General features: G+C 63.5%; 48 protein-coding genes, 1 pseudogene and 2 riboswitches (1 of these 51 running past the window's edge). Of the genes and pseudogenes, 31 read left to right on the top strand and 18 right to left on the bottom strand.

Annotation, left to right across the window (positions count from 1 at the left end; translation table 11 throughout):
* From PSV38_RS19165 to PSV38_RS19155, 3 genes are all read left to right on the top strand, one after another.
* Nucleotides 1–117, top strand: the final stretch of a protein-coding gene (locus PSV38_RS19165) for a fused MFS/spermidine synthase (RefSeq protein ID WP_300550352.1). Its footprint begins 702 nt before the window's first position; the window shows 117 of its 819 coding nt (coding positions 703–819); its start codon lies beyond the left edge, outside the window; its stop codon occupies nucleotides 115–117.
* Between the two features lie 117 nt (nucleotides 118–234).
* Nucleotides 235–1,116, top strand: a complete 882-nt coding sequence (locus PSV38_RS19160; RefSeq protein ID WP_300550350.1) for a dienelactone hydrolase family protein — start codon at nucleotides 235–237, stop codon at nucleotides 1,114–1,116.
* A 17-nt stretch (nucleotides 1,117–1,133) separates the two neighbouring features.
* Nucleotides 1,134–1,997 (top strand): hypothetical protein, encoded by an 864-nt coding sequence (locus PSV38_RS19155; protein WP_300550349.1) that lies wholly within the window; start codon nucleotides 1,134–1,136, stop codon nucleotides 1,995–1,997.
* A gap of 24 nt (nucleotides 1,998–2,021) precedes the next feature.
* Here PSV38_RS19155 and gcvP read toward each other — a convergent pair whose 3' ends face one another.
* The 3 genes from gcvP to gcvT form a co-directional block, all read right to left on the bottom strand.
* Nucleotides 2,022–4,925 (bottom strand): aminomethyl-transferring glycine dehydrogenase, encoded by a 2,904-nt coding sequence (gene gcvP, locus PSV38_RS19150; protein WP_300550347.1) that lies wholly within the window; start codon nucleotides 4,923–4,925, stop codon nucleotides 2,022–2,024.
* A 61-nt stretch (nucleotides 4,926–4,986) separates the two neighbouring features.
* Entirely contained in the window at nucleotides 4,987–5,361 is a 375-nt protein-coding gene (gene gcvH, locus PSV38_RS19145) for a glycine cleavage system protein GcvH (RefSeq protein WP_300550345.1), read from the bottom strand.
* A 37-nt stretch (nucleotides 5,362–5,398) separates the two neighbouring features.
* The gene (gcvT, locus tag PSV38_RS19140) at nucleotides 5,399–6,514 is read right to left on the bottom strand and encodes a glycine cleavage system aminomethyltransferase GcvT (protein ID WP_300550343.1); all 1,116 of its coding nucleotides are present in this window, start codon (nucleotides 6,512–6,514) and stop codon (nucleotides 5,399–5,401) included.
* A gap of 85 nt (nucleotides 6,515–6,599) precedes the next feature.
* Nucleotides 6,600–6,739, bottom strand: a riboswitch (glycine riboswitch).
* A 10-nt stretch (nucleotides 6,740–6,749) separates the two neighbouring features.
* Nucleotides 6,750–6,864: riboswitch (glycine riboswitch) on the bottom strand.
* A 140-nt stretch (nucleotides 6,865–7,004) separates the two neighbouring features.
* Between gcvT and ppc the strand changes: the two genes are divergently transcribed.
* Nucleotides 7,005–9,833, top strand: a complete 2,829-nt coding sequence (ppc, locus tag PSV38_RS19135; RefSeq protein ID WP_300550341.1) for a phosphoenolpyruvate carboxylase — start codon at nucleotides 7,005–7,007, stop codon at nucleotides 9,831–9,833.
* A gap of 55 nt (nucleotides 9,834–9,888) precedes the next feature.
* Here the strand turns inward: ppc and PSV38_RS19130 are convergent, their stop codons facing one another.
* The 3 genes from PSV38_RS19130 to PSV38_RS19120 form a co-directional block, all read right to left on the bottom strand.
* The gene (locus PSV38_RS19130; RefSeq protein ID WP_300550339.1) at nucleotides 9,889–11,169 is read right to left on the bottom strand and encodes a TRAP transporter large permease subunit; all 1,281 of its coding nucleotides are present in this window, start codon (nucleotides 11,167–11,169) and stop codon (nucleotides 9,889–9,891) included.
* Complete coding sequence (locus tag PSV38_RS19125; protein ID WP_300550338.1) at nucleotides 11,166–11,765, bottom strand: TRAP transporter small permease; 600 nt, start codon at nucleotides 11,763–11,765, stop codon at nucleotides 11,166–11,168. The genes PSV38_RS19130 and PSV38_RS19125 overlap by 4 nt, the downstream gene beginning before the upstream one ends.
* Nucleotides 11,766–11,840: 75 nt before the next feature.
* Nucleotides 11,841–12,869, bottom strand: a complete 1,029-nt coding sequence (locus PSV38_RS19120) for a TRAP transporter substrate-binding protein (protein ID WP_300550336.1) — start codon at nucleotides 12,867–12,869, stop codon at nucleotides 11,841–11,843.
* A gap of 128 nt (nucleotides 12,870–12,997) precedes the next feature.
* Here PSV38_RS19120 and PSV38_RS19115 point away from each other — a divergent pair, with 128 nt between their 5' ends.
* From PSV38_RS19115 to ribA, 3 genes are read left to right on the top strand one after another with little or no spacing between them, the layout of a single operon-like run.
* Nucleotides 12,998–14,980 (top strand): PAS domain S-box protein, encoded by a 1,983-nt coding sequence (locus PSV38_RS19115; protein WP_300550334.1) that lies wholly within the window; start codon nucleotides 12,998–13,000, stop codon nucleotides 14,978–14,980.
* Nucleotides 14,977–15,624 (top strand): response regulator, encoded by a 648-nt coding sequence (locus PSV38_RS19110; RefSeq protein ID WP_300550332.1) that lies wholly within the window; start codon nucleotides 14,977–14,979, stop codon nucleotides 15,622–15,624. Before PSV38_RS19115 ends, PSV38_RS19110 begins: the two co-directional genes overlap by 4 nt.
* Before the next feature lie 41 nt (nucleotides 15,625–15,665).
* The gene (gene ribA, locus PSV38_RS19105; RefSeq protein ID WP_300550330.1) at nucleotides 15,666–16,349 is read left to right on the top strand and encodes a GTP cyclohydrolase II; all 684 of its coding nucleotides are present in this window, start codon (nucleotides 15,666–15,668) and stop codon (nucleotides 16,347–16,349) included.
* Here the strand turns inward: ribA and PSV38_RS19100 are convergent.
* Genes PSV38_RS19100 through PSV38_RS19085 form a run of 4 tightly spaced genes read right to left on the bottom strand, consistent with a single transcriptional unit; the run spans nucleotide 16,335 to nucleotide 18,542 of the window.
* A complete protein-coding gene (locus PSV38_RS19100) occupies nucleotides 16,335–16,853 on the bottom strand; it encodes an NUDIX hydrolase (protein WP_300550328.1) in 519 nt (172 codons plus the stop codon). The two genes, ribA and PSV38_RS19100, sit on opposite strands and share 15 nt — an antisense overlap.
* 20 nt (nucleotides 16,854–16,873) lie before the next feature.
* Nucleotides 16,874–17,515 (bottom strand): FMN-binding negative transcriptional regulator, encoded by a 642-nt coding sequence (locus PSV38_RS19095; protein ID WP_300550326.1) that lies wholly within the window; start codon nucleotides 17,513–17,515, stop codon nucleotides 16,874–16,876.
* A gap of 9 nt (nucleotides 17,516–17,524) precedes the next feature.
* Nucleotides 17,525–18,154: a glutathione S-transferase family protein gene (locus PSV38_RS19090; protein ID WP_300550324.1), complete on the bottom strand. Its 630-nt coding sequence runs from the start codon at nucleotides 18,152–18,154 to the stop codon at nucleotides 17,525–17,527.
* A 25-nt stretch (nucleotides 18,155–18,179) separates the two neighbouring features.
* Nucleotides 18,180–18,542, bottom strand: a complete 363-nt coding sequence (locus PSV38_RS19085) for a DUF1304 domain-containing protein (RefSeq protein ID WP_300550448.1) — start codon at nucleotides 18,540–18,542, stop codon at nucleotides 18,180–18,182.
* Between the two features lie 150 nt (nucleotides 18,543–18,692).
* On the opposite strand from PSV38_RS19085, the gene PSV38_RS19080 reads away from it, so the two are divergent.
* The 8 genes and pseudogenes from PSV38_RS19080 to PSV38_RS19045 all read left to right on the top strand — a co-directional run bounded on the left by PSV38_RS19080 (nucleotide 18,693) and on the right by PSV38_RS19045 (nucleotide 29,525).
* Nucleotides 18,693–20,870, top strand: a complete 2,178-nt coding sequence (locus PSV38_RS19080; RefSeq protein WP_300550322.1) for a TRAP transporter large permease subunit — start codon at nucleotides 18,693–18,695, stop codon at nucleotides 20,868–20,870.
* A gap of 370 nt (nucleotides 20,871–21,240) precedes the next feature.
* Entirely contained in the window at nucleotides 21,241–22,017 is a 777-nt protein-coding gene (locus tag PSV38_RS19075) for a putative solute-binding protein (protein ID WP_300550320.1), read from the top strand.
* Nucleotides 22,018–22,132: 115 nt separating this feature from the next.
* Nucleotides 22,133–23,545: a 30S ribosomal protein S12 methylthiotransferase RimO gene (gene rimO / locus PSV38_RS19070; protein WP_300550319.1), complete on the top strand. Its 1,413-nt coding sequence runs from the start codon at nucleotides 22,133–22,135 to the stop codon at nucleotides 23,543–23,545.
* 163 nt (nucleotides 23,546–23,708) lie between these two features.
* Nucleotides 23,709–24,638, top strand: a complete 930-nt coding sequence (locus tag PSV38_RS19065; RefSeq protein ID WP_300550446.1) for a BMP family protein — start codon at nucleotides 23,709–23,711, stop codon at nucleotides 24,636–24,638.
* A gap of 25 nt (nucleotides 24,639–24,663) precedes the next feature.
* Nucleotides 24,664–26,227 (top strand): annotated as a pseudogene (locus PSV38_RS19060) (ABC transporter ATP-binding protein).
* A 5-nt stretch (nucleotides 26,228–26,232) separates the two neighbouring features.
* The gene (locus PSV38_RS19055) at nucleotides 26,233–27,330 is read left to right on the top strand and encodes an ABC transporter permease (RefSeq protein ID WP_300550445.1); all 1,098 of its coding nucleotides are present in this window, start codon (nucleotides 26,233–26,235) and stop codon (nucleotides 27,328–27,330) included.
* Nucleotides 27,327–28,289: an ABC transporter permease gene (locus PSV38_RS19050; RefSeq protein WP_300550317.1), complete on the top strand. Its 963-nt coding sequence runs from the start codon at nucleotides 27,327–27,329 to the stop codon at nucleotides 28,287–28,289. Before PSV38_RS19055 ends, PSV38_RS19050 begins: the two co-directional genes overlap by 4 nt.
* 24 nt (nucleotides 28,290–28,313) lie before the next feature.
* Nucleotides 28,314–29,525, top strand: a complete 1,212-nt coding sequence (locus PSV38_RS19045; protein WP_300550315.1) for a PLP-dependent transferase — start codon at nucleotides 28,314–28,316, stop codon at nucleotides 29,523–29,525.
* Here PSV38_RS19045 and smpB read toward each other — a convergent pair.
* The gene (gene smpB, locus PSV38_RS19040; protein WP_300550313.1) at nucleotides 29,522–29,986 is read right to left on the bottom strand and encodes an SsrA-binding protein SmpB; all 465 of its coding nucleotides are present in this window, start codon (nucleotides 29,984–29,986) and stop codon (nucleotides 29,522–29,524) included. The two genes, PSV38_RS19045 and smpB, sit on opposite strands and share 4 nt — an antisense overlap.
* Nucleotides 29,987–30,025: 39 nt before the next feature.
* Between smpB and PSV38_RS19035 the strand changes: the two genes are divergently transcribed.
* Complete coding sequence (locus PSV38_RS19035) at nucleotides 30,026–30,508, top strand: type II toxin-antitoxin system RatA family toxin (RefSeq protein WP_300550312.1); 483 nt, start codon at nucleotides 30,026–30,028, stop codon at nucleotides 30,506–30,508.
* Nucleotides 30,509–30,524: 16 nt separating this feature from the next.
* Nucleotides 30,525–30,854, top strand: a complete 330-nt coding sequence (locus PSV38_RS19030; RefSeq protein ID WP_300550310.1) for an RnfH family protein — start codon at nucleotides 30,525–30,527, stop codon at nucleotides 30,852–30,854.
* A 15-nt stretch (nucleotides 30,855–30,869) separates the two neighbouring features.
* Here PSV38_RS19030 and PSV38_RS19025 read toward each other — a convergent pair whose 3' ends face one another.
* Nucleotides 30,870–31,391 carry a DUF4124 domain-containing protein gene (locus PSV38_RS19025; RefSeq protein WP_300550308.1) on the bottom strand — a complete coding sequence of 174 codons (522 nt, stop codon included), beginning with the start codon at nucleotides 31,389–31,391 and terminating at the stop codon, nucleotides 30,870–30,872.
* 128 nt (nucleotides 31,392–31,519) lie between these two features.
* Here PSV38_RS19025 and guaB point away from each other — a divergent pair, with 128 nt between their 5' ends.
* From guaB to PSV38_RS18990, 7 genes are all read left to right on the top strand, one after another.
* On the top strand, nucleotides 31,520–32,992 hold the full coding sequence (gene guaB, locus PSV38_RS19020; RefSeq protein ID WP_300550307.1) for an IMP dehydrogenase: 1,473 nt from the start codon (nucleotides 31,520–31,522) through the stop codon (nucleotides 32,990–32,992).
* On the top strand, nucleotides 32,992–34,233 hold the full coding sequence (locus tag PSV38_RS19015) for an MFS transporter (protein WP_300550305.1): 1,242 nt from the start codon (nucleotides 32,992–32,994) through the stop codon (nucleotides 34,231–34,233). The genes guaB and PSV38_RS19015 overlap by 1 nt, the downstream gene beginning before the upstream one ends.
* Nucleotides 34,234–34,262: 29 nt before the next feature.
* A complete protein-coding gene (guaA, locus tag PSV38_RS19010) occupies nucleotides 34,263–35,858 on the top strand; it encodes a glutamine-hydrolyzing GMP synthase (protein WP_300550303.1) in 1,596 nt (531 codons plus the stop codon).
* A gap of 361 nt (nucleotides 35,859–36,219) precedes the next feature.
* Entirely contained in the window at nucleotides 36,220–37,176 is a 957-nt protein-coding gene (locus PSV38_RS19005; RefSeq protein ID WP_300550301.1) for an HlyD family efflux transporter periplasmic adaptor subunit, read from the top strand.
* Nucleotides 37,176–39,914, top strand: a complete 2,739-nt coding sequence (rbbA, locus tag PSV38_RS19000; RefSeq protein ID WP_300550299.1) for a ribosome-associated ATPase/putative transporter RbbA — start codon at nucleotides 37,176–37,178, stop codon at nucleotides 39,912–39,914. The genes PSV38_RS19005 and rbbA overlap by 1 nt, the downstream gene beginning before the upstream one ends.
* 2 nt (nucleotides 39,915–39,916) lie before the next feature.
* Nucleotides 39,917–41,041 carry an ABC transporter permease gene (locus tag PSV38_RS18995; protein WP_300550298.1) on the top strand — a complete coding sequence of 375 codons (1,125 nt, stop codon included), beginning with the start codon at nucleotides 39,917–39,919 and terminating at the stop codon, nucleotides 41,039–41,041.
* A gap of 29 nt (nucleotides 41,042–41,070) precedes the next feature.
* Entirely contained in the window at nucleotides 41,071–42,573 is a 1,503-nt protein-coding gene (locus tag PSV38_RS18990; protein WP_300550296.1) for a TolC family protein, read from the top strand.
* Here the strand turns inward: PSV38_RS18990 and PSV38_RS18985 are convergent.
* The 6 genes from PSV38_RS18985 to PSV38_RS18960 are packed head-to-tail and all read right to left on the bottom strand — an operon-like array spanning nucleotide 42,539 to nucleotide 49,255.
* Entirely contained in the window at nucleotides 42,539–42,943 is a 405-nt protein-coding gene (locus PSV38_RS18985; protein ID WP_300550294.1) for a ribonucleotide reductase subunit alpha, read from the bottom strand. The two genes, PSV38_RS18990 and PSV38_RS18985, sit on opposite strands and share 35 nt — an antisense overlap.
* Nucleotides 42,944–42,993: 50 nt before the next feature.
* The gene (locus PSV38_RS18980) at nucleotides 42,994–44,649 is read right to left on the bottom strand and encodes an acetolactate synthase large subunit (RefSeq protein WP_300550292.1); all 1,656 of its coding nucleotides are present in this window, start codon (nucleotides 44,647–44,649) and stop codon (nucleotides 42,994–42,996) included.
* Nucleotides 44,650–44,693: 44 nt separating this feature from the next.
* Entirely contained in the window at nucleotides 44,694–46,310 is a 1,617-nt protein-coding gene (locus tag PSV38_RS18975) for an FAD-binding protein (protein WP_300550290.1), read from the bottom strand.
* A 26-nt stretch (nucleotides 46,311–46,336) separates the two neighbouring features.
* Entirely contained in the window at nucleotides 46,337–47,029 is a 693-nt protein-coding gene (locus tag PSV38_RS18970) for an anaerobic ribonucleoside-triphosphate reductase activating protein (RefSeq protein WP_300550288.1), read from the bottom strand.
* A gap of 1 nt (nucleotide 47,030) precedes the next feature.
* Nucleotides 47,031–47,231: an anaerobic ribonucleoside-triphosphate reductase gene (gene nrdD / locus PSV38_RS18965; RefSeq protein WP_300550286.1), complete on the bottom strand. Its 201-nt coding sequence runs from the start codon at nucleotides 47,229–47,231 to the stop codon at nucleotides 47,031–47,033.
* Complete coding sequence (locus tag PSV38_RS18960) at nucleotides 47,228–49,255, bottom strand: ribonucleoside triphosphate reductase (protein WP_300550284.1); 2,028 nt, start codon at nucleotides 49,253–49,255, stop codon at nucleotides 47,228–47,230. The genes nrdD and PSV38_RS18960 overlap by 4 nt, the downstream gene beginning before the upstream one ends.
* A 156-nt stretch (nucleotides 49,256–49,411) precedes the next feature.
* On the opposite strand from PSV38_RS18960, the gene PSV38_RS18955 reads away from it, so the two are divergent.
* From PSV38_RS18955 to PSV38_RS18925, 7 genes are all read left to right on the top strand, one after another.
* Entirely contained in the window at nucleotides 49,412–50,611 is a 1,200-nt protein-coding gene (locus PSV38_RS18955; protein ID WP_300550283.1) for a nitronate monooxygenase family protein, read from the top strand.
* A gap of 77 nt (nucleotides 50,612–50,688) precedes the next feature.
* Complete coding sequence (gene moaA / locus PSV38_RS18950; protein ID WP_300550281.1) at nucleotides 50,689–51,669, top strand: GTP 3',8-cyclase MoaA; 981 nt, start codon at nucleotides 50,689–50,691, stop codon at nucleotides 51,667–51,669.
* 161 nt (nucleotides 51,670–51,830) lie between these two features.
* A complete protein-coding gene (locus PSV38_RS18945; protein ID WP_300550280.1) occupies nucleotides 51,831–53,828 on the top strand; it encodes a type IV pili methyl-accepting chemotaxis transducer N-terminal domain-containing protein in 1,998 nt (665 codons plus the stop codon).
* On the top strand, nucleotides 53,825–54,553 hold the full coding sequence (locus PSV38_RS18940) for a response regulator (RefSeq protein WP_300550278.1): 729 nt from the start codon (nucleotides 53,825–53,827) through the stop codon (nucleotides 54,551–54,553). The genes PSV38_RS18945 and PSV38_RS18940 overlap by 4 nt, the downstream gene beginning before the upstream one ends.
* A 101-nt stretch (nucleotides 54,554–54,654) precedes the next feature.
* Entirely contained in the window at nucleotides 54,655–55,917 is a 1,263-nt protein-coding gene (locus PSV38_RS18935; RefSeq protein ID WP_300550276.1) for a nitrate/nitrite transporter, read from the top strand.
* A 22-nt stretch (nucleotides 55,918–55,939) separates the two neighbouring features.
* Nucleotides 55,940–57,391 carry a NarK family nitrate/nitrite MFS transporter gene (locus tag PSV38_RS18930; protein ID WP_300550274.1) on the top strand — a complete coding sequence of 484 codons (1,452 nt, stop codon included), beginning with the start codon at nucleotides 55,940–55,942 and terminating at the stop codon, nucleotides 57,389–57,391.
* Between the two features lie 20 nt (nucleotides 57,392–57,411).
* On the top strand, nucleotides 57,412–57,671 hold a 260-nt coding region (locus tag PSV38_RS18925), incomplete at its 3' end, for a hypothetical protein (RefSeq protein ID WP_300550272.1).

Genomic DNA, 57,671 nt, shown 5'->3' with positions numbered 1-57,671 from the left:
GCCGAACACAAGGAAACGCTGCGCTTCACCACCGCGTCGATCGAGTACGAACTCGAACCTTGGCATGCTGCTAAAAAAATTCCCAAAGTGCACAAGCCTAAAAAAAGCGCTCGCTGACAGTCTTGGATGCCGGGGGCACCCTGTTCAGGGGGTGAAGAGGGTATGTGCGGGGCGCGGAGCGTTGCATGGTCTTCGTAAAGTGGGGATCGGAATCCACAACCACGAGGACAAGCCATGTTGACCCCCGCTTCCATCAAATCGCGCGCCCTGTTCAAGACCCGACTGCTGGGCGCCGCCGTGTTGTCGCTGGTCGTCGGCCTGGCCCAGGCCCAGGTGCATGGACCCGATCCCACGGTGCAATCGCTGGAGGCGGCGGCTGGCCCTTACAAGGTGAGCAGCGCGGTGGTGAGCGCGCCCAGTGGCTATGGCGCGGGCACGGTTTTTTATCCCACGGTCCGCACGGAAGGGCAATTTGGCCTGGTGGTGCTGGCCCCGGGTTTCCTGGCGGTGCAGGGCTACTACAAATGGTTGGCCGAGCGTGTGGCCTCCCATGGTTTCGTGGTGGTGACGGTCAATTTCAACAGCACCTTCGACCAGCCTGATTCGCGTGGCACGCAGATGGCCAAGGCGCTGCAGCAGGTGGTGGCGCTGAGCAAGACCGCCACCTCGCCTTACTCCGGTGTGACCGACACCAATCGCCAGGCGGCCATGGGCCATTCCATGGGCGGGGGCGGCACCTTGGTGGTGGCCCGCGACAACCCGTCGCTGAAGGCGGCGGTGGCGCTGGCACCCTGGCACACGACCAAGACGTGGTCGACGGTCCAGGTGCCGACGCTGATCATCTCTGACGAGAAAGATTTCATTGCCACCAACAGCGCGCATTCCAACCCCTTCTATGCCAGCTTCAATGCCGCCTTGCCCAGCGCGAAGATCGAACTGGCCGGGGCCGACCACCTGTGCGGCATCCAGATCAGCGCCGAGAAGTGCAAGACCTCACTGGCGAAGTATTCGGTGGCTTGGCTCAAGCGTTTCGTGGACGGGGACACCCGCTACACGCCGTTCGTGAAGAGCAAGGCGGCGGACATGTCGGCCTTCGACACCCGCGGTCAGTACTGAGCTGGAGGCACGCTGCCATGCGCACGTTGACGCGAATCATCTTCACCCTGGCGGCATGCCTGTTCATGGCTGTTCCTGTGCATGCGGACCCGGCGCCGCATGGCCCTGACCCGACGGCCTCCTTGCTTGAGGCCAAGCAAGGGCCTTTTGCGGTGGCCAACACCAAGGTGGCCTCGCCTTCTGGCTATGGCGCCGCCACGGTGACCTATCCCACGGCGAAGTCCGATGGGCCCTATGGCCTGGTGGTGCTGGCGCCAGGCTTTTTGCTGGCGCAGGGCTACTACAGCTGGCTGGCCGAGCGGGTGGCCTCGCATGGTTTTGTGGTGGTCAACTTGAGCACCAACAGCATTTTTGATTCGCCCGACGTGCGCGCGCCTCAACTGGCCAGTGCGCTCAAGCAGGTGCTGGCCTTGAGCCAGACGGCTACCTCGCCCTATTCGGGCCTGGTTAATCCAGACCGTCTGGCCTTGATGGGCCACTCGGCTGGCGGTGGCGCGGCCTTGACGGCGGCTTTGAGCAACCCTGGCTTGAAGGCGGTGGTGGGTCTGACCCTGGCAGTGGGGACCCAAAAGGAGTTTTCGCAACTCCAGGTGCCCGCCTTGGTGCTGGCCGCCGAGAAGGATGTGATCGCGCCCAACGCGACCTATTCGATGCCGGTCTTTCAAAGTCTGAGCGCGGCTTTGCCGAGTGCCTACATCGAGATCGCCGGAGCAGATCACCTGACGCCGACCATCCTGGAAGGCAGCCGCATGCGGGCCGTGCTGGGTCGCTACACCATCGCGTGGCTCAAGCGCTTCGTGGATGAGGACCGGCGTTACACGCCGTTCACCCAGGGGAGCCGCCCGGAGTTGTCAAAGTACTTGTCGCACGGCGCTTGGTGACGGTCCTCCTCCGTCACCAGTTTCTCAAGCGTAGTCGCTGACCGGCACGCACGAGCAGAACAGGTTGCGGTCGCCGTAGACGTTGTCCACGCGGCCCACTGGCACCCAGTACTTTTGCTTGAGCAGGCTGGCCACGGGGTAGGCCGCCACTTCGCGGCTGTAGGCGTGGGTCCACTCGCCCTTGAGCAGCGAGGCCGCCGTGTGCGGCGCGTTGCTCAGTGGGTTGTCGTCACGCGGCCACAGGCCTTGCTCGACCTGGCGGATCTCTTGGCGGATGGCGATCATGGCATCGCAAAAGCGGTCCAGCTCGAACTGCGATTCGCTTTCGGTGGGCTCGACCATCAAGGTGCCCGCCACGGGGAAGCTCAGCGTGGGCGCGTGGAAGCCGTAGTCGATCAGGCGCTTGGCCACGTCTTCGGCGCTGACGCCGCTGGTGTCTTTCAAAGGGCGCAGGTCGAGGATGCACTCGTGGGCCACGCCACCACCCTTGATGGCCGGGTTGCCGCCGCTGAAGTGGATGTCGTAGTGATCGGCCAGGCGGGCGGCCACGTAGTTGGCGTTGAGGATGGCGATCTCGGTGGCGTCTTTCAGGCCATCGGGGCCCATCATGCGCACGTACATCCAACTGATGGGCAGCACGGCGGCGTTGCCCAAGGGCGCGGCCGAGACGGCGCCCACTTGTTGCTCGGTGCCGATGCCGGCGGAGCGGTGCGCGGGCAGGTAGGGCACCAGGTCTTCGACCACGCAGACGGGGCCGACGCCCGGGCCGCCACCGCCGTGGGGGATGCAGAAGGTCTTGTGCAGGTTGAGGTGGCTCACGTCGCCACCGAACTCGCCAGGCGCGGCCAGGCCGACCAGGGCGTTCATGTTGGCGCCGTCCACGTAGACACGGCCGCCGTGCTGGTGCACCAGCGCGCACAACTCTTTCACGCGGGTTTCGAACACGCCGTAGGTGGACGGGTAGGTGATCATCACGGCGGCCAGCTTGGCGCTGTGTTGTTCGCACTTGGCGCGCAGGTCGTCCAGGTCGACGTTGCCATCGGCATCGCACTTGGTGACGACCACTTTCATGCCCACCATCTGCGCGCTGGCGGGGTTGGTGCCGTGGGCGCTTTCAGGGATCAGGCAGATGTCGCGGTGGCCTTCGCCACGGGCATCGTGGTAGGCCTTGATGACCAAGAGGCCGGCGTACTCGCCTTGCGATCCAGCGTTGGGCTGCAGGCTGATGCCCGCGTAGCCCGTGGCCTGGCACAACCAGGCGCGCAGTTGCTCGTCCAACAGGGCATAGCCTTGCAACTGGTCTTGCGGCGCGAAGGGGTGGATGTTGGCGAACTCGGGCCAGGTGATGGGGATCATCTCGCTGGTAGCGTTCAGCTTCATGGTGCACGAACCCAGCGGGATCATGGTGCGGTCCAGCGCCAGGTCCTTGTCGGCCAAGCCGCGCAGGTAGCGCAGCATCTCGGTCTCGGAGTGGTGCGTGTTGAAGACCGGGTGCGTCATGAACTCGCTGGTGCGGCGCAAGGCATGGGGGATGGTCAGGGCCACGCCGGATTCAAACGCGGCGAGCGACGGCAGGGACTTGTTGCCGCCGAACACGGTCCACAGCTCGATGATGTCGTCGCGGGTGGCGGTTTCGTCCAGCGAGATGGTCAGGCTGTCCTGGCTGGCCATGCGCACATTGATGCCGACTTTTTGCGCAGCGGCCACGAGGGCATCGCGGTCGCCTTCGGCCAGCACCTGGATGGTGTCGAAATAGGTGGTGTGCACGACCGTGCGGCCCAGAGCCTTGAGGCCTTCAGCCAGGATGGCGGCATAGCTGGCCACGCGCAAGGCGATGCGCTTGAGGCCTTCGGGGCCGTGATAGACCGCGTACATGCTGGCCACCACGGCGGGCAGCACCTGCGCTGTGCAGATGTTGGAGGTGGCTTTTTCGCGGCGGATGTGCTGTTCGCGGGTTTGCAGGGCCAGGCGGTAGGCGGTGTTGCCGTGTGTGTCCACGCTGACGCCGACCAGGCGGCCGGGCATCGAGCGTTTGTAGTCATCGCGCGTGGCCATGTAGGCGGCGTGCGGGCCGCCATTGCCCATGGGCATGCCGAAGCGCTGCGTGTTGCCCACGGCGATGTCGGCACCCAATTCACCGGGCGACACCAGCAGCGTCAGGGCCAGCAGGTCGGCGGCGACGATGGCCAGCGCGCCCTTGGCGTGCAGCGCGTCGATCAGCGGCTTCAGGTCGCGGACCTGACCGTTGACGCCGGGATACTGCATCAACGCAGCGAAGCAGTCATTGGTTTCCAGGTGCTCGGCCAGCTTGGCGGCGTGCACCACATCGACCGTGATGTCCAGGGGCTTGGCGCGCGTTTGGATCACTTCCAGCGTTTGCGGCAGCACGTCGTGGCAGACCACGAAGCGGGTGCTCTTGGACTTGCCAGCGCGGGCGGCCAAGGTCATGGCTTCAGCGGCCGAGGTCGCCTCGTCCAGCATCGACGAGTTGGCGATGGCCATGCCCGTCAGGTCGCACACCATGGTCTGAAAGTTGACCAGCGCTTCCATGCGGCCTTGAGAGATCTCGGCCTGGTAGGGCGTGTAGGCCGTGTACCAGGCGGGGTTCTCGAGGATGTTGCGCAGGATGACGCCCGGCGTCAGGGTGCCGTAGTAGCCCTGGCCGATGAAGTTGCGCATCAGGCGGTTCTTGCTGGCGATGCGTTTCAGGTCGGCCAAGGCCTGCGCTTCGCTCAAGGCGGCCGGCAGTTCCATGGGCGCGGGGCGCTTGATCGACGCGGGCACAATGCCGTCGATCAAGGCCTGGCGCGAGGCCACGCCCACCACGCTGAGCATGTGCGCTTGCTCGGCATCCCGAGGGCCCAGGTGTCGGGCTTGGAATTCACGGGCGTTTTCCAGTTCAGCGAGGGTGGGGGTGTGGGTCAGCATGGTCGGGCTTGGCAGGGGCGGGGGTACAGCGGGAACGGCGCGGGCTTTGGAAAAGAAGCGATCAGGCGTTCTTGACCAGGTCGTCGTAGGTGGTCTTGTCCATCAGGGCATCCAGCTCTGACGGGTTGGACAGCTTGACTTTGAAGAACCAGCCGGCGCCCAGCGGATCGGTGTTGGCCAGCGAAGGGTCGTCGCGCAAGGCTTCATTGACTTCGGTGATCTCGCCCGTGACGGGCATGTAGACGTCGGCGGCGGCTTTGACGGACTCGACCACGCCGGCCACATCCTGGGGCTTGAAGCTGGTGCCAACGGCGGGCAGGTCCACGTAGACCACGTCGCCCAGCGCGTCTTGCGCATGAATGGTGATGCCGACGATGGCGGTGCCGTCAGCTTCGATTTGCAGCCATTCGTGGTCGGGGGTGTACTTGATGGTCATGGTCGGATCCTTGATCAAAAAAAGAGGGATGACTATTTCAGCCGCGGTAGTAACCGTTGGGCACGAAGGGCAGGGTGGTCACGGTCATGGGCACGCGCTTGTCGCGCACCAGGGCGAACACTGGCGTGCCAATGGCCGCGTGGGTGGTCGAGACGTAAGCCAGGGCGATGGGCTGGTTGATGCTGGGGCCGGGCGAGCCGCTGGTGACGATGCCCAAAGGCGTGCCGTCTTCAGCCATGACTTGCGCGCCTTCGCGCACGGGCACGCGTTCGCTGCCGATCAGGCCGACGCGCTTGCGTTGCACGCCTTGGGCCAGTTGCTCGTCGATGACGCGGGCTCCGGGGTAACCGCCAGCGCGCGCGCCACCAGCGCGGCGCACCTTCTGGATCGCCCAGGTCAGGGCGCCTTCGACGGGCGAGGTATCAGTGCTGATGTCGTGGCCGTACAGGCACAGGCCGGCTTCCAGGCGCAGGCTGTCGCGGGCGCCCAGGCCGATGGGTTTGACCTCGGGTTGGGCCAGCAGTGCACGGGCCAGAGCTTCGGCTTGGGCGTCGGGCACCGAGATTTCGAAGCCGTCTTCGCCGGTGTAACCGGAGCGTGTCACAAAACACTCGGCGCCATTGAGCACAAAGTGGCCGCCGGTCATGAAGGTGAGTTTTTGCACGTCGGCGTTCAGGCGGGCCAGGGCGGTCACGGCTTGAGGGCCTTGCAGCGCGAGCAGGGCCTGGTCGGGCAGGGGCTGCACGGTGCAGCGCTGGCCGATGTGGGCTTGCAAGTGGGCGATGTCCTGCACCTTGCAGGCGGCGTTCACGATCACGAAGATGTCGTCCTGGCGGCGGGTGACCATCAGGTCGTCCAGGATACCGCCAGTGTCGTTGGTGAACAGGGCGTAGCGCTGCTTGAACACGGGCAGGTCGATGATGTCCACGGGCACCAGGGTTTCAAGCGCCTTGTCGGCATCCGGGCCCTTGAGCAGCAACTGGCCCATGTGCGAGACGTCGAACAGGCCCGCGTCGGCGCGCGTGTGCTTGTGCTCGGTCATCAGGCCGGTGGGGTATTGCACCGGCATGTCGTAGCCCCCGAAGGGCACCATCTTGGCGCCGAGTTCGACGTGCAGGGCGTGGAGGGGCGTTTTGAGCAGGTCTGCAGACATGAGCGTGCCTGACCGCCAGGCCAGGAAGAGGGCATTGACATGGTTCCAGGGGGTGTTTTGCCGTCAAGCAAAACGCCGTCCCGGTGCTGCCCTCGCTGTCCGCTTTACCTGAGAGATTGACCCGTCGCCACGGCATGACCATGGCGGTGCGGGCTTGCCCCTTCGGTGGACCGGCTCATCAGGTTTTGCAACCGTGATCACCAGCCTCTCTCCAGTGAGGATCACCTTGTGAACAAGGTGTTTGCCAGTCCTTTTGCCTGAGCGTTCGAATGGCAAGCCACCCTGCGCCTTCGGCGACCCGTCGTGCTTGCCTTGCAACGCGCACACGGGTTCTCTCCTAGCAGCGCAAATTGTATGCGAGGAAGTGGGCGGCGTGGCCCCTTTGAAACAGGGTGCCTGATGGACTTGGGGGACTTGGCACGATGTTTGTGTGTTGGTGCTAAAACCGGGTTTCTGCCCTTCAACCACACCCAATCAATCTCAACACGGCATGGTCACCAAGGCACCCGCGCGCAAAAGCGCCACTCCCACCCCCACCAAAAACAGCCCCGCCAACCGCAACGCGCCTTTGCTGCGCGACATTCGCCTTTTGGGCCGAATCCTGGGCGATGTGATCCGAGAGCAGGATGGGCGCGACGCCTACGAGCTGATCGAACGCATCCGCCAATTGGCCGTGGCCTATCGGGCTCGCCGGGACGACGCGGCCGGCAAGGACCTGGACCGATTGCTCAAGAACCTGTCAGCCGACCAAAGCGTGTCGGTGATCCGGGCCTTCAGCTATTTTTCGCACTTGGCCAACATGGCGGAAGACCGCCACCAGGTGCGCCAGCGGGAGACCTCGGTCAAGGCCGCCACAGAGGGCTCCTTGTCCGCCTGCTTCCAGCGCCTGACGGACCAGGGCGTGCGCACCGACGACATCGCCGCCTTGCTCAAGAGGGCCTATTTGTCGCCCGTGCTCACGGCCCACCCGACCGAGGTGCAGCGCAAATCCATCCTGGACGCCGAACGCGCGGTAGCTGAACTGATCGCCCGGCTGGACAAAGCCGACGATGAGGAGCGCCAGGAGATTGAGCCTGCCCTGCGCGCCCGGGTCACCCAGCTCTGGCAGACGCGCATGCTGCGCTTCACCAAGCTCACGGTGGCCGACGAGATCGAGAATGCGCTGAGCTACTACCAGAGCACTTTTTTGCGCGAGATCCCTCGCCTTTACGCGCAACTGGAGCGTGCCTTGCCGGGGCGCGAAGTAGCGTCCTTCCTGCGCATGGGCCAATGGATTGGCGGCGACCGCGACGGCAATCCGAACGTGACCGCCCAGACCTTGCAATTGGCCATGTCGCGCCAGGCCGAGGTGGCCTTGCGCCACTACCTGGTCGAGGTGCACCAGTTGGGAGCCGAGTTGTCGATGTCGGGGCGCCTGGTCGGCATTTCGCCCGAAATGGCCATGCTGGCCGACCGTTCGCCCGACCTCAACCCGCACCGGTCTGACGAACCTTACCGGCGGGCCTTGACCGGCGTCTACGCTCGCTTGGCCGCCACGCTGGAAGACTTGACCGGCACCAAAGCCCTGCGACACGCGGTGGCGCCGCAGGATGCCTACCTCAGTGCCGACGAGTTTCTGGCCGATTTGCGCGCGGTGGATGGCTCCCTGCGCCAGCACCACGCTGCCGTTCTGGCGGACCTGCGAGTCAAGCCCTTGATCCGGGCTGTGCAGGTGTTTGGCTTCCACCTCGCGACCCTGGATTTGCGCCAAAGCTCGGACCAGCACGAGTTGGTCATCGCTGAGTTGCTGGCCACTGCCAAGGTGGAGCCCCACTACGCCAAGCTGAGTGAGGAGGCCAAGCAGGCCCTGATGCGCCAGTTGCTGTGCGAGGCACGGCCGCTGCGCGTGCAGGGTGCGACCTACAGCGACCTGGCCAAGGGCGAGTTGGCCATCTTCGAGGCGGCCGCCACGGCTCGCAGGCGTTACGGCCCGCAGGCACTGATTCACTACATCATCTCGCACACAGAAACCGTGAGCGACCTGCTGGAAGTGCTGCTGCTGCAAAAGGAGTGCGGCTTGATGCACGGCACCCTGGACGACGCCGATTCGCGGGCCGAGCTGATCGTGGTGCCGCTGTTTGAGACCATCGCCGACCTGCGCCATGCCACCGACATCATGCGTGGCTTCTACGCGGTGCCCGGCATCGCTGACCTGGTCAAGCGATCAGGTGGCGAGCAAGACATCATGCTGGGCTACAGCGACAGCAACAAGGATGGCGGTTTCTTCACCAGCAATTGGGAGCTGTACCGCGCCGAGATCTCCCTGGTCGCTTTGTTCAACGATTTGCGCGCGAGCCATGGCATCGGCCTGCGCCTGTTCCATGGCCGTGGCGGCACGGTGGGTCGCGGTGGTGGCCCCACGCACCAGGCCATCCTGGCGCAGCCACCGGGCACGGTCAATGGTCAGATCCGCCTGACGGAGCAGGGTGAAGTGATCGCGTCCAAATACGCTCACCCCGAGATCGGGCGGCGCAATCTGGAGACGCTGGTGTCGGCCATGCTGGAGGCCAGTTTGATCCAGCCCAGCAAGCCCGTGCCCAGCACCTTTTTGCAGACGGCCGATGTGATCTCGCAGGCCAGCATGGCCGCCTACCGCAAGCTGGTCTACGAGACACCCGGTTTCACCGAGTACTTTTTCGCGGCGACCCCGATCCGCGAGATCGCCGAGCTGAACATTGGCTCGCGCCCGGCCTCGCGAAAATCCACCCGCCGCATCGAAGACCTCCGTGCCATCCCTTGGGGATTCTCATGGGGGCAATGCCGCGTGGCCTTGCCAGGTTGGTTCGGCATGGGTTCGGCCATCGAGGCTTTTTTGAGCGCGCCCGGCACCGAGCGCAAGGCGCAGTTGGCCTTGTTGCAGCGCATGCACAAGCAATGGCCTTTCTTTGGCACCCTGCTGTCCAACATGGACATGGTGCTGGCCAAGAGCGATCTGGGGATTGCCCAGCGCTACGTTGCCCTGGTGGAAGACAAGCGCCTGGGCAAGAAGATCATGACCGCCATCAAGGCCGAATGGGACCTGACCAACCAGGCCCTCAACCTGATCACGGGCACGAAGGCCCGCCTGGCGGCCCAGCCTGAACTGGCCGACTTTTTGGCTTACCGCTTTCCGTATGTCGACCCGCTCAACCACTTGCAGGTGGAGCTGATGCGCCGCCACCGCAAGGCGCAAGACACGCGCGCCTCGGAGGTGGAGGGCGAGACCGTGGCCGAGCGGGTGCAGCGTGGCATTCACCTGTCGATCAACGGGGTGGCTGCCGGGCTGCGCAACACCGGTTGAGGTTTGACGAAAAAAAGCCCGGCCCTCACGGACCGGGCTTCATCCCATCACTTCATCATTTCATCAGCAGGTTGGGCAACCACAGCGACAACGGTGGCCAGTAGGTGACCAGCACCAGGAAGCCCAGCATGGTGAGCAGCCATGGCCACACCGCGACGGTCAGTTCGGTGATGCCCATCTTGGTCACCCCGGAGGCCACGTAGAGGTTCAGGCCCACCGGTGGGTGGCACATGCCCACCTCCATGTTCACGATGATCAGGATGCCAAAGTGCACCGGGTCGATGCCCAACTTCATGGCCACCGGGAACAGGATGGGCGCCATGATCAACACGATTGAAGACGGCTCCATGAAGTTGCCAGCCAGCAGAAGCAGGATGTTGACCACCGCCAGGAAGGCGATCGGGCCCAGGCCCATGGTGATCAGCGAGTCGGCCAAGTGCTGCGGGATGTTTTCATTGGCCAGCACGAACGAGAACAGGACCGCGTTGGTGATGATGTACAGCAGCATCGCGCTCATGTTGGCCGAGGCCAGCAGCACGCGCGGCACGTCTTTGAGGCCCATGTCCTTGTAGACGAACACGGCGATGATGAAGGCATACACGGCGGCCATCGCTGCGGCTTCGGTCGGCGTGAACAGGCCGGTGTAGATGCCGCCCATCACCACCACGATCAGCAGCAGCCCCCAGAAGCATTCACGCAAGGCCTTGAGGCGTTGCGCCGTGGTGGCCTTGGTCTGGCGTGGGTAGTTGAACTTGCGCGCACGCCACCAGGCTGTCAATCCGAGAAGGAAAGCCAGCAGGATGCCCGGGATGACCCCCGCCATGAACAGGGCGCCCACCGAGGTGTTGGTGGACACCGAGTACATCACCATGACGATCGAGGGTGGGATCAGGATGCCCAGCGCCCCGGAGGTGGTGACGATGCCAGCGCCGAAACGAGCAGGGAAGCCCGCCTTCGCCATCGCAGGCAACAAAATCGAACCAATGGCCACGACCGTGGCAGGCGATGAGCCCGACACCGCCGCGAACAGGGCGCAGGCCAGCACGCCGGCCAAGCCCAAACCGCCATGCCAATGCCCGACCATGGACGTGGCGAAATTGATCATGCGTTTGGCCACCCCCCCGTGCGTCAGGAAGTTGCCCGCCAGGATGAAGAACGGGATCGCCATGATCTCGAACTTCTCAATGCCGGTGAACAGCTTGAGGGCGACCGACTCCAGGGGCACTTGCGTGAACCCGAAGATGAAGCTGAGCACGGTCAAGCCCAGGGCGATGGAGATCGGCATGCCGGTGAGCATCAACATCACCAGCAGGCCCAGAATGATCAGGCCGTTCATGCGCGAGCTCCTTCATCCAGGCCGTCCACATGGCCATGATCATGGTGAGGCAGCTCACCGGTGTGTTGAAACGTCCAGGCCACTTGCAGGAAGCGAAAGCTCATCAGCGATGAGCCCAGCGGGATGGCCAGGTAGATGATCCAGGTCGGCCACTCCAGGTCGGGTGTGGTGGGGCCTTCAATCAGGCCATCCATGTTCAGCCCCAAGGCCTGGTAGGCCGCGTGGTGCAGGCCGTTGTCCCACACAAAGGTGGCGCCCAGGGTAGCGACCACGCCCGTGAACAAGGCCCCCGCGAGCAGGCTGAACATCACGAAGTACTTGCGCTTCTGGTCAGACAACTGCTTGATGAGCACATCCACCCCCACGTGGATGCCGGTGCGCACGCCATAGGCTGCGCCAAATTTGGCCATCCAGACGAACAGGTAGATGCAGGCCTCCTGGGTCCAGGCCATGTTGATGCTCAGCAGCCAGTCTTGCAAAACGGGGATGTTGAAACCGATCACGTAGCGGTGCACCACCGACGCGAAGATGATGAGGGTGGCTGCGGCCATGAAGGTCGCGATCAGCCATTCCTCCAGGTGATCAAGCCATTTCATGGCGTTCTCCCAGGGGTGTCAGTCGGGTCATGAAAAAGCCCACGCAGGGGTGGGCTCAGGGGGTGTCGTTCAAACTCAGAGCTTGCTGGGATCGAAGCCGGTTACCTTGTAGATGGCCCGCAGCGTTTCCTCGCCAATGCGCGAGGTCATCTGTTGGTGCACAGGCACCAAGGCCTTTTTGAGGGCCAGGCGCTCAGCCGGGGTCGGCGTGTAGATCTCGGTCTTGCCAGCGGCCTTCACCTTGGCCAGGGCCTCCTGGTTGTCGGTGAAGGCGTGGTCATTAGCAACCTTGGTGGCTTCGGAGATGGCCTGGGTCAGCTGACCCCGGATGTCGGTGGGCAGGCCGTCCCAGAACTTCTTGTTCACGACCACGGCATAACCCAGGTAACCATGGTTGGTGACACTGAGGTGCTTTTGCACTTCGTACATCTTTTGTGTGTAGAGGTTGGAGGGCGGGTTCTCGGTGCCATCGACCACGCCTGTCTGCAAGGCCTGGTAGGTCTCGGAGAAAGCCAGCACCTGAGGCAGGGCGCCCAGGGCGCGCATTTCCGCATCCAGCACCTTGGAGGACTGGATCCGCATCTTCGTGCCCTTGTAATCGGCCACTGCCCTCAAAGGCTTGTTGGCCGAGAACACCTTGAAGCCGTTGTCCCAGTAAGCCAGGCCGGTGATGCCGCGTGTTTCGAGCTTGGTCAGCAGGCCCTTGCCCACGGGGCCTTCGGTCACGCGGTGCAGGTCGGCGTAGTCATCAAAGATGAAAGGCAGGTCAAACACCTCGAACTCTTTCACGCCCAATGGCGCGAACTTGGACAGCGAGGGGGCCAGCATTTGCACCGAGCCCAGTTGCAGGGCTTCCAGCTCTTCCTTGTCCTTGTAGAGCTGGCTGTTGGGGTAAACCTCGACCTTGACTCGACCCTTGGTCAACTCTTCCGCGCGTTTGGCGAAAAAAGCGGCGGCCTTGCCCTTGGGCGTGTCGATGGCCACCACGTGGCTGAACTTGATCACGATCGGGGCCTGGGCAAAGGCGCTGGGCACCAAGGCGATGGCGGCAGCGGCGGCCAACAGGTGGCGGCGCAGAATCTGTCCGGCGAAGGATGTAGTCATGTTGGTCTCCTCAGGGTATGGGGTCAGCCGGATTGTTTCCCTCGGAGCCTGCCGGGGAAATTGTGGAGTTCCACATTTGTGCGTTGGCGCCTGGCCTCCTCACAAAGGGCCGACATAGACTCAGGTGCATGAGCCCCCCCATCAGTGCGCCACCCCGACCCACGCTGGCCGTGCCCCCGCAGCCCCGGTGGCGGGTGGGGGGCTCTTTCGTGTCGGTGATGCCACACCTGTGGGCCTGGCCTTTGCTGTTGTCCCTCATGTTTGTGGGCGGTGTGATGGGCTGGTTGCGCTCGGTGGAGCTAGCCGACCTGGACAGCCAGCGGGCCGAGATGATCTCCGATGCCCTGTCGCTGGAGGCCCAGGTCAGCAACCGACTCGATGCCGAAGCCGCCCGGCTGCGGACGCTGGCCGATGTGATCAAGGCCGAAAACTTGTCTGACAATGCATTTGCCCAACACGCCCTGGTGCTTGATGGCCTGCGCCGCTTCTGGATCAGCGTGACCTGGCTGGACGCCAAAGGGCGCATCGTGGTGCAGGTGCCCGATGACAGCATGCCCGCCCATTCGTCGGCGCGCAGCGGAGCGGATGAGCGGGGGTTGGCAGGGCATTTGTCGGCACCCTTGCAAGACTGGGGTGGCAAGCCTGCTGGCTTGCTGGTGGCGCGTTACATGCCTGCCGAGGTCTTGCGCCAGAAGGTGCCCTGGTGGCTGGCCCGCAAGTACGACATCCGCCTGGTCGATGAGCTGGGCGAAGTGATTGCCTCCACGATTGACGGCCCGCGACTGGCCCGCCAGGCCTGGTACCGAGTGCCGGCGGGGCCTTCGCTGCCCCAGGCCTTTCTGGAGCTTTCAGCGCGCGAGACCATCAAGCCTTGGTGGCGCACCTTGCCGGTGGTGTTGATGAGCGGTTTTGTGCTGCTGATCGGTGGTGCCAGCTGGATGCTGCGGCGCCAGATGCAGGGCGTGTCGCGCGCGGAAGAGGCCTGGCGCACCGAAGCCGCCTGGCGAACGGCGATGGAAGATTCGCTGGCCGTGGGCATCCGGGCGCGTGACCTGGAGGGGCGCCTGGTTTACGTCAACAAGACCATGGCCGACATGCTGGGCTATCAGCCCGAAGAGCTGATCGGCGCCATGCCGCCCATGCCCTACTGGCCCAGCCAGGAGCTGGATCAGGCGATGCAGCGGCATTTGCGCAACATGGCCGGCCAGGCGCCGAGCGAGGGCTATGAGTCGCGCTGGCAACACCGCGATGGGCAGATTCTGGAAGTGGTGGTGCTGGAAGCCCCTTTGGTGGATGCCAAAGGCCAGCACATCGGCTGGATGGCCTCGATCCTGAACGTGACCGAGCGCAAGCGCCTGGAAGAGCGCGAGCGCAAGCAGGCTGACACCATGGCCCACCACTCGCGCCTGACGATGCTGGGCGAGGTGGCCTCGACCCTGGCGCATGAGTTGAACCAACCCCTGTCGGCCATTGCCAGCTACAACGCGGGCGTGCTGAACTCACTCAGCCGCGAGCCGGGCAGCGACCCGGCCTTGCTGATTGCCCTGAAACGCATGGGCGAACAGGCCTCGCACGCGGGGCGCATCGTCAAACGCATCCGTGAGTTCCTGACCCGGCGTGAGCCCCAGCGCGAACCCTGCGACCTCAACCAGGTGGTGGCCTCGGCCGTGGCCTTGCTCAGCCGCGAGATCGCGCGCCATGGCATTGCGGTCACCACCGAGCTGGACGCCAGCCTGCCCAGGGTGATGGCCGACCCCATCCTCATCGAGCAGGTGGCGGCCAACCTGGTCCGCAACGCTTGCGATGAACTGGCCCATACCGATCAACCACGTCGGGTCCACATCCAGACCTTGCTTGGCGCAGGCGGGCGTTTTGCCAAAGTGGTGGTCACCGACAGCGGGCCAGGTCTGGGTGGCCGCAGCATCGATCAACTGTGCCAGCCCTTTTATTCCACCAAATCCGATGGCATGGGCATGGGGCTGGCCATTTGCCGCTCGATCATCGAGTTGCACTATGGTGGCCTGGATGCCGAAGAGGTCATCGGCGGTGGAGCCAGCTTGTCCTTCACCGTGCCCTGCCTGCGCCCCGAAGACCTGGAGGAACCCGCATGAACCCCGATCAAGGCATTGTTTATCTGGTGGACGATGACACCGTGGTCCGAGACGCTTTGGCCTTTTTGCTGGGATCGCGCGGGCTGCTGGTTTTCAGCTTTGACGGCGGGGCGGCGGTGCTGGCTTACCTGGCGTCTTGTCCGCGCCCGGTCCGGGGCGTTTTCCTGGTCGATGTGCGCATGGAGCCCATGTCGGGCCTGGTGTTGCACGAGGAGTTGCTGACGCAAGGCATCCGCAACCCGCTGTTGTTCCTCAGCGGGCATGGCGACATCCCCATGGTGGTCGAATCGCTCAAGAAGGGCGCCTTCGATTTTCTGGAAAAACCGTATGCCGACAACACCCTGGTCGATCGCATTGAGCAGGCCGTGACGATCGAGCGCGCGATGTTGCTGGATGATGCCCGGCAAGCGGAAGGCCATGCTCGCCTGGCCAGCCTGAGCGAACGAGAGCGCGAGGTCATGCCCCGGGTCGCGGCAGGCAAGCTCAACAAAGTCATCGCCGACGAATTGCACATCGCGGTGCGCACGGTCGAGGTCCACCGGGCGCGGGTTTTCTCGAAATTGGGGGTGCGCACGGCGGCAGAATTGGCCACCTGGCTGTCTAATTTCGGGGGTATTGACGCATCTGCGAAAATACAGAGATAAGGAACGGGACTTTCCCGAGGATTTCCCGAAAACACAAGCTGATGAATTCGCCGCAAGACTCCAGTCGCCCCCTGGCCCCTGTACCGCAGCAGGTGTCCTTGGTGGCCCAAGCCCGTGTGCCCACCGAGCACGGCACTTTCACCATGAAGCTGTTCAAGGAAGAGCCCTCTGGCCTGGAGCACGTTGCCCTGGTCATGGGCGAGGTCCAGGGCACGGCGCTGGTTCGCGTGCACAGTGAGTGCATGACCGGCGACGTGTTCGGCTCGCTGCGCTGTGACTGTGGCCCCCAGCTGCATTTCGCGCTGGATGAAATCGGCAAGCAGGGCAGCGGCGTGGTGCTTTACCTGCGCCAGGAGGGGCGCGGCATCGGCCTGATCAACAAGCTGAAGGCCTACGCTTTGCAAGATGAAGGGTTGGACACGGTCGAGGCGAATCTGCGTTTGGGCTTTCCCGCCGATTTGCGCAATTTCGAGGTGGCCGCGCAGATGCTGTCGCTGTTGGGGGTCGATTCGGTGCGCCTGATGACCAACAACCCCCGCAAGGTGTCCACCTTGGAAAAGCATGGCGTCAAGGTGGTGGAGCGGGTGCCCGTGCGCAGCCAGTCGCAGTCGGAAAACCACCATTACCTGGCCACCAAGGCCCTCAAATTGGGCCATCACATGGACTGGCTGCCCGAATACATCCCGCCCAAAACCGAGGACGACGACCCTTCAAAGCTTGGGTAGATCCAGCGCCTGGGGCTCGTGCCCCCGGCCAATCAGCCAGTCGCGCAAAGCCAGGCCTGTGCTGGATGGCCAGTAGCGCGCTTTTGCAGGTGCAATGCGCTTGTAGTCCACCAGTTCGTCGCCCAGCGTGATCACACCCGTGGCGGGCACGTGGTACGCGATGATGATCTGGTTCTGGCGCGGGAAGGCGTAGTGGCCAATGAAGTGGGTGCCTTGTGCCTGCAGGCCCAACTCCTCCATCACCTCTCGCTCGATGGCCTCTTTGGGGCTGGGGTCTGACTTCTCCAGAAACCCCGTGATCAGCGCATAGAAGGGCACCGGCCAGGCTTTGTTGCGCGCCAGGATGATTGCACCTTCATGTTCAACCACGGCGGCCACCACGGGCACCGGGTTGTCCCAATGCACGTAGGTGCAGTTGGTGTCCAGGCAGGACAGCCGCATGACGGTGTCCAGCTCGCGCTCTTGCAGGGGCTGGGCACATTGGGGGCAGAACTTGAAGGCCATGTTTCCTCGGCTCGACGTGACTAAGACGGTGAATGAGCGGCCACCAGGGTGGCCATGTCTGCTGCCGGGCCGGAATGGTCTTGTCCGTTCAACCCGGCAATCACGCTGGTGCGGTTCTGCGCTGGCTGGTTCTGACTGACCTTCCACTTACCTTGCAGGCGGGTGATCGGGATTTCGATGCCCACGATGGCTTGCAGCAGCCGATCGGTGAACTCGCGAGGGGCATCTGACACGGCCCAGGGCTCGGCCCGAGAGGCCTCGTGCTGGGCAGTCATGGACGCCAATTGCGCGCGCACCCACTGCGGGTCGTCTTTCACCAGCAATCGGCCATGGGCATGCACCACGGCATAGTTCCACGTGGGCACGACCTTGCCGCCGTCTTGCTTGGTGGCGTACCAGGATGGCGTGATGTAGGCATTGGGCCCCTGAAAGATGACCAGCACGTCGGCCGAGGGATCGGAGTTCTGCCACAACGGGTTGGCACGTGCCACGTGCCCCACCAGCTTGCCCAAGGCAGAGCCATCGGCTTGCAGGTGCAGCGGGATGTGATTGGCCGTCAGGCCATCGGCGGACAGGGTGACTAAGGTGGCCAGGGGGTGGGCGTGAATCAAGCCCTGCAGAACCTCTGGCCTTGACTCGTCAAAGTGGGCAGGTGAGTACACGTTTGAGTCTCAGGCCTGGGCGGCGATCAGTTGCTGGTCCTTGGCGGCGGCGCGCGCGGCCGCCGGGCGCGAGGTGACCCGGTCGATGTAGGCCTGGATGACCGGCGTCAGAGGCACGAGTTTGAACATGGTGGTCCAGCGCAAAGCGTTGGCCCACAGCACGTCGGCGGCGCTGAACTGATCGCCCAGGATGTAAGGGCCCTTGGCCAGTTGGTCGGTCAGCGTCTTGAACATGGTGTCGAAGTCACCATGGGGACAGGTCGAGGGCGGCATTGGCTCGCGTTTTTGCGACTTGTCGACCAAGGCGGGTTCAAAGCTGGAGCCATAGAAGGCCAGCCAGCGCAGAAACGGTCCCCGCAAGGGCGATCCGATTTGAGGTGCCAACCCGGCTTCGGGGTACAGCTCAGCCAGGTACTGGTAGATGGCGACCTGTTCGGTGACCAGCGCCTCGCCATGCTTGATGGCGGGCACCTTGCCCATGGGGTTGATGCCCAGGTAGTCGGCCTTGCGCTGCTCGCCCGCTTTGAGGTTGAGGACGTAGGTTTCGTAGTCGGCGTTCAATTCTTCCAGCAGCACCAGCACGCCGGCCGAGCGCGAATTGGGTGAGTGGTAGAAGGTGACGTGCTGGTCCGTGCTCATGAGGGCCTCCAGTTTTGATGGGGTGTCAGGCATTCTGCACGAGCAGCAAAGCCAGCGCGATGATGGCGGGCAAGGCTTGCACGAAGAAGATCTTGCGGCTGACGGTGGCAGCCCCGAATACCCCGGCCACGATCACGCAACCCAGGAAGAAGACCTTGATGTCATGGCCTGCGGCACCCAACCAAAGGCCCCACACCAGGCCCGCCACCAGAAAGCCGTTGTACAGACCCTGGTTGGCGGCCAAGGCCTTGGAGGCGGTGGCGAAATCAGGCTTCAGGCCAAATGCCTTGCGCCCCAGTGGCTTATCCCAGAAGTACATCTCGAGCACCATGAAATACAGGTGCAACAGCGCGACCAGGGCGGTCAGGATGGTGGCGGCGGTGTTCATCATGGTGTGGGGTCCTTGTTCGGATCGCGTGCCTGTAAACCCGCTCATGGGGCTGGCCGGAGGCAGTTTATAGTGCCCTGGCACCTTGCCATCGGGGCGGTTATCCCTTGAGTCAAGGCGACGATTAAAAATATTTCAGGAGAGACATGCATGAAGGACACCCTGGCTGACAAGGGCGCAGGCCATGGCGCGGCCAGCTGGCTGACAACCTGGCCCACGGTCGTGCTGCTGGTCTTGATCTTGATCCTCAGCACGGGTGAGATGGTGCATGGGCAATTGCTCAAGCTGGGCGACAAGCTGTTTGGTGATCCTTCGCATCAGATCCAGTACTTCATGCTCCGGGCCGATCCGGTGGCGCCCACTTGCCAGCGGAACATGGATGTTCAAGCCGAGGTGGCCAGGCAGTTGGCGGCAGGCACCGGGTCGAGCAAGGACGACATCGACGCGATGTTCGAGTCCAGCCAACAGGACCCCGCCGCCTTGCGCGCCTCGATAGAGGAAGAGGCCAAGGTCTGCACGGCCAGGCATGCGATCTACCAAGGCATCAAGTCGAACATCACACCATCGCTGGTGACGTTCCGCACGCTGGAAACCAGCTTCCTGGGCCTCTACCTGCTGGGCTCGAACAACCGGGCCTTGATCCTGTTGTTGCTGCTGGCCTTCACGGCAGCCCACGCCACGCTGCGGCACCAGCACATCTCTGTGCGTCCGCCCCGCCGCGCGCATGACTACTTGGCGCAGTCGTTGAGCATGCTGTTGGCCAGCGGCATGTTGCTGTATTCGTTCGTGCGCTTTTATCGCCTGTCGATGAGCTCTGGCGTGCCGGTGGATGCGCCGCAGGTCTACTTCATGTGGATGGGCTTGTTCGCCGTATTGGCGCTGGTCAGTGCCTGGCGTGTGATGCGCCCGCTGCCTGCGGCGCTGCCTGAACCTGGCGGCTGGCTGAAATCGCTGCAATGCGTTCCGCTGGTGGCTTGGATGTGCGTCATCAGCAGCGTGTATTTTTTCCTGGAAGGCCATCCGTCTGGCCCGGCCATCTACGCCAACAAGCTGCTCGATTTCATGAGCTTGCCCTTGGCGCTGGCCTTGCACATCTGGGCCGGCATGCTTTTCAAGCAAAGCCGCCTGGTGATCCTGTTCATGAATGTCATGCGTCCCTGGAAGCTGTCACCTGAAGTCCTGACGTACATCATCTTGCTGGCCGCCGGCCTGCCCACGGCTTATGCCGGCGTGTCCAGCGTGTTCGTGATTGCCGCGGGCGCGCTCATTTACCACGAGGTGAGGGCTGCGGGCGGCACCAGCCAGTACGCCTTGGCGGCCACGGCCATGTCGGGTTCGCTGGGCGCCGTTTTGCGGCCCAGCCTGTTGGTGGTAGGCATCGCGGCGCTGAACCGGCAGGTCACAACCACGCAGTTGTTTTACTGGGGCGGCTTTGTCTTTGCGCTCACTTCGACGATGTTCTTCATCGCCTCGCAGGTCTCGGCGAAGGCGCGTGGGCAAGCGAGCATCGGCATGGCATCGCCCATGGTGGCCATGCCCGCCATGCTGCGAGAGATGAAATCGGTCCTGCCCTATGTGGCCTTGATCGGGGCGATCCTGCTGTTTTATGGCCAGGTGCTGGACACCCATTTCGATGAGAACTCGGCGGCGAGCATCCTGCCCATCTTGATGTTGACGGTGCTGGTGCTCGACAAGGCGATCGGATCACGGGTGGGCAAGGAGCATGCTGGTCCCGTGGCAGCATCGTTTCCCGCGTCCATCGGCATGGCCTCTTCCCAGGACACCGGGCCGGCGATCCGGGTGGCGACCGCCGAAACCGTGGAGCACGTGGGCTCCTACATCACCTTGATGGTGGCCACGCAGTTGGTGGGCGGCATGGTCGAGCGTTCCGAAGTGATGGGCATGCTGCCGCAGCATTTTCCAAACGTCTGGCTGGCCATGGGCTTTCTGGTGCTGGTCAAGGTGCTGCTGGGCATGGTCATGGAGCCCTTGGGTGCCATCATCCTGGTGTCGAGCACGCTGGCCCCCATGGCTTATCGCAACGGCATCGATCCCGTGAACTTCTGGATGATGGTGCTCGTGGCCTTCGAGCTGGGTTACCTGCTTCCGCCGGTGGCGCTGAATCAGTTGCTCACTCGCCAGGTTGTGGGCGAGGCCGAAATCGAGAGATCAGACCGAGAGGTGGAAGGGTTGTCGTTCTACCGGCGCTACGAACGCTGGATCCTGCCTTGCACCGTGATGTCCATCAGCTTGCTGCTGGTGGCATTCGTGCCGTTGGCCGTGCAGCGCTTCAGCATCTTCGAGCCCATCTTGCGCTGGTGGTCATGAGCCATGAACGTTCGGGCAGCGCATTGGCTTCGCAAATTTTCAATCAATCAACCGACAGGGATCTCATGGTCATGAAGAACATTCGAGCTGAATTCAAACTCAAGTGGGGGGCGCTGCTGACTGCCCTGTGCATGGCCAGTGCGCCGGCCTTGGCCGCTGAGGGCAGTTCGCCCAGCCTGTGCGTGTGGGATCCGATCGGTGCGGCAGGCCCGCTGTTTGACGCGGCCAAGAGCTATGCCCTGGCCGCGCAGAAGCTGGGCGTGGAAGTGAGACTCAAGGCGTACACGGACGAACGCGTGGCCTCCGAGGATTTCCGCGTGGGCCAATGTGATGCCTTGCTGGCCACACCCGGCCGTACAACCCCATCACGGTGGCCATTGACTACGCCGGCGCGTCCACCATCATCAAGGACGGCAAGATCGACTTGGAGGCCAGCTACGACGTTGTCCGCAAGGCCATTCAGCTTTTTGCCTCGCCGGTGGCGGCCAAGCTGGCGGTGCAAGACCGCTTTGAAGTGGGTGGGATCATCCCGATGGGCGGTATCTACACCTTCGCGCGCGACCGGGCGATCTTCAAGAAAGGTTTTGCCGGCACCCGCATGCCGGCCTTTGACGACGACAAGGTGCAGGCCTACCTGATCCAGCGTATTGGGGCTCAGCCCGTGTCTTCCGACATCAGCAACTTTGTCACCAAGTTCAACAATGGCAGCGTGGACGTGATTTTTGCGCCCGCCGTGGCCTACAAGCCGCTGGAAATCTACCGGGGCGTGGGAACCAAGGGTGGGGTGTCGCGGTTTCCGCTGGCGTTCAGCACCATGCAACTGGTGCTGGACCGCAACCGCTTTCCGGCGGGTTTTGGCGAGAAATCCCGCCAGTACTGGTCGTCGCAATTCGACCAAGCGGTGGTGGCCGTGCGCAAGGCCGAGGCCGACGTGCCCGCCAGCCAAGTTGTGGACTACTCCACCGAAGACGCGCTGGCCTTTGTTGTGTCTCAGCGCGACTTGCGTGTCGAGTTGGCCAGCAAGGGCTTTTACGACAAGCAAGGCCTCAAGGTCATGAAGCGCATCCGGTGCAGTGTGTACAGCGCGGCGTCCGAATGTTCCAACAAGGCCGAGATCGATTGGCCGGTGGTGGCCGCGCAGCCCTGAAGCACTGTTTTTGGAAGGGCGGCAGGCAGTGCAGACCCGGCTTGGGGGGTTCTTGTGAGATCTCTGACGGTCGGAGGCGTTGCGAAAACCGCAATTTCCCCGACAATCCACCCCCATGACGTCTGAACTGCTCACCCCCACCACGCCCGCCCCGTTCGCAGCCGCCCCCAAGATCGGCTTTGTCAGCCTTGGCTGCCCGAAAGCGCTCACCGACTCCGAACTGATCCTGACCCAACTGGCCGCCGAGGGCTACCAAACCTCCAAAACCTTTGACGGCGCCGATCTGGTGATCGTGAACACCTGCGGCTTCATCGACGATGCCGTGCGCGAAAGCCTGGACACCATCGGCGAGGCCCTGGCTGAGAACGGCAAGGTCATCGTCACCGGTTGCCTGGGCGCCAAAGCCGGTGCCGATGGCGGCAACCTGGTCCGCCAGATGCACCCCAGTGTGCTGGCCGTGACCGGCCCCCACGCCACGCAAGAGGTGATGGACGCGGTGCACCTGCACGTGCCCAAGCCGCACGATCCGTTCCTTGACTTGGTGCCCGAGTCGCGCGGCATTGCCGGGATCAAGCTCACGCCCAGGCATTACGCCTATTTGAAGATCAGCGAAGGCTGCAACCACCGCTGCAGCTTCTGCATCATCCCCAGCATGCGCGGCGACCTGGTCTCGCGTCCGATCGGCGATGTCTTGAGCGAAGCCCGCGCCCTGTTTGAATCCGGTGTGAAAGAACTGTTGGTGATCAGCCAGGACACCAGCGCCTATGGTGTGGACGTGAAGTACCGCACCGGTTTCTGGGACGGCAAGCCCGTCAAGACCCGCATGTTCGACCTGGCGGAGCAACTGGCCACCTTGGCGCAGCAGCACGGTGCCTGGGTGCGCATGCATTACGTCTACCCCTACCCGCACGTGGACGAGATCCTGCCGATGATGGCCGAAGGCCTGATCCTGCCTTACCTGGACGTGCCTTTCCAGCATGCCCACCCCGCCGTGCTCAAGCGCATGAAGCGCCCGGCCAATGGTGAGAAAAACCTGGAGCGCTTGCTGCGCTGGCGCGAGATCTGCCCCGAGATCGTGGTGCGCAGCACCTTCATCGCGGGCTTCCCTGGCGAGACGGAAGAAGAGTTCGAATATCTGCTCGATTTCCTGCGCGAGGCCGAGATCGACCGCGCGGGCTGTTTTGCCTATTCGCCCATCGAAGGCGCGCCTGCCAATGCGCTGGAGGGTGCCTTGCCCGACGAAGTGCGCGAAGAACGCCGCGCCCGCTTCATGGCCGTGGCCGAACAGGTGTCTATCGCCAAGCTGCAACGCCGCGTGGGCGCGACCATGCAGGTGCTGATCGACAGCGCGCCCGCATTGGGCCGCAAGGGTGGGGTGGGGCGTTCTTACGCCGATGCGCCCGAGATTGACGGCACCGTGCGCCTGTTGCCGCCCGAGAAGGCCAGCAAGACCTTGAAGGTGGGCGAGTTCACCAAGGCGCGCATCGTGGCGGTTGAGGGTCACGACCTGATCGCGCAACCCTTCTAATCTGATCGCCAGAGTCGCCTGGCACTCCTTTTGCAGAGCTGAACCACCTGCCCCAGACCGGTGCAGGGCGGCGCATCAGGAGTATTCAGTGAAGCCATTTGCCAGACGATCCTTGTTGAACCTCGTGGCGGCTTCGGCCGTGTTGATTTCCGCCACCGCAGCCATGCCGGTTTGGGCGCAGGCCAAACTCAAAGTGGCCGCCATTTACACGGTGCCGGTCGAGCAGCAGTGGGTGTCGCGCATCCACAAGGCCCTGAACGAGGCCAAGGCCCGGGGTGAGATCGACTACGTCTTTTCCGAGAACACCGCCAACGCCGACTATGAGCGCGTGATGCGGCAGTACGCTGAAGGCGGCAACACCTTGATCCTGGGTGAGGTGTTCGGCGTGGAGGCCGCAGCCCGCAAGGTGGCCAAGGACTATCCCAAGGCCAGCTTCCTGATGGGCTCATCCGGCAAGCCACAGGCCCCCAACTTCTCGGTGTTCGACAACTACATCCAGGAACCTGCTTACCTGAGCGGCATGGTCGCCGGTGGCATGAGCAAGGGCGGCCACATCGGCATGGTCGGGGGTTACCCCATCCCCGAGGTCAACCGCCTGATGCACGCCTTCATGCTTGGCGCCAAGGAAATCAACCCCAAGGTGAAGTTCACCGTGAGCTTCATCGGTTCTTGGTTCGATCCACCCAAAGCCAAGGAGGCCGCCTTTGCCATGATCGACAAGGGCGCTGACGTGCTCTACGCCGAGCGCTTTGGCGTGAGCGATGCGGCCAAGGAAAAAGGCAAGCTGGCCATCGGCAACGTGATCAACACCCAGCCGCAGTACCCGGACACCGTGGTTGCCTCGGCCCTGTGGAACATGGAGCCCACGGTGGACCTGGCCATCAAGAAGGCCAAGTCTGGGCAGTTCAAGGGTGAGGATTACGGCCCTTATTCCATGATGAAGTTCAAGGGCAGCGAGCTGGCGCCGCTGGGCACGTTTGAGTCCAAGGTGCCCGCCGAGGTGGTCGCCAAAGTCAAGGCCAAGCAGGCCGCGATCCTGTCGGGCGCGTTCAAGGTGCCGGTGGTCGAAACCGAACCCAAATCGTCGAACTGAGCCACACAACGGTCCGGCTTCCCAGATGACGGTGCTGCGGCTGCAGGGCATCACCAAGCGCTTTGGCTCGCTGGTGGCCAATGACGACATCTCGCTGACCTTGCAGGCTGGCGAAGTGCTGGCCTTGCTGGGTGAAAACGGTGCTGGCAAGAGCACGCTGGTGTCCATCTTGTTCGGGCACTACGTGGCCGATGCGGGGCGCATCGAGGTTCAGGGCCAGCCCTTGCCACCAGGCCAGCCCAGGGCGGCGCTCCAGGCTGGAATTGGCATGGTGCACCAGCATTTCACCCTGGCCGACAACCTCAGCGTGCTCGACAACGTGATGTTGGGGACGGAGTCGATGTGGCGCCTGTCCTCGCGTCGCCAGGCGGGGCGGCAACGCTTGCTGTCCTTGGCCGGGCGCTTTGGCCTGGCCGTTGATCCGGATGCGCGCGTGGGCAGCTTGTCGGTCGGCGAGCGCCAGCGCGTTGAGATCCTCAAGGCCTTGTACCGCGGCGCGCGCATCCTGATCCTGGACGAACCGACGGCGGTGCTCACCCCGCAAGAGAGCGAACAGCTCTTCGCCACGCTGGACACCTTGGTCAAAGACGGCCTGGCCGTGATCTTCATCAGCCACAAACTGGACGAAGTCCTGCGCGTGTCAAACCGCGTGGCCGTGCTGCGTGGCGGCAAGCTGGTGGCCGAATGTGCCGCACAGGGCACCACCAAAGCCGAACTGGCCGCCTTGATGGTCGGCCGTGAGGTCAAGACCGCGCGCCGTGTCGCGGCGGTGGGGCCACCTTCGGGCACGGTGGTTTTGCAATGCGAGGGCGTTCACACCGCCAAGGGGGCGCAAGGCACGGCGCTGCAAGGTATTGACCTGACGGTGCATGCAGGTGAGATCGTGGCCGTGGCCGGGGTTTCAGGCAACGGCCAGGTGGCGCTGGCTGAGCTGCTGCACGGCTTGTTACCGGCCGCCCAAGGACGGCTGCAGGTGTCCTCCCAACCCTTGTGCGCCCGGCCGCGCGATTGGGTGTCCGTGCCCCGTGGCGCGCATCCCCGAAGACCGCCACACGCAGGGCGTGGTCGGCGACCTGAGCCTGTGGGAAAACACCATCACCGAGCGCTTGTTTGACCGGCGCTTCGCCCGCTGGGGCTGGGTGCGGCGATCTGCGGCGCGGGCGCATGCGCAGCACATCATCGAGCGTTTCGATGTGCGAGGCGGCGGCCTTGATTCACCCGCGCGGCGCCTGTCAGGCGGCAACATGCAAAAGCTGGTGCTGGGCCGGGCCCTGGCCTTGGGCGAAGGCTCAGCGCTGGGCGTGCCCACCCTGATCGTGGCCGCCCAACCCACTTGGGGCCTGGACATTGGCGCCGTCGCTTTCGTGCATGAACGCCTGATCCAGTCGGCCGAGCAGGGCAGCGCGGTGCTGCTGATCTCGGAAGACCTGGACGAGATCCTCGCCTTGGCCGACCGCATCGCCGTGATGCACGAAGGGCGGCTCACCGCCGCGCGTCCTCGGCCAGACTGGACGCTGGCCAGCTTGGGCCTGGCCATGGCGGGCAGCGAGGCCGACTCAAGCACCGTGCCTGAAAGGCTTACCACGTGACACCCTTGCCACGTTGGCGACTTGAAAACCGCGAACAACCCTTGCGCTGGGGCTGGTTGACCGCGCCCCTGGCCGCCGTGCTGGCCACCGTGATCCTGGCCACCGGCCTGATCGCCTGGAGCGGCGCCCCCGTGGCCCAGGCCTATGGCCTGATGGTGCAGGGTGCTTGGGGTTCAACCTTCGCCATCTCGGAAACATTGACCCGTGCCACGCCCTTGATCCTGACTGGGCTGGCCGCCGCCGTGGCGTTCCGGGCCCGCCTGTTCAACATCGGTGCCGAAGGCCAGTTGTACATCGGTGCCATGGCCGCCGTCGCCGTGGGCGGTCAGCAAGCCGGTGCGGCCGAGTTCACCGGCTCGGTCGCCTGGCTCACGTTCTGGATGGTCCTGGCCGGGGCCTCGGCCGGCGCAGCGTGGCTGCTGGGCCCCGCCTGGCTGAAAACCAGGCTCGGTGTCGACGAAGTGGTCACCACCTTGTTGATGAACTTCATCGCCTTGCTGCTGGTCTCGATGATGCTGGACGGCCCCATGAAAGACCCGATGGCCATGGGTTGGCCCCAGTCGGTGGCGCTGTGGCCCGAACTCGAGTTCAGCCGCCTGATCGAGCGCTCGCGGGTGCACAGCGGCTTGCTGGGCGCCTTGATGCTGGCCTTGCTCCTGTGGATCGTTGACCGCTACACCACCTTGGGCTTGGGTTTGCGCGCTGTGGGCGCCAACGCCGGCGCGGCGGCCTTCGCCGGGTTGCCGGTGCGACGCCTCACTTTGATCACCGCCCTCATGTCAGGCGCCTTGGCGGGGCTGGCGGGTGTTGGCGAGGTGGCGGGGCGCACCAGTTACCTCACGCTCGACATGTCGCCCGGCTATGGCTACAGCGGCATCGTGATCGCCATGCTCGCGGGCTTGCACCCCTTGGGTGTCGTGGCTTCTGCCTTGTTCGTGGCCAGCGTGCTGGTCGGAGCCGACAGCATGAGCCGGGCCTTGGGCGTGCCCACTTACTTGGCCGACGTGATGGTGTCCCTGGCCCTGCTGTGCATGCTGGTCACCCAGATGTTCACGCGCTATCGCCTGCGCTGGGTGCGCCCTGCGACTGGGAGCCCGGCATGACCGAGGGGTGGGACCTGGTCGCGCAAAGCAGCTTCTGGATCGCCGTGCTGCGCATGGCCACGCCGCTGCTGTTGGGCACCCTGGGCGTGTTGTTGTGCGAGCGCGCGGGCGTGCTCAACCTGGGCATCGAAGGGATCATGGTGGCGGGGGCATTCACCGGCTGGCTGGCCGTCTACCATGGCTGCAGCCTGCCCATGGGCGTGCTGATCGCAGCCTTGGTCGGCGCCTTGTGCGGTTTGCTGCACGCATTGCTCACCGTCGGGTTGGCTTTGTCGCAACACGTGGCGGGCCTGGGCCTCACCTTGTTGGCGACCAGCCTGAGCCACTACAGCTACCGTATCGCTTTCCCCAAGATCTCAACGCCCCCCACCATCACGCCGATGGCCGCGGTGGGCCAGCAGTGGCCAGGCCTGGCCAAACTGCCCTTGATCGGCGAGGTACTGGCCGCTCAAACGCCCTTGACCTTGACCGCCCTGGCCCTGGTGCCCGTGCTCGCCTGGATCCTCATGCGAACCCCGCTGGGCCTGGCCGTGCGCATGGTGGGCGAGAACCCGGCCGCCGCCGAAGGCCAGGGGCTGAGCGTGGTGGGCTTGCGCACCGGTGCCATCGTGGCCGGATCAGCCCTGATGGGCGTGGCCGGGGCTTTCCTCACGCTGTCGGCCTTCAACGCCTTCTACATCAACATGGTCAATGGCCGGGGCTGGATCTGCGTGGCCTTGGTGGTGTTCGCCTCGTGGCGGCCTGGCAAGGCCTTGCTGGGTGCCTTGTTGTTCTCAGCCTTCGATGCGCTGCAACTGCGCCTGCAGCAGGCTGGCGGCGAAGTGCTGGGCGTGGCTTTGCCTTACCAGGTCTACCTGATGCTGCCCTATGTGCTGTCCATCCTGGCCCTCATCGTCATGGCCCGCCGGGCCGCTTATCCGCAAGCCCTGATGAAGCCTTACCGCGCTGGTGAGCGCTGAGCCAAACTCCATTAGCATGGCTGGATGAAGCAGCGCAAAATTGCCCCCAGCACGCACCTCATCCACCACGCTTATGAGCCGCCTGCCGGCTTCAAATCCGTGGTGCCCGGCATCCACAAGGCCTCCACCGTCATCTTTGACAACACGGTGGCCTTGCGCGCGCGCCAATGGAAAGACAAAACGGGCTACACCTACGGCCTGCACGGCACCCCCAGCACGTTCACACTGGAAGAGCGCCTGGCCACGCTGGAGGGCGGTCTGCAAACGCTGCTCGCTCCCAGCGGCCTGGCCGCCCTCGCCATGGTGGACATGGCCTTGCTCCACGCGGGCGACGAGGTGCTGATCCCCGACAATGCCTACGGCCCCAACAAGGATCTGGCGCGTGGGGAGCTGGCCCATTGGGGCATCACCCACCAGTTCTACGATCCCCTGCGCGCCGATGAACTGGCCAGCCGCATCACCCCGCGAACCAAGCTGATTTGGCTGGAAGCGGCCGGGTCGGTGACGCTGGAGTTTCCCGATCTGATCGGCCTGCTGCGTGTGGCCCGCCAGCATCCCCAGGTGATCGTCGCGCTGGACAACACCTGGGGCGCTGGCCTGGCGTTTGATGCGTTTGCCTTCGATGAGTTTGGCGGCCAGTCACAAGGCGTGGACATCTCCGTGCACGCCCTGACCAAGTACCCCTCGGGTGGCGCCGATGTGCTGATGGGCTCGATCACCACGCGCGACGAGGCCCTGCACATCAAGCTGAAGATGACGCACATGCGCATGGGGCTGGGCGTGGGCGGCAACGATGTCGAAGCCGTGCTGCGTGGCCTGCCGACCTTGCCCTTGCGCTATGCCGCGCACGATGCCGCGACCCGGCAGATCGCGCAGTGGTGGCAGACCCGGCCTGAAGTCTCGCAAGTGCTTCACCCGGCATTGCCCGAGTCACCCGGCCATGCGCATTGGGCCCAGACCTGCAGCGCGGCGGGTGGTTTGGTATCGGTGGTGTTCGATGAACGCTACAGCCCCGCCCAGGTCGATGCCTTCATCGATGCCTTGGACCTGTTCAAGATTGGCTATTCGTGGGGTGGGCCGGTGAGCCTGGCAGTGCCCTATCACCTGCCCAGCATGCGCACGGTGGGTGATGTGCCGCAGGGAACACTGGTGCGCTTGGCCATTGGGCTGGAGGATCCGCAGGACCTGATCGATGACCTGGCGCAGGCCTTGACGGTGTTGGCAGCTGGTGCCTAATCCTTGGGGCCTGAAGAGACCTTATGTCTCATCATTCGGCCCTTTTCCCGCTCCCACTCGCGGTCCTTGATGGTGTTGCGCTTATCGTGCTCGGCCTTGCCCTTGGCCAGGGCAATCTCCGCTTTCACATAGCTGCCCTTGAAGTGCAGGTTCAGCGGCACCAGGGTGTAGCCCTTTTGCTCGGTCTTGCCGACCAGGCGGCGGATCTCGGCGCGGTGCATCAACAGTTTCTTGGTGCGGTCCGCTTCAGGCTTGACGTGGGTCGATGCCGAACGCAGCGCGTTGATGCGCAGCCCGATCAGGTGCAACTCGCCATTGCGGATCATGATGTGGCCATCGGTCAACTGCACCTGGCCTGCGCGGATCGCCTTGACTTCCCAGCCTTCCAGGACCACACCGGCCTCGAAACGTTCTTCGATGTGGTAATTGAACAGGGCTTTTCTATTTTCAGCGATCGTCATGGTCAGAAGGATACAGGGTCCTTAAAATGGCGGCATTCTATGAAGCAAGTCAACAAGTCCGTCCTGCTCTGGTATTCGCCCCGCGAAATGTACGCGCTGGTGACCGCCGTCGAGGACTACGCCCAATTCCTGCCCTGGTGTGAACGCGCTGAAGTCCTTCAGCAGCACGACGATGGCGTCACCGCGCGCCTGCACATCGCGTTTGCCGGCATCAGGCAGGCTTTCACCACGCGCAATACCAACACCGAGGCCAGCCAGGTTCACATGAGTTTGGTGGATGGCCCCTTCTCCAAGCTGGAGGGCACCTGGAAGTTCACGCCGTTGCAAAAACCCGGTTCGCCCGCCTCAGCGCTTGGTGAGGCTCTACCGGAGCCCACCGCCTGCAAGGTCGAGTTTTCACTGAGCTACGATTTTTCCAGTCGGTCCCTGGCCCTGGTGATCAGCCCTGTGTTCGACCGCATCGCCAACACCTTTGTCGATGCCTTCGTCAAACGGGCTGAGCAGGTGTATGGGCCCCGTTGAACCAACCCCAGTCCCGGTGATTCACGTTGAGGTGGTGTTCAGTTCAGGGCCGAGGCAGATCGAACTGAAAGCCTTGACCTTGCCTTTGGGCAGTTGCGTCAAGGATGCTTTGTTGGGCGCCAACTTGCTGGCCCAGGCGCAACAAGGCCTGAGCGTGGGCATCTGGGGCCGCAAGTCCACCCTGGGGCATGTCTTGCAGGACCGCGATCGGGTCGAGGTCTACCGTGGCCTGATCGTTGATCCGAAAGAGGCTCGGCGTGTGAGGTACCGGGCGCATGGCGAAAAACTGCCCAGGAAGGGTGTCAAACGGCTTCAAACGCGGTCAGTGACCGAGCCGTCAGACTGAGCAGCTAAAAAGCCATCACTTGCAGTTGCTGGCGATGGCTTCCTGCGTGCGGCGCTGTTCTTCAGCGCGGCCCTTGTCGTCCAGGATCTCGCGCTCACCCTTGCTGTTGGTGCGGGCAATGCGGATGCCGTCGTTGAGCGTGCGCTGGTAGTTGCGGGCTTGCGTGCAGTTCTCAGCGCGGCCCTTTGCGGCCTTTTCTTCCTCGACCTTGCGTTGGGCCTCTTTTTCTTCTTCAGCTTTGCGGCGCTTCACGTCCAGTTCGGACTCAGGCGCCTTGGCGGCGGGCTTGGCAGCGGACGCGGCGGCGTCCACTTCGGAGGCGGGCTTGGCCAATTGCACCATCTTCGACGCATTGGGCCGTTGCAATATGTTCGCCTCAGGGGTGCCGGCCGGAGGAGGGCGGTCGCTGTATTGCGTCGCGCCCGTGGCATCCTTCCACTTCCACTGGGTGCCGGCTTTGGCAGGTGTAGCGACGAGCGCCACACTGGCCAAAATCAAGGACATGAGCAGGGCGGAATGAGGGCTGGTGCTTTTCATGACGCGGAGTTTAGTCCGGCTTGGCGATCGCAATGGCCGCGAAAACGCCCATTCGTCACGGTAAATCCCCGCTTCGACAGCCTGCCTCCGCTGCGCGTATAATCCGCTTTTGCGTCTGGAGCCTGTTCATGCGCCTGCTTGGTAAAGCACTCACATTCGACGATGTGCTGCTGGTGCCCGCGTTTTCACAAGTGTTACCCCGTGACACGTCGCTGGCCACTCGTCTTTCTCGAAACATCACCCTGAACCTGCCCCTGGTGTCTGCCGCCATGGACACGGTCACGGAAGCCCGCCTGGCGATCGCGATCGCCCAGGAAGGCGGTATCGGGATCATCCACAAAAACCTCACGCCTCAGCAACAAGCTGCGGAAGTCTCGCGCGTCAAGCGTTACGAGTCTGGCGTGTTGCGTGACCCGATCACGATCTCATCCGACGTTCGCGTTCGTGATGTGATCGCGCTGTCGCAGCAACACGGCATCTCGGGCTTCCCGGTGGTTGATGAAGGTCGCGTCGTGGGCATCGTCACGGGGCGCGATTTGCGCTTCGAGACCCGCCTGGACGTGCCGGTGCGCGAGATCATGACCCCGCGCGAGCGCTTGATCACCATCAAGGATGGCGCTTCGAAAGAAGAAGCCAAGGCCTTGATGCACCACCACAAGCTGGAGCGCGTGGTGATCATCAACGAAGCGTTCGAGCTCAAGGGCTTGTTCACCGTCAAGGACATCACCAAGCAGACCAACTTCCCCAACGCGGCCCGTGATTCGCACGGCAAGCTGCGCGTGGGCGCGGCGGTTGGCGTGGGCGAGGGCACCGAAGAGCGCGTTGAACTGCTGGTTCGCGCTGGCGTTGATGCCCTGGTGGTCGACACGGCCCACGGCCACAGCGCAGGCGTGATCGAGCGCGTGCGCTGGGTCAAGAAAAACTACCCGCAAGTGGATGTGATCGGGGGCAACATCGCCACCGGCGCAGCGGCTTTGGCCTTGGTCGAAGCGGGCGCCGATGGCGTCAAGGTCGGCATCGGCCCCGGCTCCATTTGCACCACGCGGATCATCGCGGGTGTGGGCGTGCCGCAGATCATGGCCATCGACAACGTAGCCACGGCGCTGCAAGGCACAGGCGTGCCTTTGATTGGTGACGGCGGCATCCGTTATTCGGGTGACATCGCCAAGGCCATCGCGGCCGGTGCCAGCACCGTCATGATGGGCGGCATGTTCGCCGGCACCGAAGAGGCGCCCGGCGAAGTGATCCTGTACCAGGGCCGCAGCTACAAGAGCTACCGCGGCATGGGCTCGATCGGCGCCATGAAGGCCGGCTCGGCCGACCGCTACTTCCAGGAAAACGACGAAACCACCAACCCCAACGCGGACAAGCTGGTCCCAGAGGGCATTGAAGGCCGCGTGCCGTTCAAGGGCTCGATGATCAGCATCGTCACGCAAATGGCGGGCGGCTTGCGCGCCTCCATGGGCTACTGTGGTTGCGCCACCATCGAAGACATGCGCAACAAGGCCGAGTTCGTCGAGATCACGGCCGCGGGCATTCGCGAGAGTCACGTCCACGACGTGCAGATCACGAAAGAAGCGCCCAACTACCGCATGGAGTGATGGCGTCCTCGCGCCGTGGGGCGGCCATGCCCTTCATCATGGTGACGGTGCTGCTCGACATGATGTCGATCGGCATCATCGCCCCCGTGCTGCCCAAGCTCATCGGGTCCTTCATGGACTCGGGTGCCAGCACGTCGATGGCCTATGGCGCGGCGCAGGCGGCTTTTGCCATCGCGCAGTTCTTCAGTGCGCCGGTGTTGGGGGCGCTGTCCGACCGCTATGGTCGGCGCCCGATCCTGCTGCTGGGGCTGTTGGGCATGGGCATCAATTTCTTCGTCACGGCGCTGGCTTCCGAGTTCTGGATGCTGCTGGCTGTGCGCGTGATGGGCGGTGCCGTGTGCGCCAACATCGCGGTGGCCAATGCCTATGTGGCCGACATCACCGTGCCGGAAGACCGCGCCAAAAACTACGGCATGCTGGGCGCCATGTTTGGCCTGGGCTTCATCCTGGGGCCAGTGCTGGGTGGCACGCTGGGCAGCTACGACCTGCACTGGCCGTTCTTGCTGGCGGGGAGCCTGTCGCTGTTGAACTGCCTGTATGGCTACTTCGTGTTGCCCGAATCCCTGCCACTGGACAAGCGCCGCAAGTTCGAGCTGGCCCAGGCCAATCCCTTCACCGCGCTGGCCCGTTTGAAGGAACTCAAGGGCGTCGAAACCCTGATGTGGATCATGGGCCTGTCGATTTTGGCGCAGTTCTGTTTGCACACCTCCTGGTTCCTCTACACCGAGTTCAAGTTCGGCTGGACGCCCATGGACAACGGCTTGTCCCTGCTCGTGGTGGGCGGCATGGCGGTGGTGGTGCAGGGCGGCCTCATGCGCGTGGTGCAAAACTACATCCCGCTGCACAAGCTGGTCACCCTTGGGTTGGTCTCGTCCACCATTGCTTTTGCCGGTTACGGTCTGGTGCCAGTGGGCTGGATGCTCTTCGTGGTCGTGGTGGCCAATGTGTTTGGCTACATGGTTCAGCCTGGGCTGCAAAGCCTGGTGTCCAACGCCGTTGACCCGACCCGCCAGGGTGAAAGCATGGGCGCCGTGTCGTCCATCAACAGTGTGGCGGCCGTGCTCGGCCCCTTGCTGGGCACGCCGCTGCTGGCGGCAGTGTCGCACTATCCCCAAGGCGACTGGCGCGTGGGGGCGCCGTTCTACCTGTGCGCAGCCATCCAGGGGGTGGCAGCCGTCATCGGTTGGCGCTATTTCAGCCGCACTTACCGTGCGCCGGGCCCAGTGGCGACCGCGGTCTGACCCTGGCTCGATATTCAAGAGAATTCACCATGCATGACAAAGTTCTGATCCTTGACTTCGGCTCTCAAGTCACCCAGCTCATCGCGCGCCGTGTTCGCGAAGCCCACGTGTACTGCGAGATCCACCCCAACGACGTGTCGGATGAATTCATCCGCAACTTTGCGCCCAAGGCCATCATCCTGTCGGGCAGCCACGCCAGCACCTACGAAGACCATCAACTGCGCGCACCACAGGCCGTGTGGGACCTGGGCGTGCCGGTGCTGGGCATCTGCTACGGCATGCAGACCATGGCCGTGCAACTGGGCGGCAAGGTGGAGTGGAGCGATCATCGCGAGTTCGGCTACGCCGAGGTGCGGGCGCTGGGCCACACCAAGTTGCTTGACGGCATCGAAGATTTCCGCACGACCGAGCAGCACGGCATGCTCAAGGTCTGGATGAGCCACGGTGACAAGGTCACGGCCTTGCCGGATGGCTTCACGCTGATGGCCTCGACGCCCAGCTGCCCGATCGCGGGCATGGCCAATGAGGCCAAACGCTACTACGCCGTGCAGTTCCACCCCGAGGTGACCCACACCGTGCAGGGCGCGGCCATGCTGACGCGCTTCGTGCGCGACATCGCTGGCTGCAAGGGCGACTGGATCATGGGTGACTACATCGCCGAAGCCGTGGCGAAAATCCGTGAGCAGGTGGGCGACGAGGAAGTCATCCTGGGCCTGAGCGGAGGCGTGGATTCCAGCGTGGCGGCAGCCCTGATCCACCGCGCCATTGGCGATCAGTTGACCTGCGTGTTCGTGGACCACGGCCTGCTTCGTTTGAACGAAGGCAAGATGGTGATGGACATGTTCGCCGGGCGTCTGCACGCCAAGGTGATCCATGTGGAGGCCGCCGATCAGTTCATGGGCCACTTGAAGGGCGTGACCGATCCCGAAGCGAAGCGCAAGATCATTGGGCGCGAGTTCGTCGAGGTCTTCCAGGCCGAGGCCAGCAAGCTCAAGGGCGAAGGCAACAAGGGCGCCAAGTGGCTGGCCCAAGGCACCATCTATCCCGACGTGGTCGAATCAGGCGGCACGGCCAGCAAGAAGGCCACCATCAAGAGCCACCACAATGTGGGCGGCTTGCCCGAGAAGTTGGGCCTGAAGCTGTTGGAGCCATTGCGCGAGTTGTTCAAAGACGAGGTGCGTGCATTGGGCGTGGCCCTGGGCCTGCCGGCCGACATGGTCTACCGCCATCCCTTCCCGGGCCCAGGCTTGGGTGTTCGCATTCTGGGTGAAGTGCGCCAAGATTTTGCCGACCTGCTGCGCCGCGCTGATCACATCTTCATTGAAGAGTTGCGGGCCACGATTGATCCGGCCACTGGCAAGAGCTGGTACGAGTTGACCAGTCAGGCCTTCACGGTGTTTCTGCCCGTCAAGAGCGTTGGCGTGATGGGTGATGGCCGTACTTATGATTACGTTGTGGCCCTGCGCGCGGTGCAGACCAGTGACTTCATGACGGCTGATTGGGCGGAGTTGCCTTACAGCCTGCTCAAGAAGGTGTCGGGACGGATCATCAATGAAGTGCGCGGGATCAACCGTGTGACTTATGACGTGTCGAGCAAGCCGCCTGCGACGATCGAGTGGGAATGAGTTTGGCTGGTTTGATGACGTCTCTTGACCTCTCACGGGTGGGATGGTCGGCTTAAGCCAAGCGCCTCAGATTGCCGCCAGACCACGTAGAACAGCCGGTCTGACGGCGATCTTTTCCACCCACCCGACCACCGAGCCAGACCGGCATCAGGCGCGTGACGCGCTGAATGCCCAGCGGCCGATGCAGAGTTCCGAAGAGATCATGAACAAGGACGTTCCAGCGACAGATGGGTTTGCTGCACGACGATGGTGCATTTTTGACCCCCTCGTTCTCGTTTGACACCGGAAGGCTTTGATCTGCCTCAAGGTTGCGCCCCAAATTGAGGCAGAGCATTGACTCCAGTTCCTATGGAGTCAGGCCATGATTTACCGCAGTTTTGCATGGGGTTGTGTGGTGTCCGCCCTGACCATTTCAGGGGCTTGGGCGACGTGGTCGGCCTTCAAGTCAAGGGACGTCGACGATGGGGTGGTCAAGGCCAACGGGCGACTTGAAGTGCAGCGAATCGAGATCGCCACCAAGTTTGCGGGGCGCGTCCTGGAGGTGCCGGTGCAAGAGGGGGATGTGGTCAAGGTCGGCGCCGTGATCGCGCAGTTGGACGTCACTGATCTGCAAGCGCAATTGGCAGGCGTGCAGGCCATGCGGCAGCGGGCATTGCAGGCCATGGCCCGCGCGCAAGGTGAAGCGCAAGTGCGGCGCATCCAGACCACGGTGGCGGAGATGGAGTTTGGCAATGCCCTGAACCTGCGCAAGGAGGTGTTGGTGTCCGACTCGGAGGTCAAGCGCCGCCAGGCTCAGCGCGACGGCGAGCGGGCTGGTGTGACCATTGCCACCGCCGCCATTGGCGAAGCGTCCGCCGCGCGTGACGAGGCCGATGCGGGCATCAAGCGACTGCGCATCGCCATTGAAGACCACACCCTTCGCGCACCCGTGGCTGGGCGCATTGAGTACCGGGTGGTGGAACCCAGCTCGGTCATCCCGGCTGGCGGGCGCGTGGCAACCTTGCTGGACACATCTCATGTGCACATGACGATTTTTCTGCCCGCCAAGGTGGCCGGGCAGTTGCGGGTGGGTGACGAGGCTCGCATCGTGCTGGATGCCGCGCCCCAGGTGACCTTGCTGGCCAAGGTGTCCTTCGTGGCCTCGGAGGCGCAGTTCACGCCCAAGCATGTGGAAACCCCGACCGAGCGAGAGAAGTTGACTTACCGCGTCAAGCTCAGCCTGTCTGAAGATGTGGCCATGGCCAACATGGGCCTGCTCAAGGCAGGGCTGACCGGCAATGGCCTGGTGCGCATGCACACCGCAGACAGTGGCTGGTGATGGACCAAGCCATCGTCATCGACCGGCTGTCTCATCGCTATGGGCCCCAGCTTGCGCTGGATGCCGTCAGCATGAGCTTGCCCACGGGCCGGACCATCGGACTGGTGGGGCCCGACGGGGTGGGCAAGTCCACCTTGTTGGGCCTGATTTCGGGCGTCAAGAAGCTGCAGTCGGGCAGTTTGCAGGTGCTGGGCGGCGACCTGCGCAACCGCCGCTTCCGGCAGATGCTGGCACCGCGCGTGGCCTTCATGGCGCAGGGTCTGGGCCGCAACCTGTACCGGTCCCTGTCGGTGTACGACAACATCGACTTTGCCGCCCGCCTGTTCGGGGTGCCCGCAGCAGAACGCGGTTCACGCATCCACGCCCTGATGGAGGCCACGGGGCTGGGACCCTTCCCGAATCGCCCGGCGGGAAAACTGTCCGGGGGCATGAAACAGAAGGTGTCCTTGTGCTGCGCACTGGTCCACAACCCCGACCTGCTGGTGCTCGATGAACCCACCACGGGCGTGGACCCCCTGTCGCGCCGCCAGTTTTGGGCGCTGGTCCAAGGACTGCGCACTTTGCGCCCGCACATGACCGTGCTGGTGGCCACGGCCTACATGGAGGAGGCCGAACGTTTTGAGCACCTGGTCGCCATGGACGAGGGCCGCGTGCTGGTGTGCGCACCCACCATCGAGGTGCTGGAGCAGACTCGGTCCAGCACCCTGGAAGAAGCCTATGTGAAGCTCTCGAAGAAGGGCGACGCTGCGCCACTGGTGATTCCACCGTTGCCCGCACACGATGGACCGCCTGCCATGGAGGCACTGGGTTTGACCCGCCGATTCGGTGACTTCGTGGCCGCCCGCGACGTCAGCTTTTGCATTCCGCGCGGCGAAATCTTTGGCTTCCTAGGCTCCAACGGCTGTGGCAAGACCACGACCATGAAGATGCTGACGGGCCTGCTGGACATCACCGAGGGCTCGGCCAAGTTGCTGGGCGAGAAGGTCGATGCGGGTGACCTGAGAACACGGCTGCACATTGGCTACATGTCGCAATTGTTCTCACTGTATGAAGAGCTGTCCGTGCGTCAGAACCTGGCGCTGCATGCCCGGCTCTACCGCATGGACCAGGCGGTGGCGCTCCAGGCCATCGAGGAATCCCTGGACACCTTTGAGTTGCGCGAGCATGCCGAGGTGCTGCCTTCGCGGCTGTCGTTGGGCATTCGCCAGCGCCTGCAACTGGCGGCGGCGTGCCTGCACAAGCCGGAGGTTCTGATCCTGGATGAGCCGACCTCGGGCGTGGACCCGGCTGCCCGCGACATGTTCTGGCGCCACATGATCCGCATGTCGCGGCAAGAGGGGGTCACGCTGTTCGTGTCCACCCACTTCATGAACGAGGCGCAGCGCTGTGACCGCATCTCGCTGATGCACCATGGGCGCGTGCTGGCGGTCGGGGCACCCAACGAGCTGTGTGAACGCCAAGGCTGTGAAACGCTGGAACAGGCGTTCATCGACTACCTGGAGGCCGACAGCGAAGCCGAACACATGGCCATCATCAAGGCCGAAGATGAGCCCGCCCCGTCGGCGCCTTTGCTCGTCGCCCTGGACAAGACCTCGCCAGCCTGGCGCGCTTGGCTCGTTCGCATGTGGGCCTATGCCCGGCGCGAGGCCACGGAGTTGCGGCACGACACCATCCGCCTGGCCTTTGCCTTGATCGGTCCACTGATCGTGCTGTGCGCAGGCACCTGGGGCATGAGCTTCGACGTGGACAGCATCCGTTTTTCGGTGCTGGACCGAGACCAGACCACGGACAGTCGGCGCCTGATCGAGCACTTCGAAGGCTCATCCTTCTTCGCGGCCCAGCCACCGTTGAACGACCCCAGCGAGATTGAGAGTGAGTTGCGAGCCTCTCGTTCCTGGCTGGTCATCGACATACCGCCCGGCTTTGGCCGTGACCTGATTGGCGGCCGACAACCCGAGGTGGGCTACTTTGTGGACGGCGCGACCCTGGTGCGGGCGGCCGCCATCGCCAATGGCGCCCGCGCTGTCTCGATGGAGCATGCCCTGGCGTTTGCGAGGTCCGTACCGGGCGTGGAGCTGGGGCAGTTGCCCGTGCAGATCGCGCCCCGCATGACCTACAACCAAGGCTTTCTGAGCAAGTACGCCTTTGCGCCCAGCATGCTGATGCTGGCCCTCACATTGATCCCGTCGATGCTCACGGCCCTTGGCGTGGTGCGCGAAAAAGAGATGGGCACCATCGTCAACCTGTACACGTCGCCCGGGGCCATTGGGGAGTTCCTTGTCGGCAAGCAGTTGCCCTATGTGGCCTTGACCATGCTCAGCTATTCGCTCTTGCTGCCGGTGTTGGTGTGGGTGCTGGGCATCCCCATCACGGGCAGTGTGTTGGCCCTGACGCTGGGGGCCCTGGCCTATGCCTTTGCCGTCACCGCACTGGGCCTGTTGATATCGGCCTTTGTGCAAACGCAGGTGGCGGCGCAGTTCCTCACGGCCATTCTGTGCGTGATCCTGACGACCAACTTCGCGGGCCTGCTGTCGCCCGTGGCCACGCTGTCTGGCGGCAACTATTGGATTGGCGTGGGCTTTCCGGCCTCATGGTTCCAAAGCGTGAGCTTGGGGGTGATGACCAAGGGCTGGGGACTGCAGTGGGCGCAACTGGGGCCCGCGTGCCTGGCCATGATGGGCTTCGCGGCAGCCTACCTGTTGCTCGCGCGGCTCTTTGTCAGCAAGCAGGAGGTTTGATCATGATCTGGCTGAGCAATGTGCTGCACCTGAGTCTGAAAGAGTTGCGTTGTGCATTGCGCGATCGGACCATGATGGGGGCCATCCTGGTCTCCTTCACGGTGGCGGTCTATGTGGTAGCGATGGGCGCCAAGAGCGACGTCAGCAATGTGTCGATCGGCTTGGTCGATTCGGACCGTTCTGGCCTGTCAATGCGCCTTCGCGATGCGCTTCGGCCGCCTATGTTCAATCCGCCCGTTGAAATGACCCCGCAAGCCGCGCAAGTGGCCATGGATGAGGGGCGGATGATGTTCGTCATCACCATCCCGGAACATTTCGAGGCCGATGTTCAGGGGCAAAGATCACCCGTGGTGCAGGTGGCGGTCGACGCCACGGCCATGGCCCAGGGTGGGCTAGGCCTGGCCTACATCAGTGAAATCATCTTGACCGAGACGATGGACTTCTTGCGAGTCAAGAACTTCGATTCGATGTTGCCGACCCGCTCCCTCGTGCATGTGCTGTTCAACCCCAACAGCACGACCAGCTGGTTCACCTCGATCATGCAGGTCATCAACAACGTCACCGTGCTGTCGGTGGTGCTGGTGGGGGCAGCCGTGATCCGCGAGCGTGAGCGCGGCACCATCGAGCACCTGCTGGTCATGCCGGTTCGCCCCAGTGAAATTGCCGTGGCCAAGATCGTGGCCAATGGCTTGCTCATCCTGGTGGCCGTGGGCCTGTCCATGGTCCTGGTCGTGCAGGGCGTGTTGCGCGTGCCGGTGAGTGGGTCCTTGACCCTGTTCCTGGTTGGCACGGGCTTGTATTTGTTTTCACTGACGGCACTGGGGGTTTTGCTGGCCACCGTGGCCTCGTCCATGCCTCAGTTCGGGCTGTTGGCCGTGCCCGTGTTCGTGATCATGTACCTGCTGTCGGGTTCGGGCACGCCCAGCGAAAGCATGCCCCCTTGGTTGCAAAACGTCATGCTGCTGTCGCCCTCGACCCATTACGTTCGCTTGGCCCAAGGCATTTTGTACCGGGCGGCCGGGCTCGACATCGTCTGGCCGCAGATGCTGGCCGTGGCTGGCATCGGCGCGGCGTTTTTGCTCATGGCCCTGTTGCGCTTTCGGGCGATGCTGGCTCGCCAAGGTTGATCGGTTCGCCCCACCAAGAGGAGACTGTCGTGATTGCTCTAGTGCCTGAGTTTCATAAACGCTGCCTGGTCAGCGCGCTGGTCGTGTCGCTGTTGCCTGCGTGCACCTCTGTGCGGGTGGCCGTCCCGGCCATGCAGGAGGCTTTGCCGACCCAGATGGACGCTGCCACCGCCCGACCCGCAGGCTCGGCCATGCCTGATTTGTCCAGATGGTGGGCTGGGCTGGAAGACCCGGTGCTCAGCGGCTACATCGAAGAAGGGCTCAAGAACAACCTGGATGTGCGGGTGGCGTTGGCCCGCATCAAGGAGGCCCGCGCTTACCTGAGAGTGGCCGAGTCGGCCTACTATCCCACCGTGGCGGCCGTGGCGGGGGCCTCGCGCGGTCGCCAGGAAACTCCTTCCCCGGTGCAAGGCCAGTTGAACCTGCCGTTTCCCCTGCCTCCGCTGGACATGCCGCCCACCAAAACGCAGGGCAACACCCACGCCTTCGGCTTGGACGCCGTGTGGGAGATCGACATCTTCGGTGCACGCCACAGCGATGCCGACATGGTGGGTGAGCTGGTCATGGGGGCCCACGAGCAAAAGCATGGCGCCCAGCTGATGGTGGCGTCCGACATTGCGACCAACTATTTTGAGGCGCGGGGGGCCGAGCGCCGACTGGGGCTGTTGTACCAAGGCGTGACCGTGGCTCAGCGACTGCACCTGTACGCCTCGGGGCGCTTCAATGCGGGGCAAACCACGGCCTCTGAGGTAGACCGAGCGGCCCTGCAACTTGATTTCACCGAGTCGCAAATTGAACCATTGAAGGCCAAGCTGCAAAGCCATGTGCGCCGCATTGCCGTGTTGATGGGGCATGTGCCCGAGTCATTGAAGGTTTTGCCGCTTCAGCCCGTCAGCAGCCACCTCCCCACCGAGTTGCCCGAGGTATTGCCCAGCGACGTCCTGGAGCGTCGGCCTGATGTGCGTGGCGCAGCGCGCAAGGTGCGCTCGCAGGCGGCCAAACTGGGATCCGCCAAGGCCGAGTTGTTTCCCAAGTTCTACCTGGGGTTTGGCGTGCTGTCCGGGCGCATCCATCCAGACCACATCGAGGGGCGCAATTTCAGCATCCAGTCCATGGGCATTGGCATGAGGTTGCCTCTGCTCGAAGGGGGGCGCATTCGCGCCAACATTGCAGCCAACGAAGCTCAGCTGGAGGGCGTGGCGGTGCAGTACGAACAAACCGTGCTGGCGGCCTTGGAAGACGTCGAGAACGCGTACACCGCGAAGAAGTCCTTCGATGTCCGCTTCGAGAAACTCGGCAACTCGGCCAGGCTGGCGCGCAAAGTGGCCGAGCACAAACATGCCCTGTTCGTGAATGGTCAGGAGTTGCTGCAGGCCGCGCTGGAGGCCGAGGCCACGGCCTTGCAACGAGAGGACGAGACCATCCAGGTCAATGTGTCGCAGGCGCTTTACACAGTCCTGCTTTACAAGGCGCTGGGGGGCGGGTGGTCGGCTGATTTCAGCCCAGCCGCACCGCCTCGCCTTCCCGATTGAAGGGGATCAAGGTGCCCAGTTGCCCGCCCTTGATGGCGTCCACCATCCGTTGCAGCTGAGGCTGCGCCTCGGCGCTGGTGGGGGGCACCTGGCCTTTGCCGGACATGCCTGCCACGAACACGATGGCCCAGTCCTGAACCATTTGCTCCGCCTCTTGCGTCAACTGGGCGAAGCTGCCCAGCTCATCGGGGGTCTTGTCCACACACGCCAGGGGTGTCAACTCGCCGCCGTGGCCAGCTTCGAAAGCGGCGCGTTGCTCAGGGGTGCAGCCCTCGGGCAGGCCCGCACCGGCAAACACCAACAGCAGCCGCTGGGCATCGGGTTGTTGGCGGGCTGCCTGCAGCAGTTGATTGAAGGTGGTGATGCTCATGTCAGGATGATGGTCAAGGTGATGGGTCAGTGTAGTGTGATGCGCTTCCCTCAAGGGGCCATCTTGCGCTTGAGCGCGCGGGCAATGGGCGGGGGCAAATGGGCCAGTGACTGCAGCAACTGCGGCAGGATCCGGAGCTTGAGACCGTCCAAGGTGGGGGGCACGATGGCGTCGATGAGGTGCGGCCCGGGTGTGCACAACGCGTGCTCGAGCGCCGCCAGGAACTCCTCGGTGCTCGTGGCTCGCTTGGATGGCACACCCATGCTTTCGCCCAGCAGCACGAAGTCCAGCGGAGGAGTTCTCAGGTCCAGCTGTGCGCGAGCCCTGTCGCCTGCACCGCTCGCACCCACGCGCTGAAGTTCCACATTGAGGATGGAATAGGACCGGTTGTTGAAGATGATGTTGACGACATCCAGCTTCTCGCGTGCCATGGTCCACAAAGCCTGGATGGTGTACATCGCGGAGCCATCACCCGCCAAGGCAATGACCTTGCGGTCTGGGCAGGCAATGGCCGCGCCCACTGCATTGGGCAGGCCTTGCCCAATGGCTCCGCCCGTGAGCGTGACGACGTCATGGCTTGGGGCGCCCGCGGTGTACATGGGCAGCATGATTCCCGAGGTCTGAGCTTCGTCAACGATGATGGCTCTTTCGGGCATCAGCTCGCCGATGGCCTTGCACACTTTGTCGGCGGTGAACTTGCCGCGCGGACGACCCGGGCGTTTTGGCGCTTGCAGCGCCGGGGCCGTTTGCCCAGCCCCCACGGCCATGGAAAGCTTGCGCAGACTGGCGGTCACATCCTGGGTGAATGATGCCAAGGTGTGCAGTTGGCACCCTTCGGGCACCAGGTAGCTCTTCTTGCCGGGATAGGCAAAAAATGACACCGGCGCCTTGGCATCCACCAGGACCAGGTGGCTCAGACCGGCCAGCTGAACGCCAGCCAGCTCAGCCAGGTAGGCAATGCGTTCTACCGGCGGCAGGCCTGCGCCACGCTCGATGCGGGTGGGGAACACTTCTGCGAAAAGTTTGGCACCGGTCTTGGCTGCGATGGCCGCCACCGCCATGAGTGCTGGGGTGCGGAGCGCGCGCCCACCCAGCAAAATGGCCTTTTTGCCTTCGCCATCCAATGCCTGGGCAATGGCCGCGATGGCGGCATCGTCGGCTGCGGCAGGCTCTTTGAAGGTGGGTGTTTCGGCAGGTACGCCCCCCTCGCTCCATGACACGTCGGCGGGGAGAATCAGCGTGGCGACCTGTCCTGGCGGGCCCATGCAGGCACCAATGGCTTCCACGGCGTCATGGCACAGAGCCGCCGTTGACTGTGAGGTGCGCACCCATGAGGAAACATTGCGCGCCACGGTCTCGATGTCAGACTGCAGTTGTGCGTCGTAGGGCACGTGGTGCGTGGCGTGGTCCCCCACGATGTTCAGAATGGGCACCTTGCCCTTGCGCGCGTTGTGCAAGTTGGCCAAGCCATTGCCCAGGCCGCAACCCAGGTGCAACAGTGTGGCAGCTGGCTTGTCGGCCATGCGGCCATAGCCATCGGCCGCACCGGTGGCCACGCCTTCGAACAGGGTCAGCACGGCGCGCATCTCGGGCACCGTGTCGAGGGCGGCCACAAAGTGCATCTCGGACGTGCCCGGGTTGGTGAAGCAGGTGGTGATACCGGCATCCACCAGGGTGCGAATCAATGCGTTGGCGCCATTGGGCATGAAAGTCTCAGCTTGGTTTTAGTGAAAGAGTGAGGCCTGACCGGTCAAAGGTCACGGCCCTTGATGATCGAGCGGGCCGCTGCCCGAGCGGTGAGAATACAGCCGGGCAGGAAGGTGCCTTCAAGGGATCGCTTGCCGCTGGCGCCACCGCCGCCAAAGCCTGCCGCCTCGCCCACGCAGTACAGGCCCTGCATGGGCTGGCCGTTGCCGTCTTGCACGCGGCTTTGCAAATCAGTCTGCAAGCCGCCCAAACTTTTGCGCGTGATGAGTTGGGTCTGGATGGCCAGGAACGGGCCGGAACCCTTGGCCTGCAACGCTGCGGGCTTGCAAGTGCGCCATCGGTCGGGGCCCCAATGGCGCGCGTGTTCAATGCGGCGCAGTTGCTCGTCGTTGTGAAGTTTGTCGCCCAACAGAAAGTTGGCATCAAAGGCGTCTGCGGTTTGCTGCAACACTTCGGCGCTCACATCCTGGGTGCCTGCGAGTGCGTTCATTTTCGCGGCAAGGCCACCCAGGGTGTCGTCCACCAGAAAATGTTGACTTTCTGACACCATCTGATGCACGAGGCGGTGGTTGCCCATCAGCGTTTCCTTCAAGAACATCACTGGCTGGCAGTCGCGAATGCGCTGGTTGTGCTCAGCACCCGAGAGCGCCAACTCCTTGATGGCGATTCGCCAGTTCAGCAGGTGCCATGCATAGGGTTTTTCTAGCGCTGCAACCCTCTGACACATGGCGTGGGTGTCAAAACCAGCGACCAGTGGGTCAGGCCCGATACGCCTTCCGGTGTGGTCCAACCAAAGGGCCGATTTCATGGGAATGATCGACAAACCATGGCCATCGAAATGGGGCTTGGGGTGAGGGACCCCGGCCGAGTAGTTCCACATCTCGCCCGCACGGGTGATTTGTCCTCCCAGTTCGGCCACCAAGTGGTGAAGCTTTCCGTTGGCATGCGGGTGCGCGCCGTTGAGCATGGTGGTGGGGAGGGGGCGGCCCTTGATCCAGTTGGCCCGGGCCTCTTCAAGGCTGCCGTTGATCCCGCCCATGGCCAGCACCACCACGTCCGCGGCCAGATCGACAGGCCGACCGCTCTCGTGGTTGATCGCCAAGACGCCGGACACCGCGCCATTCGTGGTCTCCAGCTTCTGCACTTCATGCTGGTGGAGCACGGTCAGGCGACCCGCGGTCTTGGCCCGGTGCATCAATTCAATCATGCGTCGCGTCAGCAGCTGCGAGGTCCCCCAGATCACGTGGTAGCGGGGCAGCGAGTTGCCGTCGCCCCGCAAGCCGCGCTCAACCCAGTTCACGGCTGGCATGAATTTCAGACCTTTTTCGATCAGCCAGTCGTAGACCTCGGCGCGGGAGTGCTGCACGTAATGGCGGGCCCATTGCAGCGGCCGCACATCGTGCTCGCTCAGCTCGCCAAAGCGGATCCAGTCGCGCAGCGCGATCTCGGGAGAGTCTTTGAGCCTCATGAAGCGTTGCACAGGCGTGTCGATCAGCGTCATGCCGCCAAAGGCCCACAAAGCGAGCCCCCCCAAACGCTCGGGCGTGTCGCGGTCCACCAGCGTCACGCTTTTGCCGCCAAGCAGACACTCGATGGCCGTCACGATGCCAGCGAGGCCACCACCTGCGATCAGCACGTCGGATTTGAATTTTTGTTGCATGAGTTGTGATGTCTATCAGGGGCGGCTCAGCGCAGGGCCAGGTCCATGCCGGTGTCCCTCAGCCGTTGCCACAGCGCGGCGCTGGGCGGCAGCCAGGATGCGGCCAGGGCGGCGTGGCTGACATGCGCCGGTCGAAACTGCTGCACCACCCAGCGCGGGATTCCGAGTCGCACCAGCGTTGAAGCCAACGTGAGCAATTGCTCGTCGTCGTGGAGCTGAGGGTGGTAGGTGGTGCGAACCTCCAGTCCCAGGCCTTGATGTTGGACCGCCTGCAGCACCGCGTGCAGACTGCGCTGCGCAGGCAGGCCGCTGCGGGGCATGGCCGTGATGCCCTCGTAGTCGGCGAAATTGGCCTTGATGTCAAAGCCCACCCAGTCGATGAGGGGCAGCACCTGCTCCAACCTGTCGGGGTAGATGCCCGCCGTGTGCAGCCCGACCTTGAAGCCCAGCGAGCGCACGGCCTCGATGGCCTCCGGCAGGGCTGGGTCGAGGGTGGGTTCGCCCCCGCTGAACACGACCCCGTCCAGCAGGCCTTGGCGGCGTTGCAATGTGGCCAGGGCCAGAGGCCAGCCTTCGGGCTGGCCCCCGCCGCGCGGTTGCAGGTCGACGTTGTGGCAATAGTGGCATCGCCATGGGCAGCCTTGCACAAACACCACGGCGGCCAGTTGGCCTGGCCAGTCCGTCGTGCTCAGTGGGGTGAAACCGCCGACCTCCAGCACCTCAGGCCTTTTCTAGTACGAAGGCCGCCGCTTGCCGGGCGGGTTCGCGGAAGTAGACACGCTCGGCAAACTCGCCTTTCTTGCCTGTGTTGAAGGACGACACCGGCCGGTGGTAGCCCATCACGCGGGTCCAGATCTCACAGCGCTGACGCTCGTGCTCGGCCAGAACAGGGTGGGTCGACGTCGCCAAAATGCTCTTCATGGGGTGATCCTTTCGGGTTGAGTGCGCTTGTGCGCGAGGGCTGCGTCGTCGCAGTGGGGGCAGAACTCGTGTTCACCGGCGATGTAGCCATGCACGGGGCAGATCGAGAACGTGGGCGTGATGGTGATGTAGGGCAGGCGAAAGCGGGTGAGCGCGCGGCGCACCAGTTCCTTGCAAGCCTGGGCCGATGACACCCGCTCACCCAGGTACAAGTGCAGCACCGTGCCGCCGGTGTACTTGGCCTGCAGGGCCTCTTGCCGCTCCAGCGCCTCAAAGGGGTCGTCGCAATGACCCACGGGCAGCTGCGACGAGTTGGTGTAATAGGGCATGTCCTTGGGCCCCGCCTGCAGGATGTCGGCAAAACGCTTGAGGTCTTCCTTGGCGAAACGGTAGGTGGTGCCTTCGGCTGGGGTGGCCTCCAGGTTGTAGAGGTGGCCGGTCTCTTCCTGGATGTCGACGATGCGGGCGCGGATGTGGTCGAGAAAGCGCAGGGCGAAGGCCTCACCCCAGGGGGTGGTGATGTCATCCACATCGCCCGTGAAGTTTCGAATCATCTCGTTGATGCCGTTCACCCCCAAGGTCGAGAAGTGGTTGCGCAGCGTGCCCAGGTAGCGCTTGGTGTAGGGGAACAGGCCCCCATCCATGTGCTGCTGGATCACTTTGCGCTTGATCTCCAGGCTGCTCTTGCCCAGCTCGATCAACTCATCGGTGCGGGCCAGCAAGGCGGCCTCGTTGCCCTGGTAGAGGTAGCCCAGCCGCGCGCAGTTCAGGGTGACCACGCCCAGCGAGCCGGTTTGCTCTGCCGACCCGAACAGGCCATTGCCGCGCTTGAGCAGTTCGCGCAGGTCGAGCTGCAAGCGGCAACACATCGATCGAACCATGTTGGGATGCAGGTCCGAGTTCAGGAAGTTCTGAAAGTAAGGCAGGCCGTACTTGGCCGTCATCTCGAACAGCAACTCGGTGTTGGGGTGGTCCCAGCCGAAGTCCTTGGTGATGTTGTAGGTGGGGATGGGAAACGTGAAGGCCCGGCCTTTGGCATCGCCACACATCATCACGTCGATGTAGGCGCGGTTGATCATGTCCATTTCGACTTGCAAGTCGCCGTAGGCAAAGGGCGTCTCTCGGCCGGCAATGATGGGCACCTGCTCGCGCAGGTCCTCGGGGCAGGTCCAGTCGAAGGTCAGGTTGGTGAACGGTGTCTGGGTGCCCCAGCGCGAGGGCACGTTGAGGTTGTAGACCAACTCCTGAATGCACTGGCGCACCTGCTCGTAGTTCAGCGAGTCCTGGCGGATGTAGGGTGCCAGGTAGGTGTCGAAGGAGCTGAAGGCCTGGGCTCCGGCCCATTCATTTTGCAGCGTACCCAGAAAGTTGACGATCTGCCCAACGGCACTGGACAAATGCTTGGGCGGCCCCGCCTCGACCTTGCCGGGCACGCCGTTGAGGCCTTCGTGCAACAACGTGCGCAAGGACCAGCCCGCGCAATAGCCCGACAGCATGTCCAGATCATGGATGTGGATGTCGGCCTCGCGGTGGGCATCACCGATCTCGGGCGGGTAGACATGCCCGAGCCAATAGTTGGCAATGACCTTGCCCGACACGTTGAGGATCAACCCACCCAGCGAATAGCCCTGATTCGCGTTGGCGTTGACGCGCCAGTCCTGCTGCGACAGGTACTCGTTGACGGACCGTTCCACGTCGACCGCACAGGCCTTGTCGCGCCGCAGCGTGTGGCGCTGTTCGCGGTAGACGATGAACGCGCGGGCGGTGTCGAAGTGGCCGGCCTCGTGCAGCGTGCGCTCGATCTGGTCCTGAATCTGCTCCACGGTGGGCACACGGCGTTGGAGTTTGTCGCTCACCAGCGCGGCCAGGGCCTGGGCGCGCTCGGGGCTGAATTCGGCGGTGGCGGTGCCCGCTCGTTCAATGGCGCGAACGATCTTGTCCAAGTTGAAGCTGGCGGTGGTGCCATTGCGCTTGATGACCGCGACGGCGCAGGTCGGCGAGGCGATGGGGGGAGTGGCTGCCATGGGGTCTCCTACTAGATGTAGTGTTTAAGACGCGCATAAACACTATATGTAGTGTTTGTTGGCAGGTTAGACCCATGCTTGATCTTCGTCAAGCCATCGCCATTGGCGCGCCGATATCTTGTGGGCATGAACAATCTCAATGATCCAAGTGGCGTCATGGCATCTCTGATGGCTTTGCTGCGCACGAGCGGGCTTGCGCCCTTGACCTTGCGTGGAAGGGCCATGCTGCCCATCGTGCAAGGCGGCATGGGCGTGGGCATCTCGGCGCATCGCCTGGCAGGCAGCGTGGCCGCGCTCAATGCGGTGGGCACCATCTCGTCGGTGGACCTGCGTCGCCATCATCCGGACCTGATGGACAGAACGCGTGACCTGCCCGCTGGTGCCCCGGCCACGCAGGCTGCAAAAGAGGCCATCAACGAGGCCAACCTGGAAGCGCTGGAGCGCGAGATCCGCGCCGCGCGCGAGTTGTCTGGCGGGCGCGGTTTGCTGGCCATCAACGTGATGCGCGCCGTGAGCGAATATGGACCGTCGGTCACGCGGGCACTGCAAAGCGGCATTGATGCGGTCGTGGTGGGCGCAGGCTTGCCGCTGGACCTGCCCGATCTGGCCAAGGACCACCCCGATGCCTTGCTGGTGCCCATCTTGTCTGACGCGCGAGGCGTGCAGCTGCTGGTGCGCAAATGGGAGCGCAAGAAGCGTCTGCCCGATGCCATCGTGATCGAACATCCCCGCCTGGCCGGTGGTCACCTTGGAGCGGCCAAGATCGCCGATCTGAATGATCCTCGGTTTGATTTCGAGAACGCCATCCCGGCCTCGTTGGCGTTCTTGCGCTCGGCTGGGCTTGAGAAGGAGATTCCCTTGATCGCGGCCGGGGGCATTCGCCAGTTTGAGGACATCGCCAGAGTTCAGGCGCTGGGCGCTGCTGCGGTTCAACTCGGCACGCCTTTCGCGGTGACGCTGGAGGGCGATGCGCACGCCGAGTTCAAGCGGGTGCTGGCCGAGGCGCGCGACGAAGACATGGTGGAATTCACCAGCGTGGCGGGCCTGCCCGCTCGTGCCGTGGCCACGCCTTGGTTGCGAAACTACCTCAAAGCCGAACCCAGGTTGCAAAGCGTGGCCCATGTCAAGCCTCGGTGCACCATGGCCTTTGATTGCCTGGCCCAGTGCGGATTGCGAGACGGCCTGCAAGGCTGGGGCCAGTTTTGCATCGACAAGCAATTGGCCTCGGCGCTCAACGGCGATGTGAAAAAAGGCCTGTTCTTTCGGGGCGTCGGGCCCTTGCCATTCGGCGATCAGATCCGCAGCGTGCGTGATTTGATGGCCCACCTGTTGACGCCCTGGCCTCAACCAGCATAGGGACTAGTCCTTCCGGTCGATAGGCAAGCGGGCGACGGGCCTCTACAGTTTCGGGAACATGCCCAAAGGCCGTCACCATGACCCGCTTGATCGACTCCTACCGGCGCAGCATTGACTACTTGCGCGTGTCTGTCACAGACCGCTGCGATTTGCGCTGCACGTATTGCCTGCCCAAAGGCTTCAAGGGCTTCGAAGAGCCCGCGCATTGGCTGCGCCATGAAGAGATGGCCCGGCTGGTGGGCTTGTTCGTGACCTTGGGCGTGAGCAAGGTCAGGCTGACGGGCGGCGAGCCTTTGCTGCGCCGCGGTGTGACGGACCTGGCACGGCAGCTGGCCAGCTTGCCGGGCTTGCAGGACCTGTCTGTGTCGAGCAATGGCACACAGTTGGCGCGGCACGCGGCGGGCCTGCGTGAAGCTGGTGTGAGCCGCCTCAACATCAGCCTGGACTCGCTGGATGCGGATTGCTTTGCGCGCATCACCGGCCGGGACTGCCTGGAAGATGTACTGGCAGGGCTGCGCGAGGCCCGCGCGGTGGGCTTTCGCCCCATCAAGCTCAACATGGTGGTGCAGGCCGATGTGAACCTCGACGAGGTGAACCGGATGGTGGCCTTCGCCATTGAGCAGGGCTTCATCTTGCGCTTGATTGAGCCCATGCCGGTGGGTGACACTGGCCGAGCATCGCAGGGTGCGGACCTGAGCCGACTGGGTGAAACGCTGGCGAGTCAGTTTCAATTGGTGCCTCAGGTTTTGGGGCAGGGCGCTGGGCCGGCGCGCTATTGGTGCTCGCCGGACGGCGGCATGAGTCTGGGGGTGATCACGCCCATGTCGCAGCACTTTTGCGCCAGTTGCAACCGGGTCAGGCTGGGGGTGGATGGCACCCTGTACCTGTGCCTGGGCCAGAACGATCAGATGCCGCTGGGCCGCATGATGCGCGCCGGTGCCAGCGACCAGGAGTTGGTGGCCGCGATCCATGAGGGCATCGCGGCCAAGCCTGAACGGCATGAGTTCAATGAACGCCCGGAGCAGATTGTTCGCTTCATGTCGCAGACCGGGGGCTAGAAAAAGGCACCGGAGTTCTGAACGCGGGCATATTCCCTTGGTCTACGTTTTGAAAGACCGCGTTTTGACGCGGATCAAGAAACTGCCTCATGCAGAGGGGGTCTCGGCATCACAATGCACGGCACCCATCCGGGTGCGCACCTGAGACAGCAAGGATGGCCGTGCCGACAGTTGACCGTCAAGAACTGGATGCCAATGCCGGTCCCGGGGGGGGCGGCGTCAGCATTGGCTTGGCGTCCAAGTTGCTGGCCATTGGCGGGGCCTTCCTGGTATTGGCGCTCGCGTCCATCGGTTTGACCTTGTGGGTGACCTGGCAGTTGGAAGGCGGTGCCGCTGCCGTGAACGAGGCCGGACGCATGCGCATGCGAAGCTACCAGTTGGCCTTGATTCTCCAGTTGGCGCCCGGGGATGGCGCCCCCGCGCTGCCAGACATCGAACGTCGCCTGCGCGATTTTGACGCCAGCATTGAACTGCTGCGCACCGGAGATCCGGGCCGCCCGCTCGCCGTGCCCTGGGATGCCGACACCCGAGGGCGGTTTCAGGGCGTGAGCGCTGAGTGGGGCGTGTTGCGCCAGCAGGCCCTGGACATCGGCCACGGTGCGGCGGCCTCCGTCGCGTTGCGTGTCCAAGTGGACGATTTCGTCGGGAAGATCGACGCGTTTGTGACCGCCATCGAGCGCCATCTCTCCCAATGGACGACGCTGCTGCGCACCTTTCAGCAAGCCATGATGGCCCTGGCGGTGATGAGCGCGCTGACCATGCTGTACGCTGGCCACGTCGTGATTCTGGAGCCGGTGGCCCGCTTGCAGCGGGCCTTGCGCCGCGTTGAGCAGGGAGACTTTTCAGCACGTGTTCAGGTGAACACCCGTGACGAACTCGGCGTGCTGGCCGCTGGCTTCAACAGCATGGCTCAAAACCTGGAGGCGCTTTACGGCCAGTTGGAGTCCAAGGTGCGCGAGAAAACGGCCGGCCTGGAGGTCAAGCAGGCAAGGCTCAGCGCCCTGTACGAGGTGGCGGCCTTCGTGGCCGGGGCCGAAACCCTGGAGGTGCTCGCACAAGGCTTTGCCCGGCAGATTCGGCGCATCGCTGGTGCCGACGCGGTCGCGATTCGATGGTCGGACGAAGCCAATGCCCGCTATGTGCTGCTGGCCAGTGATTGCTTGCCCGAAGTCATGGCCCGCGAAGAGCGGTGCGTGTTGACGGGCAGTTGCCTGTGCGGTGCCAAGGTCGAGGCGGGGATGACTCCAAAGATCAAGGTCATTCCCATCCAAGTGTCTCTGCGCAATCAGGCGTTACATGCCGAGGGTCAAGCCGTCAGGGACCATTGCGATCGGGCGGGCTACACCACCTTGGTGACTGTGCCACTGGGCATGCACGCCAGGGTGCTGGGCGAGATCGAGTTGTTCTTCCGGGGCGAACCTCATTTTTCAGAAGAGGAGCGTGGCTTGTTCGAGGTGCTGGCCAACCATCTGGCCGGGGCCATGGAAAGCTTGCGTGCCTCGGCCATGAGCCGCGAGTCGGCCGTGGCTGGTGAGCGTCAATTGTTGGCCCAGGAGCTGCATGACTCCATTGCCCAGTCCTTGGCGTTCTTGAAGATCCAGATGCAATTGTTGCGCGATGCCATGTCGCGGGGCGACGAGTCGGCAGTCCAGACCAGCATGAGTGAGCTGGACGCCGGGGTGCTTGAAAGCTACAGCGATGTGCGTGAATTGCTGCTGCATTTTCGCGTTCGCACGAATGAGGAAAACATGGAACCTGCCTTGCGTGAGACGCTGACAAAGTTCGAGCATCAATCGGGACTGCTCAGCCACCTGACCATGGACGCACAGGGCCTGCCCTTGCCTGCGGATGTGCAGATCCAGGTGCTGCACATCGTGCAAGAGGCCCTGTCGAACGTGCGCAAGCATTCGCGGGCCAGCCAGGCGTGGGTCGAGGTGCAAACGCAGCCCGTGTGGTGTGTGACCGTGCGCGACGACGGTCGTGGCTTCGACACCCAGTCCGGTCCCCCCAATGACACCCATGTGGGGCTGCGCATCATGAACGAACGCGCCAAGCGCGTGGGCGCCACGCTGCGTTTCGAATCCAATGAGGAGGGCACGCTCGTTGAGTTGCGCCTGCCGAATCTGACTGCCGAACCCACCCAGATCGAGGCCACATGAAAGACACTGCGGCAGTACGCCTGCTCGTGGTCGATGACCACAATCTGTTCCGTCGCGGGCTGATCGCCTTGTTGTCGCGCGACACGCGCCTGCTGGTCGTGGCGGAGGCCCGTGACGCTGGAGAGGCGCTCAAGCTCGCACAGGCGCATGCACCGGACGTCATCTTGCTGGACAACCACCTGCCCGGCGTGCATGGCGTCGACGCGCTGCCGCAATTGTGTGCGGTGGCGCCCCAGGCCCGCATCATCATGTTGACGGTCAGCGAGGACGCCGATGACCTGGCGCAGGCCTTGACCCGCGGTGCAGCGGGCTACCTGCTCAAAACCATAGAAGGCGACGATCTGGCCTCGGCCATCTTGCAGGTGCGGGACGGAGCATCGGTGGTGTCACCCGAGATGACCGGCAAACTGGTCGCTGCTTATCGCCAGGCGCTGGTGAATTCGGCAGAGAGCACTGTCGCCACTGAGCAGGACGACACTGAGGAAACCGTTGCTGAGGCCCGGCCGTCATCCGACACGGCCATCGGCCTGGCTCGCCTGTCGCCGCGCGAGCGTGACATCCTGCGCGAAATCGCAAGGGGGGCGAGCAACAAGGGCATCGCCCGCACGCTGCACATTGCCGAGACCACGGTCAAGATTCACGTGCAGCACATCTTTCGCAAACTCAATTTGACCTCTCGGGTGCAGGCGGCGATCTTCGCTGTCACTGATCCAGATCAAGCTTGAGCGACGACTACTCCTTTTGAACGATAGGCTTTGACCGACGGGAGGATGTTCAGCAGAGGATGAACTCTTGACACTGCGTGGCATTGGAAAGGAGTTCTCCCATGTCTACGCAAGGAAAAGCCCTGTCAGTTTTGGGCGTCAGCACACTGGCCTTCACCGTGTGCTTCATGGTGTGGATGATGTTTGGCGTGATCGGCATTCCGATCAAGAAGACCCTGGGTCTCAACGCCACCGAGTTTGGCCTGCTGATGGCGACGCCGGTCTTGACCGGCTCGTTGGTCCGCGTGCCACTGGGCGTCTGGACCGACCGGTATGGCGGCAGGATCGTGCTGTTCATCACCATGCTGCTGTGCGTGGTGCCCATCTACCTGATGACCTACGCCACGCAGTATTGGCACTTTCTGGCGCTGGGCCTGTTCGTCGGCCTGGCCGGGGGCTCGTTCTCGGTGGGCACGCCTTATGTGGCCCGCTGGTTCCCCAAGCATCAGCAAGGCTTTGCCATGGGTGTCTTCGGCGCTGGCAATTCGGGGGCGGCCGTCAACAAGTTCGTGGCGCCCGCGCTGATGGTCGCGTTTGGCTGGGCGGTGGTGCCTCAGGTCTATGCGGCGATCATGCTGGGTGCGGCCCTGGTGTTCTGGTTTGGCAGCTATTCCGATCCGGCTCACCTGGTGCCCTCCAAGGCCAGCTTCAGTGAGCAATTCAGGGCGCTGAAGGACCCCCGCGTGCTGCGGTATTGCCAGTACTACAGCATTGTCTTCGGCGGCTATGTGGGGCTGAGCCTGTGGATGGTTCAGTACTACGTGGGCGAGTATGGCCTGGACATCCGCGTGGCTGCCTTGCTGGCCGCTTGCTTCTCGCTGCCGGGCGGGGTGTTGCGCGCCATCGGCGGCTACCTGTCCGACAAGCACGGGGCCCACAAGGTGACTTGGTGGGTGCTGTGGGCCAGCTGGATCTGCCTGTTCCTGTTGAGCTACCCGCAGACCGATTTCACCATCAACACGGTCGATGGCGTCAAGAGCTTTCATCTGGGCTTGAACGTCTACACCTTCACTGCGTTGATGTTCACGCTGGGCATCGCGTTCGCCTTCGGCAAGGCCAGCGTCTTCAAGTACATCAGTGATGACTACCCCACCAACATCGGTGCCATCTCCGGCATCGTGGGGCTGGCCGGTGGCCTGGGTGGGTTCGTGCTGCCCATCATCTTTGGTGCCTTGCTGGACCTGACCGGCGTTCGCTCCAGCGCCTTCATGTTTCTCTATGGCGTGGTTTGGGTCTCGCTGATCTGGATGTACCGCACGGAAGTGCGCACCCGCGACGTGCTGGGTGGAGAGCCCTCTCGGGCCCTTGTGGACGCTCGTTCCTGAAATCCCTTTAAAGGACACCATCATGTCAACAACGCCAACCTCGGCAAGGCAGGCCCACACGGGCCGCACCTTGACCGTCTGGACCCCGGAAGACAAGGCCTTCTGGGCTTCGCAAGGGCAGGCCATTGCCAAGCTCAACCTGTGGATCTCCGTGCCCGCGCTGTTCCTGGCGTTTGCCGTATGGCAGATGTGGAGCGTGGTGGCGGTCAACTTGCCGACACTGGGCTTCAAGTACACGACCAACCAGCTGTTCTGGCTGGCGGCTGCTCCTGCGCTGTCGGGCGCCACGCTGCGGATCTTCTACTCCTTCATGGTGCCGCTGGTGGGCGGTCGCCGCTGGACGGCGATTTCCACCGCGACGCTGCTGATCCCCACGCTGGGCATTGGCGTGGCCGTGCAGGACCCCACGACGCCTTACCCGACGATGCTGATCCTGGCACTGCTGTGCGGGCTGGGCGGGGGCAACTTCAGCTCCAGCATGGCGAACATCAGCTTCTTCTTCCCGAAAGAGCGCAAGGGCTCGGCCCTGGGGGTCAATGCCGGCCTGGGCAACCTGGGGGTGTCGGTGGTTCAGTTCCTCAGCCCCATCATCATCTCGGTGGGTCTGTTCGGTGTGCTGGGCGGTGAGTCGCAACACATCGTCAACAAGGCAGGCAACCCGGCGGAGGTCTGGGCGCAGAACGCGGCCTTCGTGTGGGTCCCCTGGATCATCGTGGCGGCCTTGGTGGCATGGTTCTTCATGAACGACATCGCCGATGCCCAGGCGTCGTTTGCAGCGCAAGCGGCCATCTTCCGCAACAAGCACAACTGGCTGATGTGCCTGCTGTACCTGGGCACGTTCGGCTCCTTCATTGGCTATGCGGCGGGCTTTCCACTGCTGATCAAGTCGCAGTTCAAAGACGTGAACCCGCTGGCCTATGCCTGGGTGGGGCCGCTGGTCGGCGCGCTGGTTCGGCCCTTTGGTGGATGGCTGGCGGACAAGCTGGGCGGTGCCAAGGTCACGCTGTGGAACTTCGTCGTGATGGCGGTGGCCGTGGTCGGGGTGCTGTACTTCTTGCCCAAGGGCGCGCACAGCGCCTTTGCGATGCCCTGGGGCCCTCAAGCGGGCAATTTCACGGGCTTTTTCCTGATGTTCCTGGTGCTGTTCCTCACCACCGGCATTGGCAACGGATCGACCTTTCGCATGATCCCCGTGATTTTTTTGAACCAGAAGACACGCCAAGTGTCCCGCAATGATGAGGCGGCCATGGCCCGCGCCATGAAAGAGGCGAACACCGAAGCGGCCGCGGTTCTGGGCTTCACCGCGGCGGTGGCGGCCTATGGCGGCTTCTTCATCCCCAAGAGCTACGGCACCTCGATCGAGGCCACGGGCGGCCCCGAGCTTGCCTTGATGACCTTCATCGCCTTTTACCTGCTGTGCATTGTGACCACCTGGTGGTTCTATGCCCGCGAACACGCCGAGCAGCCCTGCTGATCAGGCCACGGAGCAATCACATGAGTCATTTTCTGGACCGACTGACCTTCTTCGCGCAGCCCAAAGAGGGCTTCGCGCAAGGACACGGCGTGACCACGGGCGAAGACCGCACCTGGGAAGACGCCTACCGCAACCGCTGGCAGCACGACAAAATCGTGCGCTCCACCCATGGCGTGAACTGCACGGGCTCTTGCTCGTGGAAGGTCTACGTCAAAGGCGGCATCGTCACCTGGGAAACCCAGCAGACCGACTACCCGCGCACGCGTCCCGACCTGCCCAA

Origin of the sequence: Aquabacterium sp. (genome assembly GCF_029946005.1) — a bacterium.
Classification (GTDB): Bacteria; Pseudomonadota; Gammaproteobacteria; order Burkholderiales; family Burkholderiaceae_C; genus Aquabacterium.
Note: the sequence above shows the minus strand (reverse complement) of the source record. Positions and strands in the feature narration are given on the sequence as shown.

Coding starts and splice junctions, on each gene's coding strand:
- PSV38_RS19160 (WP_300550350.1), top strand. CDS start 235: ATGTTGACCCCCGCTTCCATCAAATCGCGCGCCCTGTTCAAGACCCGA.
- PSV38_RS19155 (WP_300550349.1), top strand. CDS start 1,134: ATGCGCACGTTGACGCGAATCATCTTCACCCTGGCGGCATGCCTGTTC.
- gcvP (WP_300550347.1), bottom strand. CDS start 4,925: ATGCTGACCCACACCCCCACCCTCGCTGAACTGGAAAACGCCCGTGAA.
- gcvH (WP_300550345.1), bottom strand. CDS start 5,361: ATGACCATCAAGTACACCCCCGACCACGAATGGCTGCAAATCGAAGCT.
- gcvT (WP_300550343.1), bottom strand. CDS start 6,514: ATGTCTGCAGACCTGCTCAAAACGCCCCTCCACGCCCTGCACGTCGAA.
- ppc (WP_300550341.1), top strand. CDS start 7,005: ATGGTCACCAAGGCACCCGCGCGCAAAAGCGCCACTCCCACCCCCACC.
- PSV38_RS19130 (WP_300550339.1), bottom strand. CDS start 11,169: ATGAACGGCCTGATCATTCTGGGCCTGCTGGTGATGTTGATGCTCACC.
- PSV38_RS19125 (WP_300550338.1), bottom strand. CDS start 11,765: ATGAAATGGCTTGATCACCTGGAGGAATGGCTGATCGCGACCTTCATG.
- PSV38_RS19120 (WP_300550336.1), bottom strand. CDS start 12,869: ATGACTACATCCTTCGCCGGACAGATTCTGCGCCGCCACCTGTTGGCC.
- PSV38_RS19115 (WP_300550334.1), top strand. CDS start 12,998: ATGAGCCCCCCCATCAGTGCGCCACCCCGACCCACGCTGGCCGTGCCC.
- PSV38_RS19110 (WP_300550332.1), top strand. CDS start 14,977: ATGAACCCCGATCAAGGCATTGTTTATCTGGTGGACGATGACACCGTG.
- ribA (WP_300550330.1), top strand. CDS start 15,666: ATGAATTCGCCGCAAGACTCCAGTCGCCCCCTGGCCCCTGTACCGCAG.
- PSV38_RS19100 (WP_300550328.1), bottom strand. CDS start 16,853: ATGGCCTTCAAGTTCTGCCCCCAATGTGCCCAGCCCCTGCAAGAGCGC.
- PSV38_RS19090 (WP_300550324.1), bottom strand. CDS start 18,154: ATGAGCACGGACCAGCACGTCACCTTCTACCACTCACCCAATTCGCGC.
- PSV38_RS19085 (WP_300550448.1), bottom strand. CDS start 18,542: ATGAACACCGCCGCCACCATCCTGACCGCCCTGGTCGCGCTGTTGCAC.
- PSV38_RS19080 (WP_300550322.1), top strand. CDS start 18,693: ATGAAGGACACCCTGGCTGACAAGGGCGCAGGCCATGGCGCGGCCAGC.
- rimO (WP_300550319.1), top strand. CDS start 22,133: ATGACGTCTGAACTGCTCACCCCCACCACGCCCGCCCCGTTCGCAGCC.
- PSV38_RS19065 (WP_300550446.1), top strand. CDS start 23,709: ATGCCGGTTTGGGCGCAGGCCAAACTCAAAGTGGCCGCCATTTACACG.
- PSV38_RS19050 (WP_300550317.1), top strand. CDS start 27,327: ATGACCGAGGGGTGGGACCTGGTCGCGCAAAGCAGCTTCTGGATCGCC.
- PSV38_RS19045 (WP_300550315.1), top strand. CDS start 28,314: ATGAAGCAGCGCAAAATTGCCCCCAGCACGCACCTCATCCACCACGCT.
- smpB (WP_300550313.1), bottom strand. CDS start 29,986: ATGACGATCGCTGAAAATAGAAAAGCCCTGTTCAATTACCACATCGAA.
- PSV38_RS19035 (WP_300550312.1), top strand. CDS start 30,026: ATGAAGCAAGTCAACAAGTCCGTCCTGCTCTGGTATTCGCCCCGCGAA.
- PSV38_RS19025 (WP_300550308.1), bottom strand. CDS start 31,391: ATGAAAAGCACCAGCCCTCATTCCGCCCTGCTCATGTCCTTGATTTTG.
- guaB (WP_300550307.1), top strand. CDS start 31,520: ATGCGCCTGCTTGGTAAAGCACTCACATTCGACGATGTGCTGCTGGTG.
- PSV38_RS19015 (WP_300550305.1), top strand. CDS start 32,992: ATGGCGTCCTCGCGCCGTGGGGCGGCCATGCCCTTCATCATGGTGACG.
- guaA (WP_300550303.1), top strand. CDS start 34,263: ATGCATGACAAAGTTCTGATCCTTGACTTCGGCTCTCAAGTCACCCAG.
- PSV38_RS19005 (WP_300550301.1), top strand. CDS start 36,220: ATGATTTACCGCAGTTTTGCATGGGGTTGTGTGGTGTCCGCCCTGACC.
- rbbA (WP_300550299.1), top strand. CDS start 37,176: ATGGACCAAGCCATCGTCATCGACCGGCTGTCTCATCGCTATGGGCCC.
- PSV38_RS18995 (WP_300550298.1), top strand. CDS start 39,917: ATGATCTGGCTGAGCAATGTGCTGCACCTGAGTCTGAAAGAGTTGCGT.
- PSV38_RS18985 (WP_300550294.1), bottom strand. CDS start 42,943: ATGAGCATCACCACCTTCAATCAACTGCTGCAGGCAGCCCGCCAACAA.
- PSV38_RS18980 (WP_300550292.1), bottom strand. CDS start 44,649: ATGCCCAATGGCGCCAACGCATTGATTCGCACCCTGGTGGATGCCGGT.
- PSV38_RS18975 (WP_300550290.1), bottom strand. CDS start 46,310: ATGCAACAAAAATTCAAATCCGACGTGCTGATCGCAGGTGGTGGCCTC.
- nrdD (WP_300550286.1), bottom strand. CDS start 47,231: ATGAAGAGCATTTTGGCGACGTCGACCCACCCTGTTCTGGCCGAGCAC.
- PSV38_RS18960 (WP_300550284.1), bottom strand. CDS start 49,255: ATGGCAGCCACTCCCCCCATCGCCTCGCCGACCTGCGCCGTCGCGGTC.
- PSV38_RS18955 (WP_300550283.1), top strand. CDS start 49,412: ATGGCATCTCTGATGGCTTTGCTGCGCACGAGCGGGCTTGCGCCCTTG.
- moaA (WP_300550281.1), top strand. CDS start 50,689: ATGACCCGCTTGATCGACTCCTACCGGCGCAGCATTGACTACTTGCGC.
- PSV38_RS18940 (WP_300550278.1), top strand. CDS start 53,825: ATGAAAGACACTGCGGCAGTACGCCTGCTCGTGGTCGATGACCACAAT.
- PSV38_RS18935 (WP_300550276.1), top strand. CDS start 54,655: ATGTCTACGCAAGGAAAAGCCCTGTCAGTTTTGGGCGTCAGCACACTG.
- PSV38_RS18930 (WP_300550274.1), top strand. CDS start 55,940: ATGTCAACAACGCCAACCTCGGCAAGGCAGGCCCACACGGGCCGCACC.